Raw genomic sequence first — 57,671 nt, forward strand, 5'->3', positions numbered from 1 at the left:
GTTATATCCTTCAATATTTCGTGTCGATGAATGTTGAAACAAATCATAACGACGTTCCATTTCTGAAACAATTTTTTCTAAAGCTTGAGACGCTTTATGTGGGTTTGTTACAACCGGTATAAGTAAATGAGGAATACCATTGTAAACATTTAACTCTACCATTTTAGGATCGATTAACATAAGTTTAACTTCGTGCGGTTTTGTGTTGAGTAATATACTCGTTATAATACCATTAATACAAACTGATTTACCGCTTCCTGTTGAACCAGCAACGAGTAAGTGAGGCATTTCATTTAATTGAATTGATATTGGATCACCAGAAATATCTCTACCAATGCCGACTTCTAATTTATACTTAGATGGGAACTTATCTTCTAAAACTTCTTTTAGAGTGACAAGTGAGATTTTATCATTGGGAACCTCAATTCCTACCGCAGAGCGACCTGGAATAGGTGCTTCTATTCGTACATCTTTCGCAGCCAAAGCTAATGCAATGTCATTATGGAGATTGACTATTTTACTTACTTTAACACCTTGCGCTGGTTGAATTTCATATTGCGTAACTGCAGGACCGATTTTAATTTGTGTTACTTTAGCATTAACTCCAAAGTTTTTTAGTGTAGATTCTAAAACCTGACCTTTACGTTGGACTTCAGCTTTTGAAGTAGTTTTTTGTTTAGTAGGCTGTTTTAATAAGGATAAAGGTGGCACCGTATACTCAATATTGGCTTCTTCACCAGCTTCAGATATTGAGCCTTCAGCCTGACTTTGTTGTTGATTGTTTTCAGCGGTTGTAGATGGCTGATTATTATTTATTGATTGATTTTTGGTACTTGGTAATGATTGTTGAAATTGTTCATTATCCAAAACACGTTTTTGACGTTGGTTAGCAGTATTTGGTCTTTTATCTTCTTGCTCATTATGACCATATATTGGAATATCGTCTGACTGAGAAATCTCTGGAAAATCACTAACATCTTTAATGACATTATTATTCTGACGTGATTTTTTTTGTTTTTTTCGTTCAATTTTTGCCTCTTTTAATTGGGCTTTTTCTTCTTTTTTAATCTTATTTTGTTCTCTTTTTTGTTTTATTGACTCAGATGCATGATTACTTGATGACTTGAGGTTGTCGAATAAACTTTTTGTAACATCTCTATGTCTTAAATTAAGTAATAAAATGAAACTCGAAGCTAGTAATAGGATAGTAATTATTATTACACCTACAATAGATATGAGAGGTATAAATAGTTTAAGTAAATAAAAACCTATTAAGCCTCCCCCAAAATTTGGAAAATGTGTTTGTTCATAAGCTTTATAAACAAAGGACAGTACAGGCTCTCTTTGAGAAGTGATATTATGTGAAAAATGAAAATACAATTGCGCTATAAATAACAAAGCTAATTGTAAAACTATTGCACCGATACTACGTCGAGTTCTAGGTATTTGCTTAGAGTATGTTATAAAAATTGTTGCAATAAGTACTAAAATATAAGTTAAATATCGACTCATACCAAAAAGATAATTAAAAAAGCTATCAATCATTCTACCAATGATTCCTAATTGAAAAGCGCCTAGTATAATAAGAATTACTACAATTATTGAGAATATATATCTTAAAGGCGTTTCATTTTGCTTTTTTTTATTCGTTTTTTTATTACCCTTTCTCTTCGTCGATGTTCTTTTTTTTGCTTGTGGCAATACCTACACCTTCTTTTTTAATCTCTCATCATTACTATATTTAGAGTATTCATCCCATTTGAATATATACTTATATGTATTTTTAATAAGATGAAAGAGGCAAGAACAACTTAGATTATTTAGATTCACTTTCATATTTACCAAACTCTAAGATTTTAGAAACTGATAAATAATTAAAAGAAAAACTAATTGTTGAACAAAGTCATTAAACATGATTTTGCTTTACTAAATTGTCCCAACCTCTTTAAATATTATTCTATTAAGATTAGATCTCCGATATGACTGGAATAATCATTGGACGGCGTTTTGTACTCTCAAATAGTAACTTACTGATTTGATCTCTCATATTTTGCTTGATTTCTGACCATTCTATTCGTTTTTCTTGAAGACCTTCCTCTACAATTTTACGTACTTTTTCTTCAGCCTCTTTCAAAAGTTCTTCACTTTCTCTAACATAGACGAAGCCTCTTGATTGAATTTCAGGTCCTGCAGCAATACGTCGATTTTTAGGATCTAATGTCACAACCGCAATAAAAATACCGTCTTCGGCTAATAGATGTCTGTCTCTTAATACGATATTACCTACGTCACCAACGCCAATCCCATCAATAAGTATATTACCTGATTGAACTTTTTCATTTAAAATCATATCTTTACCGTTATAACTAATCACGTCGCCTTTTTCAACTAAGAAAATTTTCTCAGGTGCTACACCGGTTTCTGCTGCTAATTTGGCATGTGCAATCTGCATTTTAAATTCACCTTGAACAGGTACAAAATATTCAGGTTTCATAATATTTAACATCATTTTCAATTCTTCCATACAACCATGACTTGACGCATGAATTTTCTTGTTGTTTGGAATTATATGTGCTCCAGCACGCACTAACTCATTTAATGTATCTGCAATAATAACCTCCATATTAGCTGAAGCAGTAATTGCTAGGAATATTGAATCTCCTTCTTCTATGTTCATAATTTTATGCTTTTTGCGAGCCATTTGACTTAATGCTTCTACTGGTTCACCTTGCATACCTGTAGCAATAATAATCACTTCATTTTTAGGATAATTTTCCACTTCGTTAATAGGTATTAATAAATCTTTTGGTATATCAAAGTATCCCATTTTACGTGCTATGTTAAACGAACTTTCAAGTGAACGACCTAAAAATGACACTTTACGATTAAGTTGACTTGCAATGTTAAGCACTTGTTGAATACGAACGAAGTTTGAAGCATAGCATGATACAATAAGTCTACCTTTAACCTTGGCAAAAGCATCATACATGTGATGTTCAATAATATTTTCAGGCGTGTTATATCCAGGCTTTTCAGCTTCTGTTGAATCACTGATTAATGCGAACACACCCTCATCACCAATTTCTGCCATTCGTTTCAAGTCTGGAGCATAATGTCCATGCAAACTTTGATCAAACTTAAACTCTCCAGTATAAACTATAGAACCATACGAAGTATGAATACATACGCCTAAGCTATCAGGAATGCTATGTGTCGTATTAAAGAAACTCACGTTAACATTTTTAAATCTCATAATTGAATCATGGTTTACAGTATAGTAACGTACTTTCTTTTTAATATTTCGGGCCTTCATTGCTTCTTTAACAAGTGCGATTGTCAATTTAGAACCATAAACTGGTGCATCGATTTGTTCTAACACATAACTTACTGCGCCTATAGCATGTTCATGACCGTGTGTAAGAAATATTCCTTTTAATCTTTCTTTGTTTTCAATGACATATTGAATGTCAGGAATAACGATATCTACCCCAAGCATTTCATCTTCTGGGAACATTAATCCTGCATCCAACATAAACATTTCATCGTCTACTTCAACGATGTACATATTTTTAGCGATTTCGCCTACTCCACCGAGTGGAATAATACGAATATCTTTATTTTTTTTCTTTATTAAACTCAAAATGTTACCTCCTATAAATAGTGACCCGTCCATATATAAACTCACTATTTATTATAAGTTAAAACGACCTTGATGTACACTATTATTGCACTGTTATACCATTTGATTATTGAGATTATATTTTTTAAGATTAATATTTTTATCATATTTAATAAAGCAATTGTCGCATGTACATACTAAATATTACTTTTACTTATTAAATGATTTTAATTGAATATATGTTTTTCAGTCACCATATAACATCACTAACAAAATACATTTATCTCACTGAATAGTCATATTAAAATAAAAAAACTGCTCGCAAAGCATTTAGCTTTGTCGGCAGCTTTTTACAGAACAAATACATTAAGTTCATATATGATACATTTTAATTTTTAGATTGCTCTAATACTTTATGTGACGCATTAACGCGACCTTGTTTATCGATTTCAGTAATTTTCACTTCAATTGTATCTCCAATTTTAAGAACATCTTCTACTTTATTAATTCTTTCTTGTGAAATTTGAGAAATGTGTAATAACGCGTCTTTACCAGGGAACAATTCAACGAAAGCACCATACTTTTCAATACGTTTTACTTTAGCATGATATACTTGTCCAACTTCCGCTTCGCGTGTAATATCTTCGATAATTTCTTTTGCACGGTTAATCATCGCTTGATCTACAGCACCTATAAAGATTGTACCATCTTGTTCAATATCTAATTTAACTCCAGTTTCGTCGATAATTTCATTGATTTTCTTACCACCTGGTCCAATCACGTCTCGAATTTTATCTGGATTAATACTCATAGTTACCACTTTTGGTGCGTAAGCACTTAATTCTTCGCGTGGTTGTTCAATCGTGTGAAGCATATGATCCATAATAGCTAATCGTCCTTGACGCGCTTGTTCTAGTGCTTCTTCAATAACTTCTCGAGTTAAACCATCAATTTTAATATCCATTTGAATCGCAGTAATACCGTCTTTAGTACCTGCTACTTTGAAGTCCATATCACCTAATGCATCTTCCATTCCTTGAATATCAGTTAAAATTGTATAGCTATCGTCACGCGTTACTAGTCCCATTGCAATCCCTGCGACTGGCGCTTTAATTGGTACACCGGCATCCATTAATGCTAATGTTGAACCACAAATCGATGCTTGAGATGATGAACCGTTAGACTCTAATACTTCACTTACAATACGAATTGTATAAGGGAAATCTTGAGTATCAGGTATAATGTAACGTAATGCTCTTTCACCAAGCGCACCATGCCCAATCTCACGTCTACCAGGTGCACGTACAGGGCCAGTTTCTCCTACAGAGAAATTAGGAAAGTTATAATGATGCATAAAACGTTTTTCTACCTCAGGTCCTAAACCATCAATTAATTGATAATCTCCAAGTGCGCCTAAAGTTAAAACTGAAAGTGCTTGTGTCTGACCACGAGTAAATAAACCTGACCCATGAGCTCTTGGTAACAAACCAACTTCTGATTCAAGAGGTCTTATTTCATCTACTTTACGTCCATCAGGTCGTATTTTTTCATCTGCAATTAGACGTCTTACTTCTTCTTTAATTAAGTCATTTAGAATTGCATAAACTTCTTTAACAAGCGTTTCATTTTCAGGATCTTCTTCATCTAGAAAATGACCAACAACTTCTTCTTTCAGAGCATCTAAGTTTTCATCTCGTTGTTGCTTATCGAAAGTTAAAACCGTGTCCTTAAGTCCTTTATCTTCAGTTAAACTTTTTACTTTTTCAACTAAATCTTCGTCTCTTTCCACCGGTACAAATTCTTGTTTTATCGGTTGAATGTGATCGATGATTTCTTGTTGGAATGCAACAAGTCGTTTGATTTCCTCGTGTCCGAAGAAAATAGCCTCAAGCATCTCACTCTCAGTAATTTCACTTGCGCCTGCTTCAACCATGTTTACCGCATCTTTATGACCAGCAACTTCTAAATCTAATCTAGAAATTTCTTTATCAGCGACGGAAGGATTAATGACATATTTGCCATCGATATAACCTACATTTACACCTGCGATGGGACCTTGGAATGGAATATCTGAAACACTTAACGCCATCGAAGAACCAATCATTGCTGCCATTTCTGGTGAGCAATCTGGATCAGCACTTAAGACAATATTCATGATTTGTACGTCATGTCTATATCCTTTTGGAAACAGTGGACGAATAGGTCTATCAATGAGACGAGCTGTTAACGTTGCTTCATCACCAGGGCGACCTTCTCTTTTTTTGAATCCTCCTGGTATTTTACCAGCAGCATACATTTTTTCTTCGTAATTTACAGTTAATGGGAAAAAATCGCCATCTCTAGGTTCTTTAGAAGCAGTTGCAGTTGATAGGACAACTGTATCTCCATAACGCACTAAAACAGCACCATTAGCTTGCTTTGCTAATTGTCCTGTCTCAATAGTTAAAGAACGCCCAGCCCATTCAGTTTTAAAAACTTTCTTCTCTTGAGACATTATGAATCTCCTCTCTTAATTCTAATATTTATATCATATCATTTATTTAACTGATTTTATATTTTTTATTATGATACATAATAAAAAAAGGAAAGTACCATCCATGGTGCTTTCCTAATTCTATATTAAGATTAACGACGAATACCTAATGATTTAATTAATTCACGGTAACGTTGAATATCTTTACTACGTAAGTAGTTTAATAAGTGACGACGACGACCTACCATTTTCAATAAACCACGACGTGAATGGTGGTCTTTCTTGTGTTCACGTAAATGCTCATTTAATGCAGTAATTTCTGCAGTTAATACAGCGATTTGGACTTCTGGTGAACCAGTATCAGTTTCGTGCACACGATATTCTTTAATTAATTCATCTTTACGTTGTTGTGAAATTGCCATTATCAATTTCCTCCTTAATTATAATTTAACTCCTTAATCTGAGTGAGGCGTCGGAGAATCGACCTACTAAGAAAAAGGTATATCTAGAGAATAAGAATAATCTTGTATCTCTGTCAACTTTATATATTATATGATATATCATCATCGAAATCAATAGATAATAAATGTTTAGCCTGCGCTTTATCTTCATTCATTTGTTTAACTAATGGATCGATACCATCAAATTTAACTTCTGGTCTTAAAAAGTGATGCCAATACACAGTCACACGTTCACCGTAAATATTTTCATTAAAATCAAATATATTCACTTCAATAACTAACTCAGCCCTAGTTGGATCGTGGAATGTTGGTTTAACTCCAACGTTAGCTACACCACGATGTAATTTACTCTCTGGACCAATTTCCATACTCACTGCGTAAACACCTTTTTTTGGTAGTACATAATCATCACTGGGTTGCACATTAGCTGTTGGAAAACCAATTGTTCTTCCACGTTTTTCACCTTGTACTACAGTTCCTTTAATCCTATATATATACCCTAATTCGTCATTTGCTTTCTGTAAATGACCATCTGTAAGCGCTTGGCGTATTGCAGTTGTAGAAATTTTTTCAGAATCCATCTCTTGTTTTCCTACAATAGTCGTATTAAAAGCTTTTGATTCCTGAAGTACCGTCATATTTCCTTTTCCAAATTTACCAAAGGTGAAATCAAACCCTGCAATCACTTCTTTAACATGATTATTAATAATATAATTTTTTATGAAATCGTCAGATGTCACATTAGCAAATCTTGATGAAAAATTGATAACGATACAATAGTCTATACCGTGTTCTGCTATCATTTCTAACTTATCTGAAAGTGGTGTAAGATAGGTTGTACGTTTACGCTCAGGGTTTAATACGACTGAGGGGTGTGGATCAAACGTCATAACAGCCTTTTTAAGTTGATGCTCTTTTGCTTTTTCATCAAGCACTTGAAACACCTTGTCGTGACCTCTATGCATACCATCGAAGAAACCAAAAGCCATAGCAACATTTTCAGTTATGAATTGATTACTTTGTATGGGATGTGTAACTTCTATCACTTTCATAATATTATTTCTCCTTTAATTAAAAACTTTTTTAGGTTTTATTTCATAAGGTTTATCTGGATGAACTATATATATTGCTAAAACTTTTTGAGTGCTACTATCGACAAATATAAAAGGTTCTTTAACATTTTGACTTAACACTTTTTTATGAAATTTTTGACCGTTACAGATTTTCTTTTTAAAATTTGAATCTTTCACTTGGAATGATTTCAGACCTTTTAAGCCATATTCTATAGGAAACAATTCATTATGTAATGAATCATGCTCATGTAATTCTTTAATTTGATCAATCGTTAAACTACTTTCTAATTGAAAACCGCCAGAAGCAATTCTAGTTAGACGTGACATATGAGCTGGAAAACCAAGTTTAAGTCCAATATCTGTAGCTAAAGTTCTAATATAAGTTCCTTTACCACATGTTACTTCAACTTCAAAATGACATGTCTGCTCCTGGAAAGTAACTTCAGATATTCTATGTATATCTTTAATAAAAACTTGTCGTTTAGGGCGTTCGACAGTTTCATTATTTCTCGCATATTCATATAATTTTCTTCCATTTACTTTAACAGAAGAATACATAGGCGGAATTTGTTGAATATGCCCCTCAAATTGCTGCAACACTTGGTCAATCGTATCTTCATTAATATCATTCTTATCAACAGCCCTAGTTTCTAAAATATCTCCAGTTTGGTCTTCAGTAGTCGTACTCTTTCCTAGCGTTATCATAGCGTGATAAGTTTTTCCCATTTCCATGATATAATCACTGACTTTTGTCGCATCGCCTAAACAAATTGGTAACACACCATTAACTTCAGGATCTAATGTTCCTGTATGACCAATTTTTTTCATTTTTAAAATTTTACGTAATTTAAAAACGACGTCGTGACTTGTTAAACCTCGTTTCTTAAATACCGGTAGTATGCCATTATACATGTTGTCACACCTTTAACTTTTAATAACGTGTATTATTATAACACGATATTTTAATTCTTTAATTAGCGTTTTACATAAAAATAGTAGGCAATATCAAAAATATGCTTTATGAATGATTGTGCCTACTATAAAATATATTATTTATCATTTTTGTGTAACTCTTGAATCATGCGTTCTATCTTATTACCGTATTCGATAGATTCATCATATTCGAATGTTAACTCAGGTATAATTCTTAGGCGCATTCGAGAACCAAGTTCAGATTTTATAAACCCAGTTGCTTTATGCAAAGCTTTAAACGTATTATCAACTTCTTTATCATTCCCTAACACTGTTAAATATACCTTTGCTTGTGAAAGGTCATTGGTTAGTTCAACATCAGTAATTGTTAAAAAACCAACTCTAGGGTCTTTAACTTTATTATTAACAATGTCCATGATTTCCTGTTTCATTTGTTCTCCTACACGTTCTGCTCTTATATTATTCATCATCTCACCTCTCTTTATTTTTACTTTACTCACAAATAAATGTGAAATATCAGATTTAATGATTAACTATTGATGTTCATTTTATTAAATTATCAACAACGAATCAATAAAATAATACTAAATGAGAGACCATAACTAAAGTATTGATAGCATAACATTAAGCTTTTCCAAATCAAAAATTTATATCTTCAATTTGATTGTTGGTTAAGCAAAGTATGTCATACTCTACTTTAAGATATTAGGTTTATGAAATATCTTAAAGTACTTAACTTAGCATATAGCCTCTCAATAAGTTTCAAAAATTATCTTTGAATTTCTACCATTTCAAACGCTTCAATAATGTCTCCTTCTTTGAGATCATTATATTTTTCAATTGTAATACCACATTCATAGCCTTGAGCTACTTCTTTAGCATCATCTTTGAAACGTTTTAATGTGTCAAGTTCACCTTCAAATAACACGATACCATCTCTAATTACGCGTACACCAGCGTTACGAGTGATTTTACCTTCAGTCACATAACTACCAGCAATTGTACCAACTTTAGAAACTTTAAATGTTTGACGCACTTCAGCTTGTCCAATGACTTGCTCTTCAAATTCTGGGTCAAGTAAACCTTTCATAGCTGATTCTATCTCTTCAATAACATTATAGATAACTCTGTGTAATCGCATATCTACATTTTCAGCTTCAGCCGCACGTTTCGCACCTGCATCTGGGCGTACATTAAAACCAATAATAATACCATTTGATGCATTTGCTAATGTAACATCTGATTCATTGATAGCACCAACAGCTGTATGAATAATTCGTACATTCACACCTTCAACATCTATTTTCATTAGAGATGCGGCCAATGCTTCAACTGAACCTTGTACATCACCTTTAATGATGACATTTAAATCTTTCATTTCACCTTGTTTCATTTGCTCAAATAAATTGTCTAATGAAACATTTTTACTTTCTTGACGTTGCTGTATGACACTTGCCTCATGACGTGCTTCACCAATTCGACGTGCTTGTTTTTCATCACCAAATACAACAAAACGATCACCTGCAAGTGGAACATCGTTAATACCAGTAATTTCTACAGGTGTTGAAGGACCGGCAGATTTAATTCTTTTTCCTAAATCATTAACCATTGCACGTATACGTCCATAAGTATTACCTACAACAATTGCATCTCCAACGTTTAAAGTACCATTTTGAACAAGTAAAGATGCAGCTGGACCTCGTGATTTATCTAATTCAGCCTCAATCACAGTACCTACAGCTTGTTTATTAGGATTAGCTTTAAGTTCTTGTACCTCCGCTACTAAACCGATCATTTCTAATAAATCATCAATACCGTCTCCACTCAATGCAGATAGTGGTACAAAGATTGTGTCACCGCCCCAGTCTTCTGGAATTAATCCATACTCAGTGAGTTCTTGCATAACACGATCAGGGTTAGCAGTTGGTTTATCAATTTTGTTTACTGCAACAATCGTAGGTACTTCTGCTTCTTTAGCGTGATTTATAGCTTCAATTGTTTGAGGCATCACACCATCATCAGCGGCCACGACTAAAATTGTAATATCAGTAACTTGAGCACCACGTGCACGCATAGTCGTAAATGCAGCATGTCCAGGAGTATCTAAGAACGTAATTTTTTTACCTGAATTTTCAATTTGATAAGCACCAATATGTTGAGTGATTCCGCCAGCTTCTCCTTCTGTAACTTTAGTGTTACGAATAGAATCTAATAAAGTCGTTTTACCATGGTCTACGTGGCCCATGATTGTAACAACTGCTGGACGTTCAATTGCATCAGAATCATCAGTCTCATCATCAAAATAAATTGATAAATCTTCTTCATCAACGACTACTTCTTTCTCTATTTCAACGCCATAGTCATCTGCAATTAATTCTAATGTTTCTTCATCCAATGATTGATTGATATTAGCCATAATACCTAGTAAGAACAATTTTTTAATAATACCAGCTGATTCTACATTTAGCTTTTCAGCTAACTCACCGACAGTTATGCCTTCTTGATAAGTGATTTTAGAGGGCATTTCTTTTGTTTCTGCTACCTCATTTTGAGGTTTATTATTTTTATTATTCTTTTTATTTTTATTGTTTTTTTGATTCTTATTAGTTTTATTGTTTTTATTTTGCTGTTTTCCTTTGTTGTTTTGTTCTTTTTTCTTCGTTGGTTTACTATTATTCTTACTTTGTTGTTTTTCTTTATCGTTAGAATTTTGTTTATTATTAGATTTTTGGTGATTATTTTGAGTATTTTGTTTATTAGTGTCTTTCGCTTGAGAGGCTTTAAATTTTTTATCTAATGCTTTGATTTGTTCTTCTTCTAAAGCTTGCATATGATTTGACACTTCAACATTCATACTTTTTAACTCATCTATAATCTCTTTACTCTTTAGATTTAATTCTTTCGCATATTCGTAAATTCTTTTTTTACTCATATAATCACTCCTTACCATATTCATCTATCATTGATAACAATTTTTTTGCAAAACCATTATCTGTTATACCAATATTAACTCTATCGCTTTTACCTATTGCTAACCCTAATTCATTTCTAGTACCAAACACTTTTAATGGCACTTGGTAACTATTACATTTATTATTCATTTGTTTTAGAGTGTTACTAGATGCATCGCTAGCTAATATGACAAGTTTTATTTGATTCTTTTTAAGCTCATTTAAGATGACCGATTCGCCACTTTTGATTTTACCAGCTCTCATAGCTAAACCAAGCAAATTAAAAATTTTCATTTTAGTCATTATTTTGGGATCTCTTCTCTATAAATCAGTCTTATTATTTCTTTATAAACAGGATCAAGTGTATCTTTAGTAGCGTTAAAATATTTTTCTAAAACTTCTCTTTGTTGAGCCTTTTCAACTAAAGCTACATCTTTAGACACATATGCACCGCGCCCTTGTTTTTTTCCTGTCGCATCTGCAAAGATTTCGCCTTCTTTGTTAATAACCACTCGAATCATATCTTTTTTTGGACGCATTTCATTAGATATAATACATTTTCTCATTGGAATTTTTTTCTTTCTCATTAATTTATCACTCCAACCTATGATTCTGTGTCATTATCTTCTTCTGTTTTATCTTTTTTATCTTCATCATTTTCAGCAGCTAATTCTGTACTAGTTAAGTTTGTCTCTTCCAAGTTAACATTATCAAACTCAACATCTTCGTCACCGGAATTAACAATTTCATCTGCAACTTCTTCTGATTCAATAACAGGATAAATTCCAGCTTCTCGGGCATCAGATTCTGATTTAATATCTATCTTCCAACTTGTTAATTTAGCAGCTAAACGTGCGTTTTGCCCTCTTTTACCTATAGCTAAGGATAATTGGTAATCAGGAACTACAACTACAGTTGATTGATTCTCTTCATCAACAATTACTTCTAAAACTTGTGATGGACTTAAAGCATTACGAACAAATACTTTCGGATCTTCATCCCATTGGACGATATCGATTTTTTCGCCACCAAGTTCTTCAACAACCGCTTCTACTCGTGCTCCTTTAGAACCTACACATGCGCCAACAGCATCTATATCAGGATTATCAGAATACACGCTAATTTTAGAACGATCTCCAGCTTCACGCGCTACTGATTTAACAATAACAGTACCATCATAAATTTCTGGAACTTCTTGTTCGAATAAGCGTTTTAGTAATCCAGGATGACTTCTTGATACGTAAATTTGTGGACCTTTTGTAGTCTGTTCAACTTTATTTACGTACACCTTGATACGTTCATTAGGAATATATTTCTCATTAGGACTTCTTTCAGCTTCTGACAGCACAGCTTCAATTCTTCCTAAATTCACATATACATAGCGATGGTCTACACGGTCAATCACACCTGTTAGAATATCTTCTTCTTTATCGATAAATTCATCATATAAAATTTCTCTTTCTGCGTCTCTAAGTCGTTGCATCACAGCTTGCTTAGCTGCTTGAGCTCCTACACGTCCGAAGTCTTTCGGTGTTACATCTTGTTCATAAATATCTCCTACTTCATAGGCAGGATTTTTGACTAAAGCAGTACTTAAATCAACTTCATCTCTGTCATCAAACACTTCTTCTACGACTTCTTTACGTGCAATCACTCTAAATGAACCTTCGTCCATATTTAATTCTACTCTTACATTTCTGGCACTATCATAGTTTTTCTTGTACGCAGTAATTAAAGCTGCTTCAATTGCATCAATTAAAACTTCTCTAGGAATTTTCTTTTCCTTTTCTAAATATTCAGTAGCTAATAATAATTCATTACTTGACACGTTTTTTCCTCCTCATCACGTTAAATCATTACAGCGTGACGTGCTTTTGCTATTTTATTTCTTGGAATTTCAATTTCTTTTGTTTTTGCCTTTTCTTTAACTTCCATATTAATTGATTCATCATTTACAGATTTTAAAACACCTAACCATTCTTTATCTCCTTCAATTGGTGCATAAAGAGATACAAAAATGGGTTGATTGATAGCATTATAAAAATCTTTTTCTTTTTTTATTGGTCTTTCTGCCCCTGGCGATGCAACATCAAGATAATACATTTCAGGTATTGGATCATTTTCATCCATAACTTCACTAATTTTTTCTGAAGCTATAGTACAATCATTAAGATCTACGCCACCTTCTTTATCAATGGAAATCCTTAAAAAATGGTCTTTACCTTCTTTAACATACTCAATGTCTACTAATTCAAAGTTCAAATCATTTAAAACTGGTTGAATCAATGCTTCAACTTGCTCAGTAATTTTACTCATACAGGCCTCCTTTTTTGGCAAATAGAAAAGAGCGGGTTTATGCCCACTCTTCTGCCTGAGTTAATCATTTTTTACGCATATTTAGTATATCACAAGTCTAATAAGTAAACAAACTGATATAGGGTTACTAATAAAGATGATTGAACATATATGATATCAATTTAGTAATTAGAAATGCTTACATATCAAATATCGACAATTGTGCCTTGTCAGGTAAATCTGGCAATGAGCCTAATTCATCTAAATAGTCAATAACCTTTTGAGATAAGCCGGCTTTTTTATTTAAATCTTCTTTGGATAAAAATGGTCCCTCTTCTCTCGCTTCAACAATTCTTTGTGCAACGTTTTCTCCAAGTCCTGGCACTGAAATGAATGGAGGAATCAATGTATCCCCTTCAATGATGAAGTCAAAAGCTTGGCTTTTTTCTAAACTAATCGGTTGCAATCGAAAACCTCGATGCGCCATTTCATTCATTATTTCTAATACAGTTAATACATCTTTCTCTTTTTTCCCTAAATCCATATATCGTGAATACATATCTTTAACTGTATTACGAATACTCGTTTTATCTTTAATCATTGTTATAAGGTCAAAATCGGAAGCTCTTATGGTAAAGTATGCTGCATAATAATATAGTGGATGATGTACTTTAAAGTATGCAATTCTTACAGCCATCAGTACATAAGCAGCGGCATGAGCTTTAGGGAACATATATTTAATTTTACGACAAGAATCTAAATACCAATCTGGCACGTTATTTTCCTTCATCGCTTCAACCATTTCATCTGTTAAGCCACGACCTTTACGTACAAATTCCATCGTTTTAAAAGCCATTGACGGTTCAAGTCCAGCATACATCAGATATACCATGATATCATCACGACAGCCTATCACACTAGATAAGTCACATATCCCTTGACGAATTAACTCTTGTGCATTACCTAACCAAACGTCCGTACCATGAGATAAACCTGAAATTTGAACTAATTCTGAGAATGTCGTTGGCTTAGTATCTTCAAGCATTTGACGTACAAATCCAGTACCAAATTCTGGTACACCAAATGTACCTGTCTTACATAATATTTCGTCTTCTGTAACACCTAAACTCTCAGGACCACTAAATATTTGCATTGTTTCTTTATCATCTACTGGTATAGTTTTGGGGTCAATTCCTGATAAGTCTTGTAACATACGAATCATCGTTGGGTCATCATGTCCTAATATATCTAATTTTAAGACATTATCGTGTATTGAATGGAAGTCGAAATGGGTTGTCATCCACGCTGCACTTTGGTCGTCTGCTGGGAATTGAATCGGTGTAAAATCATAAATATCCATGTAATCCGGTACAACAATGATTCCTCCAGGATGTTGACCAGTTGTACGTTTGACCCCTGTACAACCTTTAACCAACCGATCAATTTCAGCACCACGTTTGTGAATACCTTGATCATTTAAGTAACCTTTTACGAAACCAAAAGCTGTTTTTTCAGCAACAGTACCTATTGTTCCAGCACGAAATACTTTATCTTCACCAAACAATACTTTTGTGTAATTATGAGCGTTAGGTTGATATTCACCACTAAAGTTCAAATCAATATCTGGAACTTTATCTCCTTTAAATCCAAGGAATGTCTCAAAAGGGATATCTTGTCCTTCTTTAATTAATTCATTACCACAAGTAGGACATTTTTTATCTGGTAAATCGAATCCAGATCCAACCGAACCATCATCAAAGAACTCACTTGTCTTACAATGTGAACAAATGTAGTGTGGTGGAAGCGGATTAACTTCTGTAATTTCAGTCATTGTTGCTACGAAACTAGAACCAACTGAACCACGCGATCCAACTAAATAACCATCATCTAGCGATTTCTTCACCAAACGTTGAGATATGAGGTAAATAACAGAAAAGCCATTACCAATAATACTATCTAATTCCTTTTCAAGGCGATCTATAACAATTTGTGGTAAATCTTCACCATATAGTTTTTTCGCATTAGAATAACTCAACTCACGAATTTCTTCATTAGCCCCATCCATTCTTGGCGTAAATAGTTTATCTTTTATAGGAACCACTTTTTCAATTTTATTAGCGAGCTCATTTGTATTTGTTACAACGATTTCATATGCTTTTTCTTCACCTAAGAAGTGAAAATCATCTAACATTTCATCAGTGGTTCTAAAGTGAGCTTCTGGTAATGTTGAACGATTTAATGGATTCCCTGGTTGGGATGCAATTAAAATTTTTCTGGCTATAGCATCATGTTCATATAGATAATGCGCGTTACCAGTAGCAATCACTGGGATATTAGCGCTTTTACCAGCATCTATTAATCGCTTGTAAATTTGTGTTAACGTTTCATTATCTCGTATTAATTCTCTATCCATTAAATCTTGATAAAGCGCAGGCGGTTGAACTTCTATAAAATCATAGAACTTTGCTATTTTTTCTACTTCCGACTGATCCTTCTGCATTACTGCTGTGAATAATTCACCCTCATCACAAGCTGTACCAATCAAGATCCCTTCTCGATATTCATTTAAAAGAGAACGTGGAATTCTTGGCGTACGGTAATAATACTTAACTAATGAAGCACTAACTATTTTAAATAAATTTTTAAGACCTTCTTGATTTTGAACAATGAGTGTAACGTGAGATGGACGAGCTCTTTTATATGCATCTTCATTAGTTAATTTTTTATTAATTTCTAGATGGTTGTTCACACCTAGTTCTTTCATTTGTTGAACCATTTTTATAAAAATATAAGCTGTTGCTTCTGTATCATAAATCGCTCTATGATGTTGCGTTAATTCGACACCATATTTTTTGGCAAGGAAATTCAAACCATGTTTCCCATATTCGGTATTAATTGTACGTGAAAGCTCAAGTGTATCAATTACACCGTTTGTAGAAGGTCCAAAGCCTAACCTTTCATATCCTGTGTCAATAAATCCCATATCAAATGAAGCATTATGAGCTACAAATATAGCATCTCCAACCCACTCTTTAAATTCAGTTAACACTTCTTCAATTTCGGGAGCATCAGTTAACATATCATCAGTGATATGTGTAAGATTGATAATGGTTTCAGATAATCTTTCGTGTGGATTACTAAAACGTTCAAACTTATCTATAATTTCACCGTTATGCACTTTTACTGCAGCTAATTCAATAATTTTATCATATTGATTAGAAAGACCTGTTGTCTCTACGTCAAACACCACATATGTTGCATCTTTTAAATTACGGTCTGTTGGTTTATAAGCTATAGGAACACCATCGTCTACTAGCATACCTTCCATACCATAAATCATCTTAATACCATGTTTTTCGGCAGCATTATGTGCATCAGGAAAAGCTTGTACTACGTTGTGATCTGTTACTGCTAAAGCTTGGTGCCCCCATTTAGCAGCTTGTTCAACATATGCACTAATATTAGGAATACCATCCATTTGACTCATAGACGTATGTAAATGAAACTCTACACGCTTATCTTCTGCTTTATCTTGTTTAGGTGTCTTTTTAATTTCTTCAATATCTGACATCATCATGACAAGATCCCTAACAAAAGTATCTTCTTCAATACGACCTTGAGCTCTAACCCATTTACCAACACTAAGTGCCTTAAAGTGGTCCAAGTCATCTTTATTTTTTCTTGTAAACATTTTTAATACAAGTGAATCTGTGTAATCAGTAACTTTAAGCTCAACTATATGACGTCCACTTTTAAGTTCTTTTAGGTTAATATCAAATATAACACCTTCAATAGCTACTTTGAATTCTTCTTCAATAATTGATTCAATTGGTTTTATATTTTCAATCTGAATTGGTTTTCCAATCTGACATTTTTCCACTGTACTTTCATTATTATCTTGTTGTTTCGCTTTTTCTGCTTTCATTTTTTCTAATTTTTCAGTTGCTTCTCTTGCACTTTGTTCATCTTCTTGTTGAATATGTGCTTCTAACGATGCAAGGTCATCATCGTGATTTGTTGAATCTGTTTCAAAAACGACTTTATCAATTTCAAAGCCACACTGTCTAAATGCTTTAACCAAACTACCATTACATGCCTTATCAAAATGATTTCTCTCAATGTCATTTGAAACTAAGACTTTTAAAACATTTCCACTCATAATGAGTTTTTTTTGTTTCAATTGACCTTTCACTTTTGGCGACAATCGTGTTTGATCAATACAATGTCCGAAATATTTTAAAGCAAACTCATCTTGATTGTTGGTATCTTTAATTGAAAAATCAATTGCTACTGTAGCTATTTCTTTAAATTCTTCTTCAATTGCATGTGTAAAAAGAAGATAATCTTCATGAGATAAAAAATGTGGGAGTGATATTTGGAAAGTCCATGTTCTGTTTTTATTTGAAACATCTATACGAGTGAGTTCACCTTGTTCAAGAATATCTTGTTCTAGTTGATTTGATATTTTTATTTGATCGGCAAGCACTTTAAACTTTTCTCGATTTGTCATTGCCAAAATAATAACCACCTTAATTAATACTAAATTTAAAACTATTAAACATCATTGGATATGTTACAACTGCTCATAAAGTCACTAAATAAATTCGTTTCATATTATACTACTGATTGCACGTATTTTCATGAAAAACAAATAGTAAATAATACAATAAAGAAGAGCAGGTTAGATTTAAAATTATGTTTCATCATCTTTCCTGCTCTTTATTAATATCAATTTGACTATCAAAAATTTTATTGCAACTTACTTAATATTCTTAAATAATTCTTGTAAGTAATACTCTAATTCATCAATTTGCACTTCTTCACTTAAACCGTTAATGCGTTGTTTTACCTCAACAATACCTTCTTCAGCTCTTTTACCAACAACAACTCGTACCGGTAACCCAATTAGGTCTGAATCATTAAATTTAACACCAGCACGTTCTTTTCGGTCATCATATAAAACATCGTATGAATCCATTAATTTTTGATAAAGTTGATCACCTAAAGTACGTTGATCATCCTTTTTAGGATTGATAGTAATTAGATGGATATCGAAAGGCGTTACTGATTTTGGCCAAATAATTCCATTCTCGTCATTGTTTTGTTCAACAATTGCACTTAATGTTCTTGATACTCCAATACCATAACAGCCCATAATGAGTGGTTGAGCTTTTCCCTGATTATCTAGAAAAGTTGCATTCATTGATTCAGAATATTTTGTCCCTAATTTGAAAACTTGTCCTACTTCAATGCCTTCAGCAAATTGTGCTACTCCCGAGCCATCACTTAACATCTCACCTTGTGTAATGAATCTAAAGTCACCGTATTCTGTTACATCAAAGTCTCTACCAATATTGACATTTATATAGTGATAATGATCTTCATTAGCTCCTACAACAAAGTTATTTAAATCTTGTAAGTAATTATCGGCATAAATTTTAATATCTTTATCAAAAATAGGACCAAGAGACCCCGGATTGGCATCTACAAGATTAACAATTTCATCTGGAGTAGCCATTTCAACATGTTCCGTGCCGAAATATGATTTTAATTTCACTTCATTTAATTCATGATGTCCACGAACTAGAAACATAATAAATTCGCCATCTATTTTAAAGATCATAGTTTTTACAATTTCATCTAATGGTCTCTTTAAATATTCTGCAACTTCTTGAGCTGTTTTAACATTGGGCGTCTCAACTTTAGTCAATTCCGCAAGTGCAGAATGCTTATGAGAAGGATGATAAACAACTTCAGCCTTTTCAATATTCGCTGCATAGTCACTCTCATTACTATAAACTATTGTATCTTCCCCAATTTCACTCAATGCCATAAACTCGTGTGTATGACTTCCCCCTATTGCACCTGAATCTGCCACAACCGGTCTTGCATTGATGCCTACACGTTTGAATATGCGACTATATGCTTGATACATATCTTGATAAGTTGCATCTAATGAAGCTTCATCTGAATGGAAGGAATATGCATCTTTCATAAGAAATTCGCGTCCTCTTAATAATCCAAAGCGTGGTCTTTTCTCATCTCTATATTTGGATTGAATTTGAAATAAAGTAAGGGGTAACTGTTTATATGATTTTAATTCATCTCTTACTAAAGAAGTGACTACTTCCTCATGAGTAGGTCCTAATGCAAATTCACGTCCGTTTCTGTCTTTTAAACGCATTAGTTCTGGACCATATGCACTCCAACGTCCTGACTCTTCCCATAATTCTGCTTGTTGTAAAGCTGGCATAAGAATTTCTACAGCATCTATACTTTCCATTTCTTCACGTATGATTTTAGATATATTATTTAGTACACGTGTAGCAAGTGGTAAGTAACTATATATACCACTTGTACTCTGTTTAATTAACCCTGCTTTTAATAATAAACGATGGCTTAATGCTTCCGCCTCTGCAGGGACTTCTCTCATCGTTGGTATAAATACTTTAGATTGTTTCATTCTCTTTTTCCTCCCTATTTATAAGAAATACCGTTGTATATCATTCCAAGTGACTAAAATCATAATAATAACCACAAAAAGTGCGCCTACAGCAATAATTCCTGTTTCCGCTTTTTTATTCACTGGTTTTCTAAAAATAGCCTCATATAGTACAAATAATATGCGACCACCATCAAGCGCTGGAATAGGTAGCAAATTCATTATTCCTAAGTTAACACTTAATAAAGCGGTGTATCCTACTAAATTAATAATTCCAGATTTAACAACAGAATCAACACTGTGATAAATACCAACAGGGCCATTTAACATATCAAATGAAAATTCTCCTGTAAATATACTAGCTAACATACCAACAACAGCTGTAAAAATAAGCTTACCTTTATCGAAAAAGTTATAAATACCGTAGCTTATTGGTTTAAAAACGCTGTGTTCTGTAGTAGGGGCAAAACCAATTTGATAAGTTGTTTGAGTTTTAGTTTTAGTTATCTTTCTCTCTACTTTTTTAGGTTGGAGATCTACAGACTTGTTTTGGCCATCCCTTTTAATTTTTACAGTTGTTTTCGCCGTTTTATTTTGGTCAAGAACATGTTTGATATCATCAAAATTTTTAATTTTATGATTACCTACCTGAACTATTTTATCACCTTTGTGCAATCCAGCTTCATCAGCTGGAGATTTCTTCACAACTTCTCCTATGACATTGGTTGGCGTACCTTGGTAGTATGCTAATCCAATAAATAGAACTAAAGCTAAAATAAAATTAAATAACGGACCTGCAAATAATGTTAAAAACTTTGGCAATGGTTTCTTATGTGTAAACTGTCTATCTCTTGGAGCAATTTGAACAAGGCTTCCATTTTCGACAAAAAATGCCTTTTTCGCTATAGTGAAGTGATGCCTTTCATCATCATAAGAAGTGATACCTTCAATATATAGGTCATCTTTAAAATCACATTTCTTAACTTCTATGGCTTCAATTTGTTGGAATTTATGTTGGTCATCTAGAATTATATGTGTGATTTCGTCTTGGTTATTTAACTTTATTTTTACGTTCATACCTGGTTGAACTGGTGGTTCTTCAAGACCATCACCAGCCATCCTGACATAACCACCCACCGGTAATAGACGAATTGTATATAATGTTTCATCTTTACGAAAACTAAAAATTTTAGGACCCATACCAATCGCAAATTCAGGACACATAATTCCTGCTCGCTTAGCAAAAAACATGTGTCCATATTCGTGAACAGTTACGAGTACACCAAATACGATGATAAATGAAATAATCGTAATTAAAATGCTCATGTTCTACACCTCTAATGAATTTATGTTTAATTAAAAAATCATCTAAGTAATTAAATCGATAGATAATATTAAATATTATAATATGTTAATACTTAATATCATATTATTTTGTGTTGTTGTATCTTTTCAGTTTATCAATAAGTGCTGAAAAGGAGTTAAGAGATATTCACCACTAATCAACATCTCAATAACTCCTTCATTATAACATCTATTTCATTTTACAATTCATAAATTTAAGTTTGTATCAGTAAAATATTTAATAGCGGTAATACAAACATGAAGCTATCAAATCTATCTAATATACCACCATGTCCTGGTAGTATACGTCCTGAATCTTTAACACCAAAATGACGTTTAAACCCAGATTCTACTAAATCACCTAATTGACCAAACATACTTAAAACAATTGTGACTAATAGTAAAAGCCAAATATTCATATGTAAATCTACAAACATTTGCATCACTAATGGTACTAAAATGCTACATAAAATACCACCAAAGAAACCTTCAATTGTTTTATTAGGGCTAATGACTGGCCATAACTTATGTTTACCCATAAGGCGACCAAAAATATAAGCACCCGTATCTGTTAGCCAAACTATTAAAAATGCAAATAAAATATATCTCAAGCCCTCAGAACGTGTCTCATAAAAATACATGAAGCCAATTCCTACGTATGCTACAGACATCAAACAAAATGCAGCATCCATAAAACTAAATCTGTTTTTAGATAGCACTGTATAACTTAAAACTATGAAACTCATAGCAATTAAACCTTTAAGTTGGATAACTTGAACCCATTCACCTGCATCTTGAGGTAACATGATAATAATTAGGGCTAAAGCACTAATCAGACCAGGTATAGATAAAAATTTGATCATATTCATATTAAGTAGTTCTTTTAAGGCTATCAAAGCTAATAAGAATGCGAAAAGCATTAATATTAAGCCACCTTTGAGCAAGATGGGCAAGAATATTAATAAGGCTATAATCGCGGTTAATGTTCTTACTTTCATTTTTTACTCCTCACTTAATCCTCCAAAACGTCTTTGGCGTGATTGATATATTTTCAAACACTCTCTTAACTCTTTTTCATCAAAATCTGGCCATAGCTTTTCATTAAAAATAAATTCACTATATGAAGCTTGCCATATTAAGAAATTGCTTATTCTTTGTTCTCCTGAAGTGCGTATTAATAAGTCTGGATCTGGATAACTATGAGTCATTAAATGACGCTTTATTAACGCCTCATCAATCACTTCAGATCCTTGTCCGTTTAATTGTAATTCGTTATATATTGCTTTCATACTCTGAATAATCTCAGCTCGTCCACCATAATTTATAGCAAACACAAGAGTTAACCCAGTATTGTGCTGAGTCTTAGCTTTAGCAAAATCAATAGCATCAATTGTAGATTGTGGTAAACCTTCATAAAACCCTATTGTTTCAATTTTAACATTCTTTTCAATTAATTCTGGTAGAAATGTTTTAAGGAAATTCACTGGAAGATTCATAATGTAATTAACTTCACTTTCAGGTCTAGACCAATTCTCTGTTGAAAATGCGTATAATGTTAAATACTTAATACCTATATCACTCGCTTCGCGAGTAATTTTTTTGATTGTTTGCATACCTTCATAATGGCCTTTAATTCTAGGCATTTTACGTTTTTTTGCCCAACGCCCATTTCCATCCATGATAATAGCCACATGTTCAGGTATATTATGTATGTCTAAGTCATTATTATGGTTTGTCTCAGTTTTATTTTTATTTTTCAGCTTTTTAAACATGGTCTTTCCTCCGAGCCTGATCGTCTCTGTTTATTATATTAGTTAATTAAACAATCATCTATCATTTTATCATACTCATTTATTCCATTGAATAAGCAAATAAAAAAACTGTACCAAAGTCTTAGTTGGTACAGTTTAGACTATGAAGATATTCAATGTCTAACAGATGTTTCATTTTAGATAATATACTAATATGAAAGTGTTTGCGATAATAAAATACCTATACTGACATAATATCTTTTTCTTTGTCGGCAACCAATTGATCTATTTCTTTAATCGAATTATCTGTAGCTTTTTGTACATCATCAGTTTGACTTCTTAAGTCGTCTTCAGTAATGTCACCATTTTTTTCGTCTTTTTTAAGCTGATCGTTAATATCACGACGAATATTTCTAATTGAGACTTTAGCATCTTCACCAATTTTTTTAACTTCTTTAACTAATTCTTTACGTCTTTCTTCAGTTAAAGCTGGTACAGAGATACGAATAACCTCACCATCACTCGTTGGATTAACCCCAAGATTAGCCGCGATAATTGCTTTTTCAATATCAGCAACTGATGACTTATCATATGGTGAAATAACTAATAGACGTGCTTCAGGCACATTGATACTTGCTAATTGTTGCACTGGTGTAGGTGCACCATAGTAGTCAACTGTAACACCATTAAGTAAATTAGAGTTTGCTCTACCAGCACTAATGTTAGCAAGTTCACGAGATAAGTTATCAATTGATTTTTGCATTCTAGACTTTGTATCTTTGATTATGTCACTCATTTTTTACACCTCAAAATTATTTTGTAATTAATGTTCCGATCTTTTCACCCATTACAGCACGCTTAATATTACCTTCTTCCATAATAGAGAAAACATTTAACGGAATATTATTATCCATGCAGAACGATGAAGCTGTTGAATCCATCACTTGTAAACCTTCTTGAAGCATTTGAATATGTGTCAAATGTTCATATTTAATTGCATTTGCATCAACTTTTGGATCAGCTGAATAAACACCATCTACATTATTTTTACCCATTAAAATTACATCTGCTTCTACTTCAGCCGCACGTAAAGCAGCAGTTGTGTCAGTTGAGAAGTAAGGATTACCAATTCCAGCGGCAAATATAACAACACGTTTTTTCTCCAAATGTCTAATTGCACGTCGACGAATATATGGTTCAGCAACTTGTTTCATTTCAATAGAAGTTAAAACACGTGTATCACAATCTAATTGTTCTAAACTGTCTTGTAATGCCAAAGCATTCATAACAGTAGCAAGCATCCCCATGTAATCGGCCGTACCACGATCCATACCTAGGTCGCTACCAGTTTTGCCTCTCCAAATATTTCCACCGCCGACAATGACAGCAATTTCACAATCCATTTTGGCAACTTCAGCAACTTGCTGTGCAACGCTTTTGATAATGATAGGATTTATGCCGAATCCTTTATCACCTGCTAAAGCTTCGCCACTCAATTTTAATACTACACGTTTATATTTAGAAGTTTGTGCCATTTTCTTATCCTCTCTATCGTAAAAATATGTAAATATATAAGTAAAGAAGACACGATTGTCTCCTTTCAGCTATCTTAACAATAGGCTAATAAAAAGGAAACGTGTGAGGTGTCTTCTTCCTTGTTAAACTTTATGACAGATTATTTCATTTGTCCTTTAACTTCTTCAGCAAAGTTTTCTTCACGTTTTTCCATACCTTCTCCAACTTCATAACGAACGAAATCAGTAAGTTTACCACCTTTAGCTTTTAAGAAAGCTTCAACAGTTTCGTCTGGATTTTTAACGAAGTTTTGATCTACAGCACAAATTTCTTGTAAATATTTACGTAAACGACCTTCAACCATTTTTTCAACGATTTTCTCTGGTTTACCTTCGTTTAATGCTTGTTGTTTTAATACTTCTCTTTCATGATTGATTTCTTCTTCGCTTACTTGTTCAGAAGAAACATACTTAGGGTTGATTGCCGCAATGTGCATTGCTACGTCTTTAGCAGCTTCTTCATCAGTAGTACCTTCCACTACAGTTAACACACCAATACGTCCACCCATGTGTAAATATGCACCAAATGCATCATTATCAGTTTTTGTTCTGATAGAGAAACGACGGATACTTAATTTTTCACCAATTGTTGAGATAGCTTCTTTCATTCTTTCATCAACAGTTTTACCGCTAGATAATTTAGATTCCATCAAAGCGTCTACTGTTTCTACCTTGCTATCTAAAATATGGTTAGCAATTTCTTTAACTAATTCTTGGAAACCTTCGTTACGTGCTACGAAGTCTGTTTCTGAATTAATCTCAACGATTGCAGCTTCATTATCTTTTACTTCAACGTGTACAAGTCCTTCTGCTGCGATACGGTCAGCTTTTTTAGCTGCTTTTGCAATACCTTTTTCACGTAAGTAGTCAATCGCTTTATCGATGTCACCATCAGTTTCAGTTAGCGCTTTTTTACAATCCATCATTCCTGCGCCAGTTTTTTCACGTAATTCTTTAACAAGTTTTGCTGAAATTGCCATTCATTATTCCTCCAATATAAATAGTAATTATTGATATACCTAAATTTTAGCATTATTTTAGGTTATATTTCCATTACAGTAATATGATTTAATTTTATTTTTAAAAAAAGGTGATAAGCATTAGTATCTTATCACCCATTTAAACTATCTCTTAGTTTGATTCAACAGAAGTGTTTTCTTCAGTTGTTTCTGCTTGTTCAGATTCTTCTTTGTCATCTAAATTGATGTTTTGTTCTGCAGCTACTTCTTCATTAGATACACCTTGTTGACCTTCTAAGATAGCGTCTGCCATTTTACCAGTTAATAATTTAACGGCACGAATAGCATCATCGTTTGCTGGGATAACGTAATCAATTTCATCAGGATCACAGTTAGTGTCAACAATACCTACGATAGGAATATTTAGTTTGCGAGCTTCAGCAATAGCGTTGCGCTCTTTACGAGGATCAACAACGAATAATGCTTGAGGCATTGATTTCATATCGCGAATACCGCCTAAGAACTTAATTAAACGGTCGTATTCTTTTTTAAGTTCAACAACTTCTTTTTTAGGTAATACTTCAAATAATCCGTCTTCTTCCATTTTTTCAATTTCAGAAATACGTTTAATTCGTTTTGAGATTGTTTTGTAGTTAGTTAAAATCCCACCTAACCATCTTTGGTTAACGTAGAATTGACCAGCACGCTCTGCCTCAGCTTTAACTGATTCTTGCGCTTGTTTTTTTGTACCTACGAATAAGACTTTTCCGCCTTCTTCAGAGATTTGTTTTACAAAGTTGTATGCTTCTTCAACTTTTTTCACTGTTTTTTGTAAATCAATGATATAAATACCATTTCTTTCAGTGAAGATATATTTTTTCATTTTTGGGTTCCAACGGCGTGTTTGGTGACCGAAGTGAACACCGGCTTCAAGTAATTGTTTCATAGAAATTACTGCCATTTTAAATTCCTCCTAGTGGTTATTTACCTCCATAATCAACTGATATAAAGACAAATATTTAATTTGCACCCTCTATATTTAAATTGATTATGTGTGTATTGGCTTTATAGCCGTCAATTAATATATCATATTTAATGCATAAAAGCAATAACATGAATTGTATTATTGAATTTCTGTTTTAAAAACAATAAAGATGGTGATTATTTAATAACATTCTTAATTCCTCTAACCATTGTATAGTGCGATAACTAACATATAAAGTAATAGGTTTCTGAAAAAGTTAAAAATCAGTCCATTCATTATTCGCATATTACTCTTAATTTACTAATATTTCAATAAAACATTTCAAGTGCAACTTTTACTTATTTTTTTTCAAGTTCATCAAGGAATTTATCTTTTTTTACTTTAATAAATGTCCCTTTCATTCCAAGAGAACGTGATTCTATGACACCAGCACTTTCAAGTTTACGTAAAGCATTCACAATGACTGATCGTGTAATGCCCACTCTGTCAGCTACTTTTGAAGCTATAAGTAAACCTTCTGTACCACCAAGTTCTTCAAATATATGTTCAATTGCTTCTTTTTCTGAATATGAAAGTGAGTTGATTGCCATTGTTATAGCAGCTTTATCTCTAGCTTCTTTTTCGACTTCATTATGTTTTTCTCGTAAAATTTCCATTCCAATTACAGTGGCTGCATATTCTCCTAATACTAAGTCATTTTCATTGAAGTCGTCTTGAACTCGACCTAAGACTAGCGTACCAAGTCTTTCGCCACCACCTAAAATTGGGAAAATAGTTGTTCTACTATTTAAAAATACCTCTCTATTCTCTGGCGGAAATACAGTTAATTCATTATCAATATCGATATTCGATTCTGTTTGTTTAACATTCATCAACTCTTCAGTATATTCACGCGGTATATGTCGATCTTCTAACATATCTTTAATGCGTTCACTTTTTAATAATTCATTCAAACAAGACCCTAAGATTTTACCTCTTCTCGACACAATAAATACATTAGTAACTGTAACATTACTAATTGTTTGAGCAACATCTTTAAAATCTACTGCAATACCTTTATGTTTTTGTAATAAAGTGTTTAATTCTCTTGTTTTAGATAATAAGCTCATAATTTTTCTCCTTCTATATATATTTATAAAATAAATGCACTTAAATCTTTATTTGTTGAGATTGATTTTAATTTGTCATCTACATATTGTGGAGTAATATCCACAACAGCATTCGGCATGCTTGGTGCTTCAAATGATAAATCTTCAAGCATTTTTTCTAGAATAGTGTGTAATCTACGAGCACCAATATTATCAGTATCTTGATTAACTTGATATGCAATTTCAGCTAATCGTTGAATGGCATCTTCTGAGAAATTTACTGTAACTTCTTCAGTTTGAAGCAATGCTTCATATTGTTTGACAAGCGATAATTTTGGTTCTGTCAGAATTCTCACGAAATCTTCTACTGAAAGACTTTCTAATTCAACTCTAATTGGAAATCGACCTTGTAATTCAGGAATTAAATCACTTGGTTTTGATACGTGGAATGCACCAGCACCTATAAATAGCATATGTTCAGTATTTACAGTACCATATTTTGTCTGAATCATGCTACCTTCAAGTATAGGAAGAATATCTCGTTGTACGCCTTGTCTTGACACATCTTGACCGCTATTTTGATTGTTAGTAGCAACCTTGTCTATTTCATCAATAAATATGATACCCATTTGTTCTGCAAGCTCTAAGGCTTGTTGATTCGCAGTTTCTTGGTCAATTAATTCATCTGCAAAATCATCAGCTAAGATTTTTCTAGCTGTTTCAACCGAAACTTCTCTTTCGACTTTTTTCTTGGGCATCAATTGATTCATCATATCTTGAATTTGTTGATTTTGATTAGTCCCTAACATACCCATTGATGCAGGATCTTGTTCTACTTTAATTCTTACTTTTTCATTTTCAAGTTTGCCCTGTTCAAGTTGTTTTTTTATTTCAGAACGTTTGGTTTTAATTTCTTCAGTTGGCGGTTCTTCCTCTTCATCTTGATTTTGACCGAAGTTTGGAATTGCTCCACCGAATAAATTTTCCAAAGGGTTGTTACCTTGTGCTGCCTTCTTTTTTAAACTCGGAACAAGTAATTTAACTAATTTGTCGTTTGCTTTCTTAGTTGCTTCATCTTTAACTAATGACTTTTTCTCGTCTTTTACTAAACGTACAGCAACATCAACTAAATCTCTAACCATGCTTTCAACGTCTCTTCCGACGTAACCGACTTCTGTAAATTTAGTTGCCTCAACTTTAATAAATGGTGCTCCAACAATTTTTGCCATGCGTCGAGCTATTTCAGTTTTACCAACTCCCGTTGGACCTATCATTAAAATATTTTTAGGCGCAATCTCTTGTTTCTCTTCTTCTTTTAAAAGACTTCTACGATAACGATTTCTTAGTGCAATAGCCACCTTACGTTTTGCGTCATTTTGTCCTACAATATACTCATTCAATTTAGATACGATGTCTTTTGGGGTTAATTTAATTCCATTTGTATCCATATTTAACATTCCTCCATATTGCTACTTTGTTTTATGAGATTCATTTCCTTAATTTGAGCAATGCGATTTTATAGCGTTTCTACAATTATATTGTCATTTGTAAACACACAAATATCAGCTGCAACTTTTAAACTTTCGTATGCCATTTCACTAGCAGAAAGTTGTGCTGCATGTCTTTTTAGTGCTCGACCTGCGCTAAGTGCATAGTTACCACCTGACCCAATGGCAATTAAATCATCATCAGGTGCAATAACCTCACCTGTACCACTAACAATAAGTATGGCATCTTTATTCATTACGATAAGCATCGCCTCTAATTGTCGTAATTGTTTATCTCCACGCCATTCTTGTGCTAGTTCAACAGCTGCGCGCTCTAAATTACCACTAAATTGCTGAAGCTTTGTCTCAAATTTTTCGAAAAGTGTGAAGGCGTCAGCAACACTACCTGCAAAACCAGCCAATACTTTTCCTTCGTATAAACGTCTTACTTTTCTAGCAGTTTGTTTCATAATAACTTGTTGACCTAATGTGACTTGACCATCACCAGCCATAGCTGCTTCACCATTATGGCGTACAGCATAAATTGTTGTAGCGTGTAAAGAATTATCCATAAATTACTCTCCTTTTTTTGCTCGAGGATGTGCGTTTAAATACACCTTTCTCAGTTGTTGATTCGAAACATGTGTATAACGTCCAGTAGTCGATAAATTGACGTGACCAAGTAAAGATTGTACAGTCCTTAAATCAGCACCTTGATTTAATAAATGTGTAGCAAAAGTATGTCTTAATTTATGAGGATGTATGTCATTGACGCCAGCGGTTCTTTTAACGACATCATTAAGTACATATCTTACTCCTCTTTCGGTGATAGGATCACCTTTCATATTTACAATTAAATAATCATGATTGGCTAATTGTTTAGGTTGGAATTCTTCTAAGTATCTTTCTATACTCTGTCTACAGAACTCTCCAAAAGGGATAAACCTTTCCTTATTTCCTTTACCTAAAACTTTTACACCTGGTAAGTTCATATCTATATCTTTTAGTTTAATATTTATTAATTCAGACACACGTATTCCTGTTGCATATAACAATTCAATAATAACTTTGTCTCGTATGCCTTTTTTATTATCATGCTCTACAGTTTGAAAAAGTGCTTCCATTTCTTCTTCATAAAAGAATTGAGGTAAATACTTCTCTTTTTTAGGATGCACTAGTTGAACAAAGGGATTAATAATTGAATTATCTTGAGTCATCCAAAATTCATAGAAGGTACGTAAAGTTGATATCTTTCTTGACACCGTAGTTCTTTTTAATTGATTAGAATATAAAAAAGCCAAATAGTTTCTAGCATCTTTATATTCAAAAGTCTCAAGTTGTAAATGTTCTCTTTCTAAAAAGTTGTTAAATTGAACTAAATCATCATGATAAGATTTTAACGTATACTCTGAAAAGTTTCTTTCAACCTTTAACATATATAAAAATGTTTCTTGGATTTTATCCAAAATCAATCCCCTCCATCATATTGCATTGTAGCATATGTGTAAAAACGCATACAATAATTTGATAATCAATTCAAAATCTTTAGAGAATTAATTTCAAACTTTATCCAAAATTAGTCATAATTTTCTCTAACTCACTTGTCTTACTTAATTTAAGTTAGTTTTAAATAATATTCATCACAAAAAAACCAGGTAGTTACCCACTACCTAGTTAACCTATTTGTAAATTACAGCGTTTGTTTGTAATTATCTAAATACTCTAACGCTCTTTTGGCTTGTGTTTCATATCTTTCTTTTTTATCTTTAATACGTTTTTCGAGAGATGGTAAAAGACCAAAATTGGCATTCATAGGTTGAAAATTCTTCTCATTTTTGGCATGTGATATGTAGTAAGCCATACTACCTATCATTGTCTCTCTAGGGAAAATAACTTCCCCTTTGTCTAAAATTTTATGCGCAAGATTAATACCTGCAACTAATCCACTGGCAGCACTTTCAACATAACCTTCAACGCCAGTCATTTGTCCAGCAAAATATAAATTATCATGTCCTTTTAATTCATATTTTTCGTTTAAAACATCAGGTGAATTAATAAAGGTATTTCGGTGCATCACACCATATCTTACAATATCAACATTTTCTAATCCTGGAATTAAACGAATGACTTCTTTTTGCGCACCCCATTTTAAATGTGTTTGAAAGCCAACAATATTATATAATGTTCCAGCTGCATCATCTTGTCTTAATTGAACAACTGCATAAGGGCGTTTCCCAGTCTTAGGATCTTCAAGTCCAACAGGTTTCATCGGACCAAATAACAAAGTTTTTCGCCCTCTTTCAGCCATGACTTCAAAAGGCATACACCCTTCAAAATATTTTTCTTTTTCAAACTCATTGACTGGTGCAACTTCAGCTTCTAATACTGCATCATAAAACCGGTTAAACTCTTCTTCAGTCATAGGACAATTAAGATACGCTGCTTCACCTTTATCATAACGTGATTTCAAATATACTTTATCCATATTAATTGAATCTTTTTCTATTATTGGTGCGGCAGCATCGTAAAAATACAATTGATCTTTACCAGTAATATCAACAATTTCTTGAGCTAAATGCTCAGTAGTTAGAGGGCCAGTTGCAATAATCGTATAACCTTCTGGTATATGATTAACTTCTTCATTTAATACAGTGATGTTAGGGTGGTTTCTTAAGGTATCTGTAATATAGCCAGCAAAATCATGTCTATCCACTGCTAAAGCACCACCCGCTGGCACACGTGCTTTATCTGCTGATGTGATAATTAACGAGTCTAAATGTCTCATTTCCTCTTTAAGAACACCAACAGCATTTGTAAGTGCATTACCTCTCAATGAATTTGAACATACCAATTCAGCAAATTTATCTGTATGGTGCGCCGGTGTCTGTTTAACTGGACGCATCTCAATTAAATTCACTTTAATTCCACGTTGAGCTAATTGATATGCAGCTTCAGAGCCAGCTAAACCAGCTCCTACAACGTTTACTTTTTGCGTCATTTTGCCCCTCCTAAAATCACTCATCTATTTTTGAACTTCTTCTTCATAATCACAGTTGGAGCACACAACTTGACTACTTTTACCTTTTTTCTTGTTCACAAGGTAATGATGACACTTAGGACAATCTCTTCCAACAGGTTTATCCCAAGAAATAAAATCACATTCTGGATATCTAGAACAACCATAGAAAATTCTATTTTTCTTTGATTTACGTTCTACGACATCTCCTTCATTACACTTCGGACATGTGACACCAATCGTTTTGACAATTGCTTTGGTGTTACGACAGTCCGGAAAGTTCGAACATGCCATAAACTTACCATATCTTCCCATTTTAATAACCATTGGAGAACCACAGACTTCACAATCTTCACCAGCTGGCTCGTCTTTAATCTCAATCTTTTCCATTTCAGATTCTGCGCGTTCAACATCTTGTTTAAAACTGTTGTAGAAGTCTCCTATTACTTTACGCCAATTCATGTCACCTTCGGCAATTTTATCAAGTAATGTTTCCATGTTTACAGTGAATTCTACATCAATAATTTCTGGGAAGTATTCTTTAACTTGCTCATAAACAATTTCTCCTAATTCAGTTGGGATGAAGCGTTTACTTTCTAACTTGACGTAGTTCCGCTTTTGAATCGTATCAATGGTTGGAGCATATGTTGAAGGTCTTCCAATTTTAAGTTCCTCAAGCGTTTTAACTAAACGCGCCTCAGTATAACGAGGAGGAGGTTGTGTAAAGTGTTGTGCCGGTTCAATCTTTGTCGCAGTTACCTTATCTCCTTTATCTAGTTGAGGAAGCTTATTTTCTTTATCATTCTCTTTATCATCTTTTGCTTCTACATATAGTGTCATAAAACCTTTAAATTTAATAGTTTGACCATTAGCTCTAAATTTAATGTCGTTTTGAGTTACATCTAAAGCTACTGTATCCAAAATAGCTGGAGCCATCTGACTTGCTACAAATCTTTCCCAAATTAATTTGTATAGACGGTGTTGATCTCTAGTAAGAAAAGCTTTCATGTCATCAGGAGTTCGCATTGTACTAGTAGGTCTAATAGCTTCGTGAGCATCTTGATCGCCCTGTTTACCCGATGATTTACGCTGAGACACGTACTGTTCACCATATTTATCATTTATATATTGCTGCGCTTCTGATTTTGCAGAAGTTGAGATACGAGTAGAATCGGTACGCATATACGTAATTAAACCTACTGTACCTTGACGCTTTAAGTCAATACCTTCGTATAATTGTTGTGCTAACATCATTGTCTTGCGTGCTTTAAAATTTAGTTTACGTGCAGCTTCTTGTTGTAAGGTTGATGTAGTAAATGGATGAGCAGGATAACGTGTTTTTTCTTTACGATTCACATTTGTGATTTCAAATTGATCACCATTTAATGCTTCAGTAATCCTTTGAACATCGTCTTTGTTGTTTAGCTTATAAGGTTTATTTTTATAGTGTAGAAATTTAGCTGTAAATTTAGATTTCTTGTATCTAAATTCACCTTCAATGGACCAATACTCTTCAGGTTTAAAATTACGAATTTCATTTTCACGATCAATGACTAAACGTAAAGCAACTGACTGAACTCTCCCAGCAGAAAGCCCTTTTTTAACTTTCTTCCATAATACTGGAGAAATATTATAACCAACGAGTCTATCTAAAATACGACGTGCTTGTTGCGCGTCAACTAAATCCATTTCAATACCACGAGGATGCTTAAAACTATCTTTAACAGCATCTTTTGTAATTTCATTAAATACTACTCTATTTTCTTTGCTATCTTCTAATTCTAAAATTTTTGATAAATGCCAAGCAATCGCTTCACCTTCACGGTCAGGGTCACTAGCTAAAAATATTTTTTTTGCTTTTTTCGCATGTTTTTTTAAATCTTTAACTACAGGACCTTTGCCACGAATTGTAATATATTTTGGTTCATAGTTATCTTCAGTGTCGACACCCATTTGACTTCTTGGTAAGTCACGAACATGTCCCATTGAAGCAATAACTTTATATCTTTTGCCTAAATATTTTTCAATGGTTTTAGCTTTTGCAGGCGATTCAACAATGACTAAATTATCTGCCAAAGTTTATTCCCCCTTGCAAATTGAATTACTAAAGATAAATGATAAACGGTTAATTTTGTATTTGTCAACGTTTTAATTTTTAATTTCCAATTTTGTAAGAATTGTTATTATTTTTGATTCATTAAACTTTAACTAAATTAAAGGATATAAATAATTAATTCAGAAAGTAAATCTATCATTTACTAAAATAGATAATCATATAATATACTACTTTCATCTATAACAACTTGAGCACCTTCATTTATCCTTCTTAAATTACCTTTAGTCATTTTGTTGAACATTGAACCAGGTAGAACATAAACATTTCTATTTTGCTCTAAAGCACAATCGATAGTGATTTGACTACCACTTCTTTCTTCAGCCTCAGTTATAAGTACCCCTCTGGACAGACCACTTATAAGCCTGTTTCTTTCAGGAAATTTATGCTTACTTATAGGAGAAAATGGTGGATATTCACTTATCACTAAGCCATTCCTTTCAACTTTAGTTCTTAAATTTAAGGTTGCTTTAGGATAATGATAACAATGGCCAAATCCAAGTACGCCAATAGTTGGTAATAGGTATTTAAGTGCGGTTTGATGTGCTACACTATCTGCACCGCGCGCTAATCCAGAAACAATCGCCATATTTAATTGTCTAAATGAAGGAAAAAGATAGTTTAAAGATTGACTTGTATATTGTGTGGCATTACGTGAGCCAATTACAGCTAAAGAGTGAGAATGATTAAAGAACTGTGGATTTCCTTTGTAGAATATCACATAAGGATAATCATACATTTCTTTGCAAAGAGAAGGGTAGTTATCATCAAAGTATGTTGTAAAACTAACATTTGCTTTTTTCATTTCTTTAATAATGTCCATCAGCTTTAATTCTTTGAAACGTTCATATTTGTTCCATAGCCTTTCAGAATTACGCTCTGTAAGCCACCTTTTTATCATGTCATGTTGATGAAATACGTTTTCTGATAGAAAGTCAGGATATGTACTTGTAAGATGATGAAGTTGTGCCGTAGTGAAATTTGCCCAATATAGTTTTAACATCGTCTGTTGTATCAATTATCATTACTCCTTTGTCCTTATTATACCTTCAAATTCAAATATTTTAGTTTACTGTTTAAAGACATTTATTTTTTAAATATCATGTATTTGTAAGGAGTAATTTAATGACAAAGGTTTAATGTGTCATAGTGTATTGTAAAATTGTCGAATTTCATGTTTCTACTATTATATATAAATCAACGTATCAAAAAAAGATAACTAATTTTTTTAAATAAAATCATGCTAATACTTAATCCATTATTTTGATTTTTATTTAAATCAACCTACCTGGTTCCTCACCAAATTCTCTGCACTAAAATTTTCCGTTACCATTCTGTTCCCATATTTATATTTTCAATTGAAATATCTATCAAAAATTAAACTATTCTTCTATTTAAGTATTCAACAAATGATGATACACCTATATGGGATGGAATACTTACCAACATATGTATATACCTTTGCTTCAATTATTTTACAATTTTCCACTCACATCATTGACACAAGGGATTTCTTATACCTTATTTCTTTTCCATATATCACTAGCCTGCTATATCTGGGCTCAAAAACAATGTGCTACTTACAATTTCATTATGTATGTGCTAAACTGTTTGTGTCGGATGACATTAAAAAGCATCTCTTCGTGTTGAATATTTTGGTTGGCTGACCGATGTATATTCTAGCATATAGAGATGCTTTTTTTAGATAAAGCTAAACTTTTGTGAATCATACGCATAACGTATGGTGTTCTTTATACAAAAAACAACGAACCTGAACAAAGGTTTAATGTTCAAGGTTCGTTGAAATCAATACTAATATATATTATTTTTTAATAGTTAATAACTCTTCATAAATGCCTGCTTTTTTAGCTGCATCAATAAGGGTTGTTCCTATTTCAGAAGGTGTATCTGCAGTTTCAACACCACAATCGTTTAATGTTTTAATCTTTTCAGATGCTGTACCCTTACCTCCTGAAATAATAGCTCCAGCATGACCCATACGTTTACCTGGAGGTGCTGTCTGACCGCCGATAAAACCTACTACAGGTTTGTTCATATTTTCTTTAATCCATTGTGCCGCTTCTTCTTCTGCGGTACCACCAATTTCTCCAATCATTACAACGGCTTTAGTTTCAGAATCTTCATTGAACGCCTTTAAAACATCAATAAAGTTAGTCCCATTTACTGGATCACCGCCGATACCTACAGCAGTTGTTTGACCGATACCTTCTTCAGTTAATTGATGCACTGCCTCATACGTTAATGTACCAGAACGAGACACGACACCGACATGGCCTTTTTTATGGATATATCCCGGCATAATACCGATTTTACACTCGTCGGCAGTTATCACACCAGGACAGTTTGGTCCTACTAAACGTGTTTTACGACCTTGTAAATATCTTTTTACTTTAACCATATCAACAACAGGTATATGTTCAGTAATACAAATAACCATGTCTAAATCGGCATCAGCTGCTTCAATAATTGAATCAGCAGCGAATGGTGCTGGTACGTATACAACAGATACATTAGCTCCTGTTTCATTTTTAGCTTCTTCAACAGTGTTATATACTGGAACACCTTCTACAACTTGTCCACCTTTACCAGGTGTTACCCCTGCAACAATTTGTGTCCCATAATCAAGCATTTGTTTTGTATGGAAAAGGGCAGTAGACCCTGTGATACCTTGTACCATTACTTTCGTATTTTTATCAATAAATACACTCATCTTAGTGCTCCCATCCTTTCCTTATGCTTCTTTAACAAGTTTCACAATTTTTTGAGCACCTTCAGCCATAGTTGCTGCTGGCTCAATAGCTAAACCTGATTCGTTTAATATTGCTTTACCACGTTCGACATTAGTTCCTTCTAAACGAACAACTAATGGTAATGTTAGTTCAACTTCTTTAACCGCTGCTACAATACCTTCGGCAATAACATCACATTTCATAATTCCACCAAAAATATTTACAAAGATACCTTTAACATTGTCATCACCTAAAATAATTTTAAATGCTTCAGTTACCTTTTCTTTTGTAGCACCGCCACCTACATCTAAGAAGTTGGCTGGATTTCCACCAAAATGATTAATTGTATCCATAGTTGCCATGGCTAAACCTGCGCCATTAACCATACAACCAATATCTCCATCTAAAGCGATGTATGATAAATCATATTTAGAAGCTTCTATTTCCTTAGGATCTTCTTCTTCTAAATCTCGTAATTCTAAAATATCTTTATGTCTAAATAATGCATTATCATCAAAGTTTAATTTAGCATCTAAAGCCAATACCTGACCGTCTCCAGTTGTAACAAGTGGGTTAATTTCAACAATAGAACAATCTTTTTCGATAAAGACATTATATAGTGCTAATAAAAATTTAGTTGCTTTTCCAACTGATTCTTTTGGAATGTTAATATTAAAAGCGATACGTCGCGCTTGGTAAGGTGATAATCCTACTACTGGATCAATTGTTTCTTTGAAAATCTTTTCAGGTGTTTGAGCTGCAACCTCTTCAATTTCAGTTCCACCTTCTTCTGATGCCATCAAAGTCACTTTATCAGTAGCACGATCAATAACAAAACCAACATAATATTCTTTTTGGATATCGCATCCTTCTTCGATATATAAACGTTTGACCTCTTTGCCCTCTGGCCCAGTTTGATGTGTGACCAATTGTTTACCTAGCAGTTCATTTGCGTACGTTTCGACTTCAGATAATGATTTAGCAATTTTCACGCCGCCTGCTTTACCTCTACCCCCAGCGTGAATTTGCGCTTTAACCACATATACGTCTGAATTTAATTCTTTCGCTTTTTCCACTGCTTCTTCAGCAGTAAATGCTACTCGTCCCTCTGGAACTGCAACGCCCATTGAACGAAATATTTCTTTCCCTTGATACTCGTGGATATTCATCTTCCATCCTCCTGTTTCTTAGGTTAAGTTGCCCTTTAATTATAAAAAATGTAAGCGCTATTGTAAACTGATTGACAGTATTTATTGCAATTTAAGCAAAATTCAAATTATTTCATCATTGATTTAATTGGTTCAAATGATTGACGATGTTCATTGATTATGCCCACTTGATCAATAGCCTTTAAATGTTGCTTAGTTCCATAACCTGCATTTTTATCAAAACCATATTCTGGAAACTGTTTAGATAGTTGTCTCATATATTGATCACGGTATTCTTTAGCCATGATACTTGCTGCTGCGATAGACACACTTTTAGCATCACCTTTAATAATTGAGGTTTGTGGAATATCAATATCTAGTGTCATTGCGTCTATTAATAAATGTGTAGGTGTAACATCTAATTGATTTATAGCACGTAGCATAGCTAATTGAGTTGCCCGATAAATGTTCAATTCATCTATTTCAACTGAGGACGCTATGCCATATGCATATTGATAGACATTTTCTTTTAAATTTTGATTAAGTCGTGCTCTATTTTTGGGAGACACTTTTTTAGAGTCATCTAAACCAATATAATGATGATTCTTCTCTAAAATAACTGCACAAGCCACAACTGGTCCAGCCAAGGGCCCACGCCCTACCTCATCAATTCCACAAATTAATGCATCCCTGTTAGAGGACATAATGTTGTTTTCGTATTGATTCATGGATAAATAGTGCTCTTCTAATGCTTGTTGCTTAAGAATATTTTTTTCCCTAGACTTAATCGCATTTATAACACCTTTACGTGAATCATTATTTGCTTCATGTTTATGTAACTCTTCCAACGTTTCAATTCGAGATAGTTTTTCTTTGATTTCTTTAATTGTTAGAGACATACTATCATTCACTCTTCATTTCTTTTAAAATATCAAAACAATAAGTTCCAATTTTTGCATTTCTCATATCATTGATGATCAACTCAATGACAGATTCATAATCTACTTCATTTCCTTTTTGTAACAATCCCCTTCTTCTTCCAATTGCATCAAACCAATCGAGTATCTCAGCGTCTTCATGTGTATCAATATTATAATGTCTCTTTAAAGCTGAAACATCATGTTTAATCATAAAATTCAAACCATAAATAGCTACCTCATCTAAATGAACGATACTATCCTTAATTGCACCAGTTAAACTTAATTTTTTACCGACTTCTTCATCTTCGAATTTAGGCCATAAAATACCTGGTGTATCTAGTAATTGAAGAGACTTTCCAACTTTAATCCATTGTTGCTGTTTTGTTACTCCTGGTTTATTTCCAGTTTCGGCGATACTACGTTTTGCTAACTTATTGATAAGTGTTGATTTTCCTACATTAGGAATGCCTACAATCATAGCTCTTATCGCTCTAGGTTTTAAACCTTTAGCTTTTTCACGATCAAATTTTTCTTGAGTTGCTTTTATAGCTTCAACTTCAACATTTTTAAGATTCTTGCCATGTTTTGCATCTACAGCTACCGGATAGAAACCTTCATCTTTAAAATAAGTTTCCCATTTTTCTAATTCTTTTAAATTCGTCATATCTTTTTTATTTAAAATTACTACTCGAGGTTTTTGTTTAATGACATCATCAATCATAGGGTTTCTCGAACTGTATGGAATACGTGCATCGACGAGTTCAAAAACTACATCTACCTTTTTCAGTTGTTCACTAACTTGTCTTTTGGCTTTAGCCATATGACCTGGATACCATTGTATCGCCATGAGTCATCATCCTATTCTTATTATTTTCTTAAACTTTTATCTATAACTTCATAATTATACTTTATAATAGCTACCCCAACCACTTTAAGTTTAACACGTGCATCATTTAGTATAAAAATCATTTTTCTATTCATAAAAAATCTACGATGACTATTTGTAAACTTATTCAAAACTATTAAAATCAATTAACTTTATTAAATAACATTAAATTTAATGTAAATAGATTTAAATAATGCCACTAATACTTTCATTCATTGCCATAATAACCTACAATTTGACTAAGCTAACAAAATTTTTAGGTCAATATGATGCATTTTAGGAGAAGTAAATGAGAAGAAAAGCATGTTTCATTATATTATTAATTACATTATCATTAATTGGTCATAGTTATATTATTTTTCGCTTCCATCATGATGGTGTTCTTTCAACTGGCCCAAATGATGGTATGGAACAGATGATTCCTATTCAAATGTATCTTTATCATCAATGGACTCAAGGGAACTTATTTTATTCAACACATTTGGGTCTTGGCGGAGATTTTTTCACTGACTTAAGTTATTATTTTTCAACAAATTTAATATTTATTTTAAATGTCCCTATCATCAAATTATGTGAAATATTCTTTTCATTGAACACAAATCAAATTCTTCTTTGGATGTACAACGCACTAATTGTTTCAATTATTAAATCAACTATTGCTCTGTTTTGCACTTATTTATTTAGTTATTATATTTCTAAAAATAAAATAATCGGTTTATTGATTTCATTTATCTTTGTTATTTCACCTTTGTACTTTAGATTTACAATTTACTGGCCATTCTTTAGTGATACTTTCATTTGGTTACCACTCTTATTATTAGGGATTGAACGTTTATTAAGGGATTTTAAAGTAGGTTTATTTATACTAACTGTAAGTCTAATTCTAATTAATAACTTTTATTTTGCATATTATTTCCTCATTATTGGTATAGGTTATACCTTGATTAGAATTATTTACAGACATCCTAAAGATAGTTTAACTCGTTGGCAAGCTTCTCTTACAATTATATGTAGTGCTCTGCTCGCTTTAGGAAATAGTATGTTTGTGTTCTTTCATGGTGTTCAAAGTTTTCTTAATAATCGTCGACAATCATTTACAGGACAAGTGAATTGGATTGAACATTTAAATAAAGATACCAATATATTTTTCGATAATTACTTGATTGTTGTGATATTTTTATCTATTCAAGCTCTTTTGACAATCAAATTATACAAACATTTTTATTATAAATTATTTGCATTGTTATTATTGGCAACAATTATTTTTGCATTTCTCCCATTTGTTGACCAACTATTTAATGGGTTTTCAGCACCTCAAAAACGATGGCATTTTATCTTAGCTTTTAATAGTTCAATTTTAATTGGGTTATTTGTAAAATATTTTAAAACAATTCGACCAAAGACTTATATTTATACTAATCTGATAGCTCAAAGTGTCATCTACATAAGTTCAATTAGCTACAATACTTTTTTACCTTGGCTCTCTTTAGTTCCAGTAGTGTCAGTGATTGGACTATTAATTTTATTAATAAAAGAGAAAAAAGTACGTTATTATCTTACTTACCTTTATAGTATTTCAATCGCTGCTCTCAGTCTTATGATTACTTTCGTATTCATAAAAAATCAAATTTTCTTTCAAGATCATATCAATCGTGCGAACAAGCGATACATTAATTCAAGTTTCTATAGCTCGACTATACAAAGATCGTTAGTAAAAGAAATGAACCAAACTAAGAATGACGATCAACGAATAAATTGGCGTGTCGATGAACAAGATAATACCCCTATGTATCAAAATTTTAAAGGACTTAGTATTTACTCTAGTATATTTCATCACAACATTCTCGATTTCTATTATGATGCCTTAAAAATTAATTTAGCTGAAGAATCTGTCAGTCGATACCAGTCTACTAATGCTCGGCAAAATATCGAGAGTCTGTTTTCAGTAAAATATTTAATGATGAAAGATTATCAAAATTTTATTCCATCTTATTTTAAGAAAGTTAAGTCACGTGGACAATATATTATTTATAAAAATCAACTTCCACTACCAAGTGTAAAAGTAACACAAAACATTTATAATCATAAAAGTTTAAAAAAACCTATAGATAGAGAACATGCAATGATTAATGGTGCTATTGTGACATCAAAAGGTACAGCGTATCACTCAAAAGTTAAAAATTTGTTAGACCAAACACGTGTATCAACACAAAATATAACACGATATTCAAACAATGAACTAACCGTTAATAAAGAGAGCGGAATAATCAAATTACATTTACCTAAGAATATAAGAGACAAATACAAAGATTTTTATCTCACTATGAATATTAAACGAGGCGATCCTGACAGTAATTACACTGTGAGCATCAATCAATATCATAATCATCGTCTATACAATGATTCTATATATCGCACGGGAATAAGCAAAGTGCTTTATCGAAGTTTACCAGACAAAAATGGTGATATTACGATTCAACTATCACCAAAAGGTAAGTTCAATTTGGAACTGTTAGAATTAAACGGTGAAAATTATGATACGCTAAAACAAGCACACCATCATGCTAACTTTAATATGCGTTATAAAGATATAAAAAACGGGGTAAAAGTTAACTTAGATCACCATTCTAAAGGACTTGCAGTCATTAATATTCCATATCGTAAAGGTATGCGTGCATACGTGGATGACCGACAAAGCAATATCAAAAAGGTGAATTATATGATGACAGGTGTTCCGGTTAATAAAAATAATAAAACAATTACGATTCAATATCGACCACCTTTTCTAAAAACGATGTTTTCTATCTCAATATTTAGTATAGTGGTGAGTATTGTATTCATTAGATTAAAGAATATAAGGAAAAGAAAGATGAGGATTCGCCATGATTAAAAATATATGGAATAAACCTATTAAACGTTTTACACTAATCGTTTTAGTTAGTTGTATATTGTCATTTATTCTATATGGCCCTTTTCTCTATCAATTTATAACTAAAGGTATAGTATTTAGTGGTAGTGGAGATGGCTTCAGACAAATGATGCCTTTTCAAATGTACCTTTATGAACACTTCACATCATTAAAAGGATTTTATGATGCTTCATTTGGATTGGGAGGCGACTATGTTAAATCACTGGCATATTATTATTCACTATCTCCATTGATGTGGATCAACTTCTCTATGATATGGATATTAGAACAAACTATCAATGTGAATCCTCATGACATCAGCTTTTGGACAATAAACCAATTAATCATGGCATATGTGCGCACTGTAATCACATTTATTTTTTCATTTTATTTATTTAGTTATTTGCGACTTAAACCCGCACCAATGTTTATCGCAACTATTTTATATGGTATGTCTACTGTTGTTACATATTATAATTTTACTTGGTCTTTTTACGGTAATCTTTTAATTATGTTACCTATGTCACTTTGGGCTATAGAAAGATTCTTTAAAGAACGTAAAATAGGTTGGTTTATTTTCGCGATTGCTTATACATTATTCTCAAACTTTTATTTTAGTTACTATGAAGCAATTGTCATAGGTTTCTATTTTATTTATCGATTCGCTATTCCTCATGAGAAAGATATTGTGAATCGTTGGCAGAAATTATACATACTCGTATGTGCCACTTTGTTAAGTGTATTAGTAAGTATTTATGGACTATATACTGGTGTATCTTCTTTTTTAGATAATGACCGAACACAAAATCCTAATTTCAAAATTACTTTTTTCACAAATTTATTTGAAACCAATTATAATATTTTTGCTGATGGTTTTTACATTACAATTTCTTTTATTGCTATCATTGCATTATTTTGTTTTAAATTATATCAACACTATTATTATAAATTGTTCGCAATTGCAACTTGGATTTTACTTATCGGTTCCTTTTCTCAATGGTTTGACAGTGCATTTAATGGCTTTTCATTACCCCAAAGACGTTGGGTTTACTTTTTAGCATTATCAACAAGTGTATTAATTGCATTGTTCATACAACATTTAAGTGAAATATCAATTAAAGAATACACCTTTGTTGCTATACCAGTATTCATATACGGTTTCATATTTATCGCACTGTCGGAAAGATCAGTAAAGTGGATGTTTGTTGCATTGATTTTAATCATAGTGTTATTTATATTTATTAAATATAAATCGTTGTTAACACGTACCTCAATGATGGTATTACTCGTTGTCTTATTTTTAGCTCAACAAGTCTTAATGACTAATGATTCCAGAAAAATTACTATCGAACCTTATCAAACGACTATCAAAACAATTAATGATTCGAGCTATAGAAGCCCTGTCCTAAATAAAAAAATTAAGTATATGCATCAAAGCTCTACAGATCCATTGAAAAGACTAGATTATTTTTCATACTATGCATTAAACTCACCTTTGATATATCACTACAACGGCACATCATTGTATTCCAGTATTTTCGATGGAGATATATTGAAATACTATGACCAGACGTTACAAATTAATATGCCTGTAGATAAAAATAGTACTTATCGATATTTAAATAATCGTGCAAACTTAATGTCTCTTTGGGATGTTCAAGATCGATTACGACATCCTGATGATTTAAATATGCCTTATGGTTTTAAAAAGAAAGAACTTATAACTGATAAAAAAGATCAATGGATTCACTCTGTTAATACAATAAATTATCCTAGTGCACACATTACTAATAAAATTTATGATGCAAGAAAACTAAAATCTCCCCTTGATAGAGAGCAAGCTATGCTTAAAGGTGTCGTATTGAATCATAAATCCCAAGCCAATACTGATTTTAAACCTAATCCTAATTTACTTTCTAATGCAAAACAAAACTTAAATCATGCGAATTGGATTGATAGTAAACATTTAAAAGTTAAACAGCACAATGGTGGCGTCACCCTCAATTTACCTCGCAATATAGTTAAAAATTATAAAGATATGTATATTGAAATGGATGTTGAATTACTGTCTCCTGACAAAGAGCATAAAGTAGGGGTTAATGAATATTCGCAAGAAAGAAACCGTTTGTCATACAAATACCGTCGTTTTGTTTCGCCAGTGACGATGCGTGCTAAAGCTTCAAATCAACTTAACATTAAGATGTCAAAAGGAGTTTATCGTTTTAAAGTAAAAGGAATTTATGGTGAAAACTATCAAACATTAAAAAAAGCTTCTCAACAGCTCCAACCAGTTAAAGTAAAAAAAGAAAGAAATGGTTTCACAATTATTAAAAAGAAAAAAGAACATGGTTATCTTGTCTTGCCAATGGTATATGCTAAAGGAATGCATGCAATGGCAAATGGAAAGCCTCTAAAGGTTCAACAAGGCAACGGTATTATGACTACTATTCCTGTAAAAGAGGGACAAACAAAGATAAAATTAAGTTATACCCCTCCTTATTTTTATTTATTAATCACTGTCAGTTGCATTGGGATCATTTTAAGCATTCTTTTCACTCATTACGTAAAAAGAAAATAAATTAGTTATTAATGATTTAAATAACTCAATATTTTAAATTAGAAGTATTTAAGATTGCTTTAAATTAACTCATAGTTCATTATGATGATTTTTAATTGATAGAAAACTATCAATTTTTTCGATTTTATTTACAAAGTTAAAACAAAGACCTAAACATTTTAGTGCTTTGTTTTTAACATCAATTGTCGGTGTCGAACTTAAACCTATGTTCAAGACTTACTTAATGTAAAGTTAGTTATTGACTGAATTAGAAAATAGCACTTTCATAGTTTTCATCAAAATTTTAGGCTTAATCATAGAAAATTTTATTTAGTATTCGGTGTAAAATATACAATCAATATGAATTCTGATTCATATCTTCAATAATTAGGACAGCCGTTTAATTTAAGATAAAATAAAAAAGCTTTCAAACTCTGGTAAAACAGAAGTTTGAAAGCTTTTTTCATTATGGCAAATCTTAAGCAATAAGTTGAAATTGGCAACTATAGTGCTTATAGACTGGCCTTTTATAAATTGTCGAATATACTGATTAGCGAATTTCTTGAATTCTAGCAGCTTTACCACGTAAACTACGTAAGTAATATAATTTAGCACGACGTACTTTACCACGACGTTTAACTTCAATTTTTTCGATTTTAGGCGTGTGTAATGGGAAAGTTCTTTCCACACCTACACCAGAAGAAATTTTACGAACTGTGAAAGTTTCTGAAATTCCTCCACCACGGCGTTTAATTACAACACCTTCGAAAACTTGGATACGTTCGCGAGAACCTTCAACGATTCTTACGTGTACACGTAAAGTGTCTCCTGAACGGAAAGTAGGTAAATCAGTACGTAATTGTGATTTAGTTACTGCTTCGATTAACTTATGATTACTCATTATAAATTCTCTCCTTCAACCTATGTTCTTGCCTAGACAAAAGTATAGCAGCGGATCATAGTGATTATTAGTGTTTTTTCACACTTGAATTATAATAGCATAACGTTAATCATTTTTCAATTTCTTTTTATAGGTTTCTAAAATTTCTCTATCTTTTTCAGTTAATGGATATTGTTCTAATAAATCTGGTCGCTTTTCATAAGTACGAATGAGTTTTTGTTCATGTCTCCACTGATCAATGTGCGCATGATTGCCAGATAATAATACTTCAGGAACACTCATATTTTTATATTCACGAGGACGTGTATACTGAGGAAATTCTAACAATCCATCTGAAAATGAATCATCTTGATGTGATGCTTGATTACCTAAGACGCCTGGAATAAGCCTCACTATTGCATCGGTCATCGTCATTGCTGGTAACTCTCCACCAGTTAGGACATAATCCCCCATTGATATTTCATCAGTTACAAGATGCTTACGTATGCGCTCATCATATCCTTCATAGTGTCCACAAATAAAGACTATATGTTTTGCTTCACTTAATTCTTGTGCAATCTCTTGAGTAAAGGGACGACCTTGTGGACACATAAGTATCACTCGAGTATGTTCATTATGATTTATGTCTTCCATAGCATTAAAAACAGGTTCAGGCTTTAATACCATACCTTGGCCACCACCAAATGGGTAATCATCAACTTGATTATGCTTATTAATAGAATAATCTCGGAAATTGATAGTATTAACATTAATGATTCCCTTATCTTGCGCACGTTTTAATATTGAATGGTTTAAAACACCTTCAAACATTTCAGGAAATAGCGTTAAATAATCTATCTTCATTAATCTAACAATCCTTCCATCGGTGTAATTTTAATCGTTTTAGTTTCTATATCAATATCTTTCACAACATCTTCAATATAAGGAATGAGATACTCTTTTTCACCTTTAACAACCCAAACGTCATTAGCACCTGTTTCAAAAATATTAATCACCCGACCAATTGGCGTATCATCATCTTTAAATACTGTACAACCAATAATATCCGAATAATAGTATTCATGTTCTCCTAATTCTATATCTTGGTGATCACGTTCTTGATAAATATAATCACCTTTCAAATGTTCAATTTCATTTATATTGTTGATTCCTTCAAACCTTAACATGTGAAATCCTTTATGTATACGATAAGAAGCGACCGTATAAACAATTTCAGTATTATTATGTTTTACAAGTAATTGTTCACCAGGTTGAAATCGTGTTTCAGTAAAATCAGAATTGGATTTCACCTTTACTTCCCCTTTAATACCATGGGTATTGACTATTTGTCCAACCTCTACCTCCATGTATGACCCTCCTTCTAATTAAAGTTTATTAAACTGAATCAAATATATATTAACACGTATGTATGTAACAAATAAATATGATTAAAAAAGGACGCCATAATGGCGTCCCAAAAAAACATAAGCTAATTATTTAGCATTCTTTTGTTCATCAAATTTTTTCAAAATACCTTCTCTAGATAAGATATTGTGAACTGTATCAGTTGGTTTAGCACCGTCGTGTAACCATTTTAAAGCTAATTCTTCGTCGATTTTAACTTCTGGTGCATTAACGTGTGCTGGATTGTAAGTACCTAATTGCTCAATGATACGACCATCACGTGGTGAACGTGCATCTGCAACTACGATACGATAGAATGGGTTTCTTTTAGAACCTAAACGAGTTAAACGAATTTTAACTGCCATTTAAATTACTCTCCTTTATGTGTTTATTATTTTTATTTTCTACAAGAATAAATAATAACAGTTACACAAATTTTTGTAAAGACTTTTTTCTTTACCAAAAGTAGATTTACGAAGTAAATCGTACTTTTGGTTATGCATGTGCTTTAGCTCAGGCGTTCCACTACTCTTTTACGAAGTAAATCGTACTTTTGGTTATGCATGCGCTTTAGCTCATGCGTTTCTATTAATTTTGTTAATAATCCTTATAAAGGTTCAAAAAAATCAAGCACCGAAGACACTCTCGAGTTTCAATGCTTGATTTTATAAATTAAAATGGTAAGTTCATACCCTTTAACATATTTTGCATTTGGTTTCGTTTAGCTTTTTTACCTTTACCGCCACCAGTAAATTGTTTCATCATTTTCTTCATATCATTAAATTGTTTCATTAATCGATTAACTTCTTGTAAAGATCGGCCGGATCCTTTTGCAATACGTTTTTTACGTGATACATTTAATGTTTCAGGGTTTGAACGTTCCTTAGGTGTCATAGATTGTATAATCGCTTTAATATGATCAATTTGTTTATCACTCATATTAAGCTTATCTAAACCTTTCATTTTATTCATACCAGGAATCATTTTCATAATGTCATCTAAAGGACCTAAATTCTTAACTTGATCTAACTGTTCTAAGAAATCATCTAATGTAAATGATGACTCTCTCATCTTCTTCTCTAAATCTTTAGCCTTTTCTTGATCTACATCTTGTTGCGCTTTTTCAATGAGGCTTAAAACATCACCCATACCTAAAATACGTGAGGCCATTCGTTCAGGATGGAATAATTCTAAACCATCCAATTTCTCACTCATACCTACAAATTTAATAGGTTTTTGGGTAACGGAACGGATTGAAAGTGCTGCACCACCGCGTGTATCACCATCTAATTTAGTCAATGTTACACCTGAAACATCTAATTGTTCATCAAATGATTGTGCCACATTCACAGCATCTTGACCTGTCATTGCATCAACAACAAGCATAATTTCGTCTGGTTTAGAGATTTCTTTAACTTCTTGAAGCTCATTCATAAGTGCTTCATCAATGTGTAAACGACCAGCTGTATCAATGATAACGAAATCTAGATGTTCTTCTTTAGCATGTTTTAAAGCATTTTCAACAATTTGTTGTGGTGATACTTGATCACCTTCACTATACACAGGGATATCAATTTGTTTACCTACTGTTTGTAATTGATCAATAGCAGCTGGACGATAAATATCTCCTGCCACAAGTAAAGGTTTTTTGTTATATTTTTTACGCATTAATAATGCCAACTTACCTGCTGTCGTCGTTTTACCTGCACCTTGTAAGCCGACCATCATGACAACAGTTGGTGGTTTGTTTGCCATCTTAATGGAAGTATTTTCTCCACCCATTAAACTAGTAAGTTCTTCTTGTACGATTTTAATAACCTGTTGGCCAGGTGTTAAAGATTGCATGACATCAGAACCTAGCGCTCGTTCTGAAACAGTCTTAACAAATTCCTTAACAACTTTGAAGTTAACATCGGCTTCCAATAACGCTAATCTCACTTCACGCATCATCGTTTTAATATCTGCTTCTGTTACTTTCCCTTTACCACGCATTTTTTGCATCGTGGCTTGTAAGCGATCGGATAATCCTTCAAATGCCATAACGTTTGCCCTCCTTTATTATAATGATCACTACTCTAATTCTTCTAATTGAGTGATATATTGTTTAAGCAACTCAGGTTGATTAAGTGATTGTTTCATTAAGTTATATAATTCACGACGTTTCTCGAATCTTTGGTATAGTCGTAATTTCGATTCATAATCTTCTACTAAATCGCCAGTTCTTCTTATATTATCATAAACTGCTTGTCTACTCACTTCAAATGTATCAGCAATTTCACTTAAAGAATAATCTTGTAAATAAAATAATTCGAGATAATTTTTCTGTTTATTTGTAAGCAAACTTTGATAAAAATCAAATAGATAATTCATACGCAATGTTTTAACTAAATCATTTTGTCCCATTTTAGTTACCTTCTTCAGATTCAACGGATGAATTTCCAGAGATTTCTTCAGGGATATCTTCATTTTGTTCTATCATATCAGCAAATAATCCATATACATAGCTTTCAGGATTAAACGGTTGTAAGTCATCCATTTTTTCGCCTAAACCAACATATTTAACTGGAATGTGTAACTCATTTCGAATTGCTAATACAATACCCCCTTTAGCAGTACCGTCTAATTTAGTTAAAACTATACCTGAGACATTTGTAACTTCCTTAAATGAACGTGCTTGTGAAAGTGCATTTTGACCAGTTGTTGCATCCAAGCATAATAAAGCTTCATGGGGGGCATCAGGTATTGCACGATTAATCACACGTTTCATTTTATCTAACTCTTGCATTAAATTAGATTTATTTTGCAAGCGTCCTGCAGTATCACAAATTAAAATATCTACGCCTTTATTTTTTGCGGCATTAATCGCATCATATACTACTGCTGCAGGGTCAGAACCTTCGTTTTGGCTCACAACTTCAACACCAACACGTTCTCCCCAGACGTTTAATTGTTGAATTGCTCCAGCTCTGAAGGTATCACCAGCGGCTAACATTACTTTTTTACCTTCTTGTTGATAACGATAAGCTAATTTACCAATTGTTGTTGTTTTGCCGACACCATTCACACCAACCATCAGTATGACATTTAAACGTCCATCTTCAATATTCATTGCTTCAGAATGATCGTCCTCTTGATGATAGATTTCTACAATCTTCTCAACTATAACTTCTCTTAAGTCTTCTGTTTCTTGTATATTACGTCTTTGTGCTTCTGTACGTAGCTCATCAGTTAATTTCATAACGGTATTAAAACCAACGTCCGCAGTAATAAGCATTTCTTCCAGAGCTTCGAAGAAATCTTCGTCAACTTTTCTATATCGAGCAATTAAATTATTTAACTGTTCTTGGAAGTTTTGACGTGATTTTTCCAAACCGGCTTTGAATTTTGCTCCAATTTTTTGAGCTTCAATTTCTTCAAAATCTTCAATCGATATCAAACCATCTTCGTCAAAATCAGCTTCACTTAATTTTTTAGGTTTCTTTTTGGGTTTGACTTGTTCATCAGAATCATTCGGGTCCATTGAATCTGAGTCACTATTAGCATTTGAATCTACAGTTTCATCTAGGTCTTTTTGAATATCATCTTCACTTTTACTAGAAAATTTATCTTTCAGACGTTTAAAAAAACTCATGCTTGTTCCTCCTTCATAACCTCATCTATTGTATTTAGGTTGACGCTAACTAACTTAGAAACACCAGACTCTTGCATTGTTACACCATATAAACGATCAGAAAACTCCATCGTTCCCTTCCGATGTGTAATTACAATGAATTGTGTTTCTGTAGATAATTCATTTAAATATTGGGCATATCGTATCACATTCGCTTCATCTAATGCCGCTTCTACTTCATCTAGTATAACAAAAGGTGCTGATCGAACTTTGAGAATGGCGAACAATAATGCTATAGCACTTAAAGCACGTTCACCACCGCTTAATAATGAAAGATGTTGTAATTTTTTTCCTGGCGGTTGTACGATGATATCAACGCCAGCAGACAAATAGTCATCTTCAGTTAAACGAAGTTCTGCTTGTCCACCACCAAATAATTGCTTAAACACTGTCGTAAAATGATCTTGAACCGCATGAAATGTTGTCTTAAAACGACCTTCAACTTCTTTATCCATTTCATGAATGATTTGTTCTAAGGTTTCTTTTGCTTCTCTTAAATCTGTTCGTTGCTCATTTAAAAATGTGTATCGTTCATTCAACTCTTCAAATTGTTCTATTGCATTTAAATTTACAGGACCTAATTCATCGATTGTCATCTTCGTTAATTTTACTTTTTTACGCAAATTGTCAATAGTTTCATCAGAATCATATTCCATTCTTGCACGTTCTACTGTGAGTTGATACGTGTCATTTAAATGATCTATTGCATGGTTGATTAATACATCTAGCTTTGATTGTTTTGCTTTAATATCTTGATAATGATTTTCTATAGAAAGTATATCTTGATGACATTTTTGAAGCTGACTTTCATTTATTTCGATTTTCTCATTAAGATCTTTACGTTGCTGTTTAATCTCACTAAGTTGTTGATTTAAATTTTGTCTTACATTTTCTTGTTGCTGAATTTGCTCTTTCAACTTTTCAAAAGCATCTTTACCCATCATTTCATCTGAATTAAACAATTTGATTTTTTCATTTACTTCAATTTTTTGACGTTCTGAATCGCTAAGTTGTTTATCTAAACGTTCATAAACTTGCTTTTGCGATTTAATTCGCTCTTTAACAACAGCTAAATCAGATTGTTTTTGATGTAGTTGTTGTTGTGTTTGATGTGTCGAAGCTTTTCCTTCTTTTGATAATTGTGTATATCTTTCAATATCACTTTCTAGTTGCTTCAATTGTTGTTGTATCTCAATTAAATGATTTTGTTTTTCTTTTAATGTTTCTTTACTTTTATCACTTTGATATCCATCATTTTTTTCAAATTCAAACTCTTCATGTTCATTTTTAAGATGTGCTTCTTGTGTTTTTAGTCTATCCAGTTCTAATTCGTGATGATGTACTTGTTCTTTTAAATTGTTGTACTGCTGACTTGCACTAAAATATTGTTCACTTAATTGTTCAGCTTGTGTTTTTTGTTCTTTAAACTGACGTTCAAATTCTGCTGTTTGTCGTTGATAATCTTCAAGTTGATTTCGCATTGTTGATAATTCATCTTTTTGTGACAATATACTTTTTGTTTTACGTGCTCCTCCTCCTGTCATGGAACCACCAGGATTTACAACATCACCTTCTAAAGTTACTATTCTTGTCCGATATCGAATGGCACGTGCAAGTTCATTTGCATGTTTTAAATTTTCTACAATGATGGTATTACCTAATAAATTTTCAATGATGTTTTGATATTTAGCAGATACATTTATGGCATCAGATGCAATATTAATGAACCCTTGTGAACCACGAGCTACATCTTTAATGTCAGCAGCTACATGTCTTGGTTGAATCACGTTTAATGGTAAAAAAGTAGCACGACCTAAACCTCTTTGCTTCAAGTACTGGATTGCTTGGCGACCGTCTTTTTCATTATCAACAATAACGTGCTGTAACGATGCACCTAAGGCGGTTTCAATCGCTTGTGTCATTTCTGAAGGAACGTTAATCACTTCTGCAACCGCACCATGAATTCCTCTTAATTCTTTATCTTTTGCTTTCAAAATGTGCTTTACACCATTAAAGAAATACGTGTAATCTTCCTCTTGAGTAGCTAAACTATCAATTCTTGATTTTAACTTTTCATTATAACGATAGGCTTGATATAGTTTATTTTCATATTCAGATAGAAGTCTTTTAGAATCTGTCAACTGTTGTTCTAATTGTTGAATATTTTGTTCTACTTTTTCCATAGATTTCTTAGAACTTTGGTATTCCTTTTGTGTTTGAGTAATATTTTGTTGAATGTCTTTAAGTTGATTGAAAGCCTCTACTAAACGCGAATCTAATCGTGATTTTTTTGCTTCATTTTCATTGATTGTATGTTCTAAAAATCTTATATCATTATTAACATCTGATTGTTCTGACATCAATGTATAATAACTATTTTTAATTTCTTCTAGTTTTTCGTCGTGTTGTTCATCGGATATATAAAGAAGTGACTCTAATTCTTGAACTTCCTTGTTTAATTGCTTTTGCTTATTTTTTAACTCAGCTAATAATTTTTCATTTTGGGCTTTTTCATTTTTAATAGAATCAATTTGTGATTCTAAATTATCTAATTCTTCCTCATATCTTGCATTTGTTTCTGATTGGTTTTTCTTTCGTTCTTCTAATACATTTAGCTTACCTGATAATTGCTCATAATTCTCAGTTGCTTTAACTAATTCATAATTTAACTTTTCAATGTCATAATCGTTTTGTTGACGTTTACCTTTATATTTTTGTAGTAACTGATTGATTTGAGCTTGTTGACCTTCTTTCTCAGCCTGTTGACTCTTTAGGTGATTTAAACGCTCATCTAATCGCTGATTATCTTCAGTATAATGATCAATGTCAGATACTGTAACGATGACATCACTTTGCTCCATCTCTTTAGATAATTGCTTATATTCTTTAGCAATGGCCGCCTCTTCTTTTAACGGTTCCACTCGTCCCTCTAAATCATATAAGATATCTTCGACTCGATTAAGATTATCTTCAGTATGGTCAAGTTTTTGAATCGATTCAGCTTTACGTTTTTTATATTTAAGTACTCCGGCAGATTCTTCAATAATTTGTCGACGATTGATTGGTTTTGCATTCAATATTTCATCTACTCTTCCTTGAGAAATAATACTAAATGCTTCCTTTCCAAGTCCTGAATCGAGAAATAAATCTATAATATCCTTTAACCGTGCACGATCATTATTTAAATAATATTCACTCTCACCACTTCGATAGAGACGGCGTGTGACAACTAATTCCTCAGAATCAATTTGTAGTTTTTGTGAATGATTATCTAATTTAAGTTTTACTTCAGCAAAATTTTGAGCTTTTCTATGTTCAGCACCTGAAAAAATGATATCTTCCATTTTAGCACCGCGCAGTGATTTGGCAGACTGTTCACCTAGTACCCATTTAATTGCATCAGTAATATTACTTTTACCACTTCCATTAGGACCAACAATAGCTGTCACACCTTTATCAAATTGAACATTGGTATGGTCGGCAAAAGATTTAAATCCTATGGCATCAATTGATTTTAAATAAACCATTGTATTCTCCTTATCACAGTCGTGTTGAGTTGATAAGCTTGGGGCTATATTAACAATTATTAAAAATTATCAATATAGATTAAAGCTTTATATGATAATTAATCATAGATTATCATATTTTTATAATTATAATGATTTTTTATTTTTCATTAGTTTATACGCTTGTTCTGCTGCCTTTTGTTCGGATTCTTTCTTTGTCTTTCCTTTACCCTCTGCAACTGCTTTATTTTCTAAAATCACTTCCGATGTAAATAGTCTATGATGTGCGGGACCCTCTTCTTTAATTAATTGGTATGTCACATCTCCTTTATTTTGGCTATGCACATATTCTTGGAACTGTGTTTTAAAGTCTACGACACCAACAAGCTCGTCATCTTCTACATACGGAAAGATGACTTTTTCAGCAAATGTCCATACTGAATCTAAACCTTGATCTAAATACAGTGCACCTACAAAAGCTTCAAATGCATCTGAAATAAGGGAAGGTCTTGTTCTGCCTCCTGTCTTCTCTTCACCTTTACCTAATAAAATCAGTTCGTTTAATTTAATCTTATTCGCAAATATCACAAGTGAAGGTTCACAAACAATTGTTGCGCGCATCTTTGTCAAATTACCTTCTGGTAAATGAGGATGTCTGTCAAAAAGATAGCGTGAAACCGTCAATTCTAATACCGCATCACCTAAAAATTCTAAGCGTTCGTTGTGTTCTAAACGATTCATATTAAAGTCATTAATAAAACTTGAATGAGAGAATGCCTGTTGATATAAATCAATATTTTTAAAATGTAATCCTAACGACTTCATTTTATCAGTAAATTTTTGTTGAAAATCATGTACCATTTCTTTCTTTTTCTGGTTAGCCACAACCTAACCTCCTAACTATAAATTTCAAAAGCTTAATTTAATTTTACGTGAAAACAGACTAAAACTAAAGAAAAAATCTGAGCCGACGAGAAGACGACTCAGATATTAATCATTTTATTTTTCAAGGCTGTTGATGTATTTAACAGCATCACCAACAGTGTTGATTTTTTCTGCTTCTTCATCAGGAATTTCAGTACCAAATTCGTCTTCTAATTCCATTACTAATTCAGCGATATCAAGTGAGTCAGCGCCTAAATCATCTTTGAATGATGCGTCTTCTGTTACCTTATCAGCATCTACGCCTAAACGATCAACGATGATGTCTTTTACTTTATCGAAGTTTTCCACGTCGCTTCACCTCCTTTTAAAGAGTCTTTTGATAGACTATTTTATTTTCCCATTTTACTTTCTAAAATACAAGTAGAATTTTAGAAACACTTAATACAATAAGTATTTAGTGTTTCTTATACATGAGCCTCAAGCTCATGTGTTCCTCTTTTCACTTAATACATAGGTATTTAGTGTTTCTTATACATGAGCCTCAGCTCATGTGTTCGTTTGCTCCTTTTCGAACATTACATATACATTCCACCGTTAACATGAATTGTTTGGCCTGTAATATATTTAGCTTTATCAGAAGCTAGGAAGGCAACAGTATTAGCTATATCTGTATCTTCTCCAAAACGTTTTAAAGGAATTTGCTCTAACATTTGATCCTTCAAATCATCACTTAAAGCATTTGTCATGTCTGAAACGATGAAACCAGGTGCTACAGCGTTCACTGTAATACCTCGTGATGCTAGTTCTCGTGCTGCAGTTTTTGTTAATCCAATGACACCTGCTTTTGTTGCAACATAGTTTGCTTGTCCAGGATTACCCATTGCACCAACAATACTAGTTAGATTAATGATTGCACCACTACGTTGACGCAACATTTGTGGCGTTACTTTTTGAATACAGTTAAACACACCTTTTAAGTTCGTATCAATCACGTCATCCCATTCTTGTTCTTTCATACGCATAAGTAAGTTGTCTTTAGTTATCCCTGCATTGTTAACCAATACATCTACAGAACCAAACTGACTTACCACTTCTTTAATCATTTCTTTAACTTCATCGCCTTTTGCAACATTGGCTTGTATTGCAAAGCTTTCTACACCTTTAGCTTTAATTTCTTCAACAACTGCTTCTGCTTTATCTTTACTTCCAGCATAATTGACAGCTACATTATATCCTTCTTCCGCTAATTGCAATGCAATGCTTCTACCAATACCACGAGAAGCACCTGTAACTAAAGCACTTTTATTCATGATTATTCCATCCTTTCACATCTTCGAGTGTTTGAATTGAAGTGATTTTTACATCTCGATTTATTTTTTTGATAAGCCCAGATAATACTTTTCCCGGTCCAATTTCAATAAAGTGATCGACACCTTGATTAATCAACCACTTCGTTGATTGAATAAATTGAACAGGTGAATATAATTGTTTAACCATATTGCGTTTAATTACTTCAGCATCGGTTTCTCCCTTTGCATTAACATTCTGAACAACTGGATAATTAGCATTATGCCATTCAAATTGATTAATGAA

At 32.7% G+C, this 57,671-nt stretch carries 46 protein-coding genes (2 of these 46 only partly in view); 2 read left to right on the top strand and 44 right to left on the bottom strand.

Features of this window, described 5'->3' with window-relative positions; translation table 11 throughout:
* The 32 genes from AC1Q7N_RS00830 to ylqF form a co-directional block, all read right to left on the bottom strand.
* On the bottom strand, positions 1-1,701 hold the 5' portion of the coding sequence (locus tag AC1Q7N_RS00830) for a DNA translocase FtsK (RefSeq protein ID WP_002439534.1). The gene continues 693 nt to the left of window position 1, outside the view; only the first 1,701 of its 2,394 coding nucleotides appear in the window; the start codon lies at positions 1,699-1,701; its stop codon lies beyond the left edge, outside the window.
* Positions 1,702-1,966: 265 nt separating this feature from the next.
* Positions 1,967-3,640 (bottom strand): ribonuclease J2, encoded by a 1,674-nt coding sequence (gene rnjB / locus AC1Q7N_RS00835; protein WP_002457357.1) that lies wholly within the window; start codon positions 3,638-3,640, stop codon positions 1,967-1,969.
* 367 nt (positions 3,641-4,007) lie between these two features.
* Complete coding sequence (gene pnp, locus AC1Q7N_RS00840) at positions 4,008-6,113, bottom strand: polyribonucleotide nucleotidyltransferase (protein ID WP_001832554.1); 2,106 nt, start codon at positions 6,111-6,113, stop codon at positions 4,008-4,010.
* 131 nt (positions 6,114-6,244) lie between these two features.
* Positions 6,245-6,514 carry a 30S ribosomal protein S15 gene (rpsO, locus tag AC1Q7N_RS00845; protein WP_002439528.1) on the bottom strand — a complete coding sequence of 90 codons (270 nt, stop codon included), beginning with the start codon at positions 6,512-6,514 and terminating at the stop codon, positions 6,245-6,247.
* A gap of 119 nt (positions 6,515-6,633) precedes the next feature.
* Positions 6,634-7,605, bottom strand: coding sequence for a bifunctional riboflavin kinase/FAD synthetase (locus tag AC1Q7N_RS00850; RefSeq protein ID WP_001832563.1), 972 nt, complete (start codon positions 7,603-7,605; stop codon positions 6,634-6,636).
* Positions 7,606-7,620: 15 nt separating this feature from the next.
* Positions 7,621-8,538, bottom strand: coding sequence for a tRNA pseudouridine(55) synthase TruB (gene truB, locus AC1Q7N_RS00855; RefSeq protein ID WP_002456563.1), 918 nt, complete (start codon positions 8,536-8,538; stop codon positions 7,621-7,623).
* A gap of 137 nt (positions 8,539-8,675) precedes the next feature.
* Entirely contained in the window at positions 8,676-9,026 is a 351-nt protein-coding gene (gene rbfA / locus AC1Q7N_RS00860) for a 30S ribosome-binding factor RbfA (protein WP_001829509.1), read from the bottom strand.
* A 302-nt stretch (positions 9,027-9,328) separates the two neighbouring features.
* Positions 9,329-11,491 carry a translation initiation factor IF-2 gene (infB, locus tag AC1Q7N_RS00865; RefSeq protein WP_002468903.1) on the bottom strand — a complete coding sequence of 721 codons (2,163 nt, stop codon included), beginning with the start codon at positions 11,489-11,491 and terminating at the stop codon, positions 9,329-9,331.
* Positions 11,492-11,495: 4 nt separating this feature from the next.
* Positions 11,496-11,813: a YlxQ family RNA-binding protein gene (locus tag AC1Q7N_RS00870; protein WP_002439520.1), complete on the bottom strand. Its 318-nt coding sequence runs from the start codon at positions 11,811-11,813 to the stop codon at positions 11,496-11,498.
* Positions 11,813-12,097 (bottom strand): RNase P modulator RnpM, encoded by a 285-nt coding sequence (gene rnpM, locus AC1Q7N_RS00875; protein ID WP_001829465.1) that lies wholly within the window; start codon positions 12,095-12,097, stop codon positions 11,813-11,815. Before rnpM ends, AC1Q7N_RS00870 begins: the two co-directional genes overlap by 1 nt.
* 17 nt (positions 12,098-12,114) lie before the next feature.
* Positions 12,115-13,338, bottom strand: a complete 1,224-nt coding sequence (nusA, locus tag AC1Q7N_RS00880) for a transcription termination factor NusA (protein ID WP_002456565.1) — start codon at positions 13,336-13,338, stop codon at positions 12,115-12,117.
* A gap of 20 nt (positions 13,339-13,358) precedes the next feature.
* Positions 13,359-13,826, bottom strand: a complete 468-nt coding sequence (gene rimP, locus AC1Q7N_RS00885; RefSeq protein ID WP_002439519.1) for a ribosome maturation factor RimP — start codon at positions 13,824-13,826, stop codon at positions 13,359-13,361.
* Between the two features lie 178 nt (positions 13,827-14,004).
* Entirely contained in the window at positions 14,005-18,315 is a 4,311-nt protein-coding gene (locus AC1Q7N_RS00890; RefSeq protein ID WP_002456566.1) for a PolC-type DNA polymerase III, read from the bottom strand.
* A gap of 249 nt (positions 18,316-18,564) precedes the next feature.
* A complete protein-coding gene (locus AC1Q7N_RS00895; RefSeq protein WP_001829513.1) occupies positions 18,565-20,268 on the bottom strand; it encodes a proline--tRNA ligase in 1,704 nt (567 codons plus the stop codon).
* Positions 20,269-20,286: 18 nt separating this feature from the next.
* Positions 20,287-21,573: an RIP metalloprotease RseP gene (gene rseP / locus AC1Q7N_RS00900; protein ID WP_001829501.1), complete on the bottom strand. Its 1,287-nt coding sequence runs from the start codon at positions 21,571-21,573 to the stop codon at positions 20,287-20,289.
* Positions 21,574-21,806: 233 nt separating this feature from the next.
* Positions 21,807-22,589 carry a phosphatidate cytidylyltransferase gene (locus AC1Q7N_RS00905; protein WP_001829499.1) on the bottom strand — a complete coding sequence of 261 codons (783 nt, stop codon included), beginning with the start codon at positions 22,587-22,589 and terminating at the stop codon, positions 21,807-21,809.
* Between the two features lie 3 nt (positions 22,590-22,592).
* Positions 22,593-23,363 carry an undecaprenyl pyrophosphate synthase gene (gene uppS / locus AC1Q7N_RS00910; protein ID WP_001832561.1) on the bottom strand — a complete coding sequence of 257 codons (771 nt, stop codon included), beginning with the start codon at positions 23,361-23,363 and terminating at the stop codon, positions 22,593-22,595.
* A 220-nt stretch (positions 23,364-23,583) separates the two neighbouring features.
* A complete protein-coding gene (gene frr, locus AC1Q7N_RS00915) occupies positions 23,584-24,138 on the bottom strand; it encodes a ribosome recycling factor (protein WP_001829472.1) in 555 nt (184 codons plus the stop codon).
* Between the two features lie 16 nt (positions 24,139-24,154).
* Positions 24,155-24,877 carry a UMP kinase gene (pyrH, locus tag AC1Q7N_RS00920; protein ID WP_002439511.1) on the bottom strand — a complete coding sequence of 241 codons (723 nt, stop codon included), beginning with the start codon at positions 24,875-24,877 and terminating at the stop codon, positions 24,155-24,157.
* 140 nt (positions 24,878-25,017) lie between these two features.
* A complete protein-coding gene (gene tsf, locus AC1Q7N_RS00925; protein ID WP_002439509.1) occupies positions 25,018-25,896 on the bottom strand; it encodes a translation elongation factor Ts in 879 nt (292 codons plus the stop codon).
* Positions 25,897-26,047: 151 nt separating this feature from the next.
* Complete coding sequence (rpsB, locus tag AC1Q7N_RS00930) at positions 26,048-26,836, bottom strand: 30S ribosomal protein S2 (RefSeq protein WP_001832557.1); 789 nt, start codon at positions 26,834-26,836, stop codon at positions 26,048-26,050.
* Between the two features lie 362 nt (positions 26,837-27,198).
* The gene (gene codY, locus AC1Q7N_RS00935; protein ID WP_002439506.1) at positions 27,199-27,969 is read right to left on the bottom strand and encodes a GTP-sensing pleiotropic transcriptional regulator CodY; all 771 of its coding nucleotides are present in this window, start codon (positions 27,967-27,969) and stop codon (positions 27,199-27,201) included.
* Between the two features lie 23 nt (positions 27,970-27,992).
* Positions 27,993-29,396, bottom strand: a complete 1,404-nt coding sequence (gene hslU, locus AC1Q7N_RS00940) for an ATP-dependent protease ATPase subunit HslU (protein ID WP_001829474.1) — start codon at positions 29,394-29,396, stop codon at positions 27,993-27,995.
* A 68-nt stretch (positions 29,397-29,464) separates the two neighbouring features.
* Positions 29,465-30,007, bottom strand: coding sequence for an ATP-dependent protease subunit HslV (gene hslV, locus AC1Q7N_RS00945; protein WP_001829498.1), 543 nt, complete (start codon positions 30,005-30,007; stop codon positions 29,465-29,467).
* A 3-nt stretch (positions 30,008-30,010) separates the two neighbouring features.
* Positions 30,011-30,871, bottom strand: a complete 861-nt coding sequence (gene xerC / locus AC1Q7N_RS00950; protein WP_002439503.1) for a tyrosine recombinase XerC — start codon at positions 30,869-30,871, stop codon at positions 30,011-30,013.
* Positions 30,872-31,125: 254 nt separating this feature from the next.
* On the bottom strand, positions 31,126-32,433 hold the full coding sequence (gene trmFO / locus AC1Q7N_RS00955; protein ID WP_001832560.1) for an FADH(2)-oxidizing methylenetetrahydrofolate--tRNA-(uracil(54)-C(5))-methyltransferase TrmFO: 1,308 nt from the start codon (positions 32,431-32,433) through the stop codon (positions 31,126-31,128).
* A gap of 24 nt (positions 32,434-32,457) precedes the next feature.
* Entirely contained in the window at positions 32,458-34,527 is a 2,070-nt protein-coding gene (gene topA / locus AC1Q7N_RS00960) for a type I DNA topoisomerase (protein ID WP_001829508.1), read from the bottom strand.
* Positions 34,528-34,709: 182 nt separating this feature from the next.
* Positions 34,710-35,582 (bottom strand): DNA-processing protein DprA, encoded by an 873-nt coding sequence (dprA, locus tag AC1Q7N_RS00965; RefSeq protein WP_002484839.1) that lies wholly within the window; start codon positions 35,580-35,582, stop codon positions 34,710-34,712.
* A gap of 804 nt (positions 35,583-36,386) precedes the next feature.
* The gene (sucD, locus tag AC1Q7N_RS00970) at positions 36,387-37,295 is read right to left on the bottom strand and encodes a succinate--CoA ligase subunit alpha (protein WP_002446283.1); all 909 of its coding nucleotides are present in this window, start codon (positions 37,293-37,295) and stop codon (positions 36,387-36,389) included.
* Between the two features lie 21 nt (positions 37,296-37,316).
* A complete protein-coding gene (sucC, locus tag AC1Q7N_RS00975; RefSeq protein ID WP_002439496.1) occupies positions 37,317-38,483 on the bottom strand; it encodes an ADP-forming succinate--CoA ligase subunit beta in 1,167 nt (388 codons plus the stop codon).
* Between the two features lie 107 nt (positions 38,484-38,590).
* On the bottom strand, positions 38,591-39,361 hold the full coding sequence (rnhB, locus tag AC1Q7N_RS00980) for a ribonuclease HII (protein ID WP_001829514.1): 771 nt from the start codon (positions 39,359-39,361) through the stop codon (positions 38,591-38,593).
* Between the two features lie 4 nt (positions 39,362-39,365).
* Positions 39,366-40,229, bottom strand: coding sequence for a ribosome biogenesis GTPase YlqF (gene ylqF, locus AC1Q7N_RS00985; RefSeq protein ID WP_002468554.1), 864 nt, complete (start codon positions 40,227-40,229; stop codon positions 39,366-39,368).
* Between the two features lie 328 nt (positions 40,230-40,557).
* Between ylqF and AC1Q7N_RS00990 the strand changes: the two genes are divergently transcribed.
* Both AC1Q7N_RS00990 and AC1Q7N_RS00995 read left to right on the top strand, forming a co-directional pair.
* Positions 40,558-43,158 carry a YfhO family protein gene (locus AC1Q7N_RS00990; protein ID WP_010959172.1) on the top strand — a complete coding sequence of 867 codons (2,601 nt, stop codon included), beginning with the start codon at positions 40,558-40,560 and terminating at the stop codon, positions 43,156-43,158.
* Positions 43,151-45,754, top strand: coding sequence for a YfhO family protein (locus AC1Q7N_RS00995; protein ID WP_020368058.1), 2,604 nt, complete (start codon positions 43,151-43,153; stop codon positions 45,752-45,754). Before AC1Q7N_RS00990 ends, AC1Q7N_RS00995 begins: the two co-directional genes overlap by 8 nt.
* Before the next feature lie 529 nt (positions 45,755-46,283).
* On the opposite strand, the gene rplS is transcribed toward AC1Q7N_RS00995, so the two are convergent.
* The 12 genes from rplS to fabD form a co-directional block, all read right to left on the bottom strand.
* The gene (gene rplS, locus AC1Q7N_RS01000) at positions 46,284-46,634 is read right to left on the bottom strand and encodes a 50S ribosomal protein L19 (RefSeq protein WP_002436293.1); all 351 of its coding nucleotides are present in this window, start codon (positions 46,632-46,634) and stop codon (positions 46,284-46,286) included.
* 105 nt (positions 46,635-46,739) lie between these two features.
* Entirely contained in the window at positions 46,740-47,477 is a 738-nt protein-coding gene (gene trmD, locus AC1Q7N_RS01005) for a tRNA (guanosine(37)-N1)-methyltransferase TrmD (RefSeq protein WP_001829466.1), read from the bottom strand.
* Positions 47,477-47,980, bottom strand: coding sequence for a ribosome maturation factor RimM (gene rimM / locus AC1Q7N_RS01010; RefSeq protein WP_001832559.1), 504 nt, complete (start codon positions 47,978-47,980; stop codon positions 47,477-47,479). Before rimM ends, trmD begins: the two co-directional genes overlap by 1 nt.
* Before the next feature lie 126 nt (positions 47,981-48,106).
* Positions 48,107-48,382 (bottom strand): 30S ribosomal protein S16, encoded by a 276-nt coding sequence (gene rpsP, locus AC1Q7N_RS01015; protein WP_002439483.1) that lies wholly within the window; start codon positions 48,380-48,382, stop codon positions 48,107-48,109.
* A gap of 307 nt (positions 48,383-48,689) precedes the next feature.
* Positions 48,690-50,057 carry a signal recognition particle protein gene (gene ffh, locus AC1Q7N_RS01020; RefSeq protein WP_001830113.1) on the bottom strand — a complete coding sequence of 456 codons (1,368 nt, stop codon included), beginning with the start codon at positions 50,055-50,057 and terminating at the stop codon, positions 48,690-48,692.
* Positions 50,058-50,087: 30 nt separating this feature from the next.
* A complete protein-coding gene (locus AC1Q7N_RS01025; protein WP_002457379.1) occupies positions 50,088-50,420 on the bottom strand; it encodes a putative DNA-binding protein in 333 nt (110 codons plus the stop codon).
* 1 nt (position 50,421) lies between these two features.
* Positions 50,422-51,648: a signal recognition particle-docking protein FtsY gene (gene ftsY, locus AC1Q7N_RS01030; RefSeq protein WP_002476650.1), complete on the bottom strand. Its 1,227-nt coding sequence runs from the start codon at positions 51,646-51,648 to the stop codon at positions 50,422-50,424.
* Positions 51,645-55,214 carry a chromosome segregation protein SMC gene (gene smc, locus AC1Q7N_RS01035; RefSeq protein ID WP_002502931.1) on the bottom strand — a complete coding sequence of 1,190 codons (3,570 nt, stop codon included), beginning with the start codon at positions 55,212-55,214 and terminating at the stop codon, positions 51,645-51,647. The genes ftsY and smc overlap by 4 nt, the downstream gene beginning before the upstream one ends.
* A 126-nt stretch (positions 55,215-55,340) precedes the next feature.
* Positions 55,341-56,078 carry a ribonuclease III gene (gene rnc, locus AC1Q7N_RS01040; protein WP_002456575.1) on the bottom strand — a complete coding sequence of 246 codons (738 nt, stop codon included), beginning with the start codon at positions 56,076-56,078 and terminating at the stop codon, positions 55,341-55,343.
* A gap of 114 nt (positions 56,079-56,192) precedes the next feature.
* Positions 56,193-56,426 carry an acyl carrier protein gene (locus tag AC1Q7N_RS01045; protein WP_001830184.1) on the bottom strand — a complete coding sequence of 78 codons (234 nt, stop codon included), beginning with the start codon at positions 56,424-56,426 and terminating at the stop codon, positions 56,193-56,195.
* A 227-nt stretch (positions 56,427-56,653) separates the two neighbouring features.
* On the bottom strand, positions 56,654-57,388 hold the full coding sequence (fabG, locus tag AC1Q7N_RS01050) for a 3-oxoacyl-[acyl-carrier-protein] reductase (protein ID WP_001830161.1): 735 nt from the start codon (positions 57,386-57,388) through the stop codon (positions 56,654-56,656).
* A protein-coding gene (fabD, locus tag AC1Q7N_RS01055; RefSeq protein ID WP_001830062.1) for an ACP S-malonyltransferase crosses the window boundary here: on the bottom strand, positions 57,381-57,671 show its 3' end. 636 nt of this gene lie beyond the right edge of the window; the window shows 291 of its 927 coding nt (coding positions 637-927); its start codon lies beyond the right edge, outside the window; the stop codon is at positions 57,381-57,383. The genes fabG and fabD overlap by 8 nt, the downstream gene beginning before the upstream one ends.

The sequence above is a fragment of the Staphylococcus sp. GW823-FHT05F06 genome (assembly GCF_058795495.1).

What these genes read in the sequence shown, in the direction of transcription:
- hslV (WP_001829498.1), bottom strand. Translation starts at nt 30,007, where the DNA reads ATGGATAATTCTTTACACGCTACAACAATTTATGCTGTACGCCATAAT.
- rimP (WP_002439519.1), bottom strand. Translation starts at nt 13,826, where the DNA reads ATGAGTAAAATTACTGAGCAAGTTGAAGCATTGATTCAACCAGTTTTA.
- AC1Q7N_RS00995 (WP_020368058.1), top strand. Translation starts at nt 43,151, where the DNA reads ATGATTAAAAATATATGGAATAAACCTATTAAACGTTTTACACTAATC.
- truB (WP_002456563.1), bottom strand. Translation starts at nt 8,538, where the DNA reads ATGTATAATGGCATACTACCGGTATTTAAGAAACGAGGTTTAACAAGT.
- rpsB (WP_001832557.1), bottom strand. Translation starts at nt 26,836, where the DNA reads ATGGCAGTAATTTCTATGAAACAATTACTTGAAGCCGGTGTTCACTTC.
- AC1Q7N_RS00870 (WP_002439520.1), bottom strand. Translation starts at nt 11,813, where the DNA reads ATGACTAAAATGAAAATTTTTAATTTGCTTGGTTTAGCTATGAGAGCT.
- AC1Q7N_RS01025 (WP_002457379.1), bottom strand. Translation starts at nt 50,420, where the DNA reads ATGGGACAAAATGATTTAGTTAAAACATTGCGTATGAATTATCTATTT.
- ylqF (WP_002468554.1), bottom strand. Translation starts at nt 40,229, where the DNA reads ATGGCGATACAATGGTATCCAGGTCATATGGCTAAAGCCAAAAGACAA.
- xerC (WP_002439503.1), bottom strand. Translation starts at nt 30,871, where the DNA reads ATGTTAAAGGTTGAAAGAAACTTTTCAGAGTATACGTTAAAATCTTAT.
- hslU (WP_001829474.1), bottom strand. Translation starts at nt 29,396, where the DNA reads ATGGATACAAATGGAATTAAATTAACCCCAAAAGACATCGTATCTAAA.
- infB (WP_002468903.1), bottom strand. Translation starts at nt 11,491, where the DNA reads ATGAGTAAAAAAAGAATTTACGAATATGCGAAAGAATTAAATCTAAAG.
- rpsO (WP_002439528.1), bottom strand. Translation starts at nt 6,514, where the DNA reads ATGGCAATTTCACAACAACGTAAAGATGAATTAATTAAAGAATATCGT.
- rplS (WP_002436293.1), bottom strand. Translation starts at nt 46,634, where the DNA reads ATGAGTAATCATAAGTTAATCGAAGCAGTAACTAAATCACAATTACGT.
- tsf (WP_002439509.1), bottom strand. Translation starts at nt 25,896, where the DNA reads ATGGCAATTTCAGCAAAACTTGTTAAAGAATTACGTGAAAAAACTGGC.
- uppS (WP_001832561.1), bottom strand. Translation starts at nt 23,363, where the DNA reads ATGTTTAAAAAGCTGAAAAATAAAAATAAAACTGAGACAAACCATAAT.
- ffh (WP_001830113.1), bottom strand. Translation starts at nt 50,057, where the DNA reads ATGGCATTTGAAGGATTATCCGATCGCTTACAAGCCACGATGCAAAAA.
- AC1Q7N_RS00895 (WP_001829513.1), bottom strand. Translation starts at nt 20,268, where the DNA reads ATGAAACAATCTAAAGTATTTATACCAACGATGAGAGAAGTCCCTGCA.
- frr (WP_001829472.1), bottom strand. Translation starts at nt 24,138, where the DNA reads ATGAGTGACATAATCAAAGATACAAAGTCTAGAATGCAAAAATCAATT.
- trmD (WP_001829466.1), bottom strand. Translation starts at nt 47,477, where the DNA reads ATGAAGATAGATTATTTAACGCTATTTCCTGAAATGTTTGAAGGTGTT.
- pyrH (WP_002439511.1), bottom strand. Translation starts at nt 24,877, where the DNA reads ATGGCACAAACTTCTAAATATAAACGTGTAGTATTAAAATTGAGTGGC.
- rnpM (WP_001829465.1), bottom strand. Translation starts at nt 12,097, where the DNA reads ATGAGAAAGAAAAAAATTCCAATGAGAAAATGTATTATATCTAATGAA.
- fabG (WP_001830161.1), bottom strand. Translation starts at nt 57,388, where the DNA reads ATGAATAAAAGTGCTTTAGTTACAGGTGCTTCTCGTGGTATTGGTAGA.
- ftsY (WP_002476650.1), bottom strand. Translation starts at nt 51,648, where the DNA reads ATGAGTTTTTTTAAACGTCTGAAAGATAAATTTTCTAGTAAAAGTGAA.
- trmFO (WP_001832560.1), bottom strand. Translation starts at nt 32,433, where the DNA reads ATGACGCAAAAAGTAAACGTTGTAGGAGCTGGTTTAGCTGGCTCTGAA.
- smc (WP_002502931.1), bottom strand. Translation starts at nt 55,214, where the DNA reads ATGGTTTATTTAAAATCAATTGATGCCATAGGATTTAAATCTTTTGCC.
- rpsP (WP_002439483.1), bottom strand. Translation starts at nt 48,382, where the DNA reads ATGGCAGTTAAAATTCGTTTAACTCGTTTAGGTTCTAAAAGAAACCCA.
- sucD (WP_002446283.1), bottom strand. Translation starts at nt 37,295, where the DNA reads ATGAGTGTATTTATTGATAAAAATACGAAAGTAATGGTACAAGGTATC.
- rimM (WP_001832559.1), bottom strand. Translation starts at nt 47,980, where the DNA reads ATGGAGGTAGAGGTTGGACAAATAGTCAATACCCATGGTATTAAAGGG.
- rbfA (WP_001829509.1), bottom strand. Translation starts at nt 9,026, where the DNA reads ATGAATAATATAAGAGCAGAACGTGTAGGAGAACAAATGAAACAGGAA.
- rseP (WP_001829501.1), bottom strand. Translation starts at nt 21,573, where the DNA reads ATGAGCATTTTAATTACGATTATTTCATTTATCATCGTATTTGGTGTA.
- rnhB (WP_001829514.1), bottom strand. Translation starts at nt 39,361, where the DNA reads ATGTCTCTAACAATTAAAGAAATCAAAGAAAAACTATCTCGAATTGAA.
- AC1Q7N_RS00890 (WP_002456566.1), bottom strand. Translation starts at nt 18,315, where the DNA reads ATGACAAATCGAGAAAAGTTTAAAGTGCTTGCCGATCAAATAAAAATA.
- AC1Q7N_RS00990 (WP_010959172.1), top strand. Translation starts at nt 40,558, where the DNA reads ATGAGAAGAAAAGCATGTTTCATTATATTATTAATTACATTATCATTA.
- AC1Q7N_RS00850 (WP_001832563.1), bottom strand. Translation starts at nt 7,605, where the DNA reads ATGAAAGTGATAGAAGTTACACATCCCATACAAAGTAATCAATTCATA.
- sucC (WP_002439496.1), bottom strand. Translation starts at nt 38,483, where the DNA reads ATGAATATCCACGAGTATCAAGGGAAAGAAATATTTCGTTCAATGGGC.
- AC1Q7N_RS00905 (WP_001829499.1), bottom strand. Translation starts at nt 22,589, where the DNA reads ATGAAAGTAAGAACATTAACCGCGATTATAGCCTTATTAATATTCTTG.
- pnp (WP_001832554.1), bottom strand. Translation starts at nt 6,113, where the DNA reads ATGTCTCAAGAGAAGAAAGTTTTTAAAACTGAATGGGCTGGGCGTTCT.
- codY (WP_002439506.1), bottom strand. Translation starts at nt 27,969, where the DNA reads ATGAGCTTATTATCTAAAACAAGAGAATTAAACACTTTATTACAAAAA.